The 56,092-nt window shown below is 59.5% G+C and carries 57 protein-coding genes and 1 pseudogene (2 of these 58 only partly in view); 18 read left to right on the top strand and 40 right to left on the bottom strand.

Annotated features, from left to right (window positions below):
- From BLP23_RS25135 to BLP23_RS25105, 7 genes are all read right to left on the bottom strand, one after another.
- Positions 1-474: the 5' portion of a glutamine amidotransferase gene (locus BLP23_RS25135; RefSeq protein WP_022716133.1), read on the bottom strand. Its footprint begins 297 nt before the window's first position; 474 of the gene's 771 nt are visible here — the first part of the coding sequence; it begins with the start codon at positions 472-474; the stop codon falls past the left edge of the window.
- Positions 475-507: 33 nt separating this feature from the next.
- Positions 508-1,575, bottom strand: a complete 1,068-nt coding sequence (locus tag BLP23_RS25130) for a phosphotriesterase family protein (protein ID WP_092587452.1) — start codon at positions 1,573-1,575, stop codon at positions 508-510.
- Between the two features lie 3 nt (positions 1,576-1,578).
- Complete coding sequence (locus BLP23_RS25125; protein WP_092587451.1) at positions 1,579-2,583, bottom strand: ABC transporter permease; 1,005 nt, start codon at positions 2,581-2,583, stop codon at positions 1,579-1,581.
- A complete protein-coding gene (locus tag BLP23_RS25120; RefSeq protein ID WP_092587450.1) occupies positions 2,580-3,392 on the bottom strand; it encodes an ATP-binding cassette domain-containing protein in 813 nt (270 codons plus the stop codon). The genes BLP23_RS25125 and BLP23_RS25120 overlap by 4 nt, the downstream gene beginning before the upstream one ends.
- Positions 3,389-4,345, bottom strand: a complete 957-nt coding sequence (locus tag BLP23_RS25115; protein ID WP_092587449.1) for a substrate-binding domain-containing protein — start codon at positions 4,343-4,345, stop codon at positions 3,389-3,391. The genes BLP23_RS25120 and BLP23_RS25115 overlap by 4 nt, the downstream gene beginning before the upstream one ends.
- A gap of 4 nt (positions 4,346-4,349) precedes the next feature.
- Positions 4,350-5,408, bottom strand: coding sequence for a LacI family DNA-binding transcriptional regulator (locus BLP23_RS25110; RefSeq protein ID WP_092587570.1), 1,059 nt, complete (start codon positions 5,406-5,408; stop codon positions 4,350-4,352).
- Positions 5,409-5,523: 115 nt separating this feature from the next.
- A complete protein-coding gene (locus BLP23_RS25105; RefSeq protein WP_092587448.1) occupies positions 5,524-6,429 on the bottom strand; it encodes a S1C family serine protease in 906 nt (301 codons plus the stop codon).
- A 306-nt stretch (positions 6,430-6,735) separates the two neighbouring features.
- On the opposite strand from BLP23_RS25105, the gene BLP23_RS25100 reads away from it, so the two are divergent.
- On the top strand, positions 6,736-7,500 hold the full coding sequence (locus BLP23_RS25100; protein WP_092587447.1) for a metallophosphoesterase: 765 nt from the start codon (positions 6,736-6,738) through the stop codon (positions 7,498-7,500).
- A gap of 289 nt (positions 7,501-7,789) precedes the next feature.
- On the opposite strand, the gene BLP23_RS25095 is transcribed toward BLP23_RS25100, so the two are convergent.
- The 3 genes from BLP23_RS25095 to BLP23_RS25085 all read right to left on the bottom strand — a co-directional run bounded on the left by BLP23_RS25095 (position 7,790) and on the right by BLP23_RS25085 (position 10,144).
- Positions 7,790-8,125, bottom strand: coding sequence for a hypothetical protein (locus BLP23_RS25095; RefSeq protein WP_167363972.1), 336 nt, complete (start codon positions 8,123-8,125; stop codon positions 7,790-7,792).
- Between the two features lie 238 nt (positions 8,126-8,363).
- Complete coding sequence (locus BLP23_RS25090) at positions 8,364-9,362, bottom strand: ABC transporter permease (RefSeq protein WP_028739783.1); 999 nt, start codon at positions 9,360-9,362, stop codon at positions 8,364-8,366.
- 38 nt (positions 9,363-9,400) lie between these two features.
- Entirely contained in the window at positions 9,401-10,144 is a 744-nt protein-coding gene (locus BLP23_RS25085) for an ATP-binding cassette domain-containing protein (protein WP_092587568.1), read from the bottom strand.
- Between the two features lie 251 nt (positions 10,145-10,395).
- On the opposite strand from BLP23_RS25085, the gene BLP23_RS25080 reads away from it, so the two are divergent.
- The 3 genes from BLP23_RS25080 to BLP23_RS25070 all read left to right on the top strand — a co-directional run bounded on the left by BLP23_RS25080 (position 10,396) and on the right by BLP23_RS25070 (position 13,292).
- Positions 10,396-11,376, top strand: a complete 981-nt coding sequence (locus BLP23_RS25080; protein ID WP_092587446.1) for an NAD-dependent epimerase/dehydratase family protein — start codon at positions 10,396-10,398, stop codon at positions 11,374-11,376.
- Between the two features lie 48 nt (positions 11,377-11,424).
- A complete protein-coding gene (locus tag BLP23_RS25075; RefSeq protein WP_092587445.1) occupies positions 11,425-12,411 on the top strand; it encodes a sugar-binding protein in 987 nt (328 codons plus the stop codon).
- A 152-nt stretch (positions 12,412-12,563) separates the two neighbouring features.
- Positions 12,564-13,292, top strand: coding sequence for a FadR/GntR family transcriptional regulator (locus BLP23_RS25070; RefSeq protein WP_092587444.1), 729 nt, complete (start codon positions 12,564-12,566; stop codon positions 13,290-13,292).
- 165 nt (positions 13,293-13,457) lie between these two features.
- On the opposite strand, the gene mctP is transcribed toward BLP23_RS25070, so the two are convergent.
- The 4 genes from mctP to mctS form a co-directional block, all read right to left on the bottom strand.
- Positions 13,458-14,933 carry a monocarboxylate uptake permease MctP gene (gene mctP, locus BLP23_RS25065; RefSeq protein ID WP_092587443.1) on the bottom strand — a complete coding sequence of 492 codons (1,476 nt, stop codon included), beginning with the start codon at positions 14,931-14,933 and terminating at the stop codon, positions 13,458-13,460.
- On the bottom strand, positions 14,923-15,120 hold the full coding sequence (locus BLP23_RS25060; RefSeq protein ID WP_022716120.1) for a DUF3311 domain-containing protein: 198 nt from the start codon (positions 15,118-15,120) through the stop codon (positions 14,923-14,925). Before BLP23_RS25060 ends, mctP begins: the two co-directional genes overlap by 11 nt.
- Before the next feature lie 687 nt (positions 15,121-15,807).
- On the bottom strand, positions 15,808-16,452 hold the full coding sequence (gene mctR, locus BLP23_RS25055) for a two-component system response regulator MctR (RefSeq protein WP_092587442.1): 645 nt from the start codon (positions 16,450-16,452) through the stop codon (positions 15,808-15,810).
- Positions 16,449-17,840, bottom strand: coding sequence for a two-component system sensor histidine kinase MctS (gene mctS / locus BLP23_RS25050; protein ID WP_092587441.1), 1,392 nt, complete (start codon positions 17,838-17,840; stop codon positions 16,449-16,451). The genes mctR and mctS overlap by 4 nt, the downstream gene beginning before the upstream one ends.
- A 136-nt stretch (positions 17,841-17,976) precedes the next feature.
- On the opposite strand from mctS, the pseudogene BLP23_RS35165 reads away from it, so the two are divergent.
- Together BLP23_RS35165 and BLP23_RS25040 are read left to right on the top strand one after the other, a co-directional pair.
- Positions 17,977-18,084: pseudogene (locus tag BLP23_RS35165) on the top strand (response regulator); the annotation flags it as partial.
- Between the two features lie 326 nt (positions 18,085-18,410).
- Positions 18,411-19,475 (top strand): glycosyltransferase family 2 protein, encoded by a 1,065-nt coding sequence (locus BLP23_RS25040; RefSeq protein ID WP_092587440.1) that lies wholly within the window; start codon positions 18,411-18,413, stop codon positions 19,473-19,475.
- A 140-nt stretch (positions 19,476-19,615) separates the two neighbouring features.
- On the opposite strand, the gene pqqE is transcribed toward BLP23_RS25040, so the two are convergent.
- The 8 genes from pqqE to BLP23_RS25005 all read right to left on the bottom strand — a co-directional run bounded on the left by pqqE (position 19,616) and on the right by BLP23_RS25005 (position 26,460).
- Positions 19,616-20,722, bottom strand: a complete 1,107-nt coding sequence (gene pqqE, locus BLP23_RS25035; RefSeq protein ID WP_092587439.1) for a pyrroloquinoline quinone biosynthesis protein PqqE — start codon at positions 20,720-20,722, stop codon at positions 19,616-19,618.
- Positions 20,719-21,015 (bottom strand): pyrroloquinoline quinone biosynthesis peptide chaperone PqqD, encoded by a 297-nt coding sequence (gene pqqD / locus BLP23_RS25030; RefSeq protein WP_092587438.1) that lies wholly within the window; start codon positions 21,013-21,015, stop codon positions 20,719-20,721. The genes pqqE and pqqD overlap by 4 nt, the downstream gene beginning before the upstream one ends.
- Positions 21,012-21,767: a pyrroloquinoline-quinone synthase PqqC gene (pqqC, locus tag BLP23_RS25025; protein WP_092587437.1), complete on the bottom strand. Its 756-nt coding sequence runs from the start codon at positions 21,765-21,767 to the stop codon at positions 21,012-21,014. Before pqqC ends, pqqD begins: the two co-directional genes overlap by 4 nt.
- Positions 21,764-22,702, bottom strand: coding sequence for a pyrroloquinoline quinone biosynthesis protein PqqB (gene pqqB, locus BLP23_RS25020; RefSeq protein ID WP_092587436.1), 939 nt, complete (start codon positions 22,700-22,702; stop codon positions 21,764-21,766). Before pqqB ends, pqqC begins: the two co-directional genes overlap by 4 nt.
- Positions 22,703-22,768: 66 nt before the next feature.
- Positions 22,769-22,969, bottom strand: a complete 201-nt coding sequence (locus BLP23_RS33335; RefSeq protein ID WP_139187109.1) for a hypothetical protein — start codon at positions 22,967-22,969, stop codon at positions 22,769-22,771.
- A gap of 28 nt (positions 22,970-22,997) precedes the next feature.
- Positions 22,998-23,855 carry a substrate-binding domain-containing protein gene (locus BLP23_RS25015; protein WP_092587435.1) on the bottom strand — a complete coding sequence of 286 codons (858 nt, stop codon included), beginning with the start codon at positions 23,853-23,855 and terminating at the stop codon, positions 22,998-23,000.
- Positions 23,856-23,859: 4 nt separating this feature from the next.
- A complete protein-coding gene (locus BLP23_RS25010) occupies positions 23,860-24,345 on the bottom strand; it encodes a c-type cytochrome, methanol metabolism-related (protein WP_407691807.1) in 486 nt (161 codons plus the stop codon).
- Positions 24,346-24,558: 213 nt separating this feature from the next.
- Positions 24,559-26,460 carry a methanol/ethanol family PQQ-dependent dehydrogenase gene (locus BLP23_RS25005; protein ID WP_092587433.1) on the bottom strand — a complete coding sequence of 634 codons (1,902 nt, stop codon included), beginning with the start codon at positions 26,458-26,460 and terminating at the stop codon, positions 24,559-24,561.
- 418 nt (positions 26,461-26,878) lie between these two features.
- Between BLP23_RS25005 and BLP23_RS25000 the strand changes: the two genes are divergently transcribed.
- From BLP23_RS25000 to BLP23_RS24980, 3 genes are all read left to right on the top strand, one after another.
- Positions 26,879-27,229, top strand: coding sequence for a hypothetical protein (locus BLP23_RS25000; protein ID WP_233426808.1), 351 nt, complete (start codon positions 26,879-26,881; stop codon positions 27,227-27,229).
- A 402-nt stretch (positions 27,230-27,631) separates the two neighbouring features.
- Positions 27,632-27,880, top strand: coding sequence for a hypothetical protein (locus BLP23_RS24995; protein ID WP_092587432.1), 249 nt, complete (start codon positions 27,632-27,634; stop codon positions 27,878-27,880).
- Positions 27,881-29,456: 1,576 nt separating this feature from the next.
- Positions 29,457-29,849: a c-type cytochrome gene (locus BLP23_RS24980; protein WP_092587429.1), complete on the top strand. Its 393-nt coding sequence runs from the start codon at positions 29,457-29,459 to the stop codon at positions 29,847-29,849.
- 55 nt (positions 29,850-29,904) lie between these two features.
- Here the strand turns inward: BLP23_RS24980 and rpe are convergent, their stop codons facing one another.
- From rpe to BLP23_RS24940, 8 genes are read right to left on the bottom strand one after another with little or no spacing between them, the layout of a single operon-like run.
- Positions 29,905-30,594: a ribulose-phosphate 3-epimerase gene (rpe, locus tag BLP23_RS24975; RefSeq protein WP_092587428.1), complete on the bottom strand. Its 690-nt coding sequence runs from the start codon at positions 30,592-30,594 to the stop codon at positions 29,905-29,907.
- Positions 30,591-31,511, bottom strand: a complete 921-nt coding sequence (gene cbbX / locus BLP23_RS24970) for a CbbX protein (protein WP_092587566.1) — start codon at positions 31,509-31,511, stop codon at positions 30,591-30,593. The genes rpe and cbbX overlap by 4 nt, the downstream gene beginning before the upstream one ends.
- Before the next feature lie 10 nt (positions 31,512-31,521).
- Complete coding sequence (locus BLP23_RS24965) at positions 31,522-31,941, bottom strand: ribulose bisphosphate carboxylase small subunit (RefSeq protein ID WP_092587427.1); 420 nt, start codon at positions 31,939-31,941, stop codon at positions 31,522-31,524.
- A gap of 10 nt (positions 31,942-31,951) precedes the next feature.
- Positions 31,952-33,412 (bottom strand): form I ribulose bisphosphate carboxylase large subunit, encoded by a 1,461-nt coding sequence (locus tag BLP23_RS24960; RefSeq protein ID WP_022716099.1) that lies wholly within the window; start codon positions 33,410-33,412, stop codon positions 31,952-31,954.
- Between the two features lie 34 nt (positions 33,413-33,446).
- Positions 33,447-34,526: a class II fructose-bisphosphate aldolase gene (gene fba, locus BLP23_RS24955; protein WP_092587426.1), complete on the bottom strand. Its 1,080-nt coding sequence runs from the start codon at positions 34,524-34,526 to the stop codon at positions 33,447-33,449.
- Between the two features lie 47 nt (positions 34,527-34,573).
- On the bottom strand, positions 34,574-36,586 hold the full coding sequence (gene tkt, locus BLP23_RS24950) for a transketolase (RefSeq protein ID WP_092587565.1): 2,013 nt from the start codon (positions 36,584-36,586) through the stop codon (positions 34,574-34,576).
- Between the two features lie 11 nt (positions 36,587-36,597).
- Complete coding sequence (locus BLP23_RS24945) at positions 36,598-37,470, bottom strand: phosphoribulokinase (protein WP_092587425.1); 873 nt, start codon at positions 37,468-37,470, stop codon at positions 36,598-36,600.
- Positions 37,471-37,484: 14 nt separating this feature from the next.
- Positions 37,485-38,534: a class 1 fructose-bisphosphatase gene (locus BLP23_RS24940; RefSeq protein ID WP_092587424.1), complete on the bottom strand. Its 1,050-nt coding sequence runs from the start codon at positions 38,532-38,534 to the stop codon at positions 37,485-37,487.
- 117 nt (positions 38,535-38,651) lie between these two features.
- On the opposite strand from BLP23_RS24940, the gene BLP23_RS24935 reads away from it, so the two are divergent.
- Positions 38,652-39,596 carry a LysR family transcriptional regulator gene (locus tag BLP23_RS24935; protein WP_092587423.1) on the top strand — a complete coding sequence of 315 codons (945 nt, stop codon included), beginning with the start codon at positions 38,652-38,654 and terminating at the stop codon, positions 39,594-39,596.
- Positions 39,597-39,632: 36 nt separating this feature from the next.
- On the opposite strand, the gene BLP23_RS24930 is transcribed toward BLP23_RS24935, so the two are convergent.
- The 5 genes from BLP23_RS24930 to BLP23_RS24910 all read right to left on the bottom strand — a co-directional run bounded on the left by BLP23_RS24930 (position 39,633) and on the right by BLP23_RS24910 (position 44,524).
- Positions 39,633-40,445 (bottom strand): formylmethanofuran dehydrogenase subunit C, encoded by an 813-nt coding sequence (locus BLP23_RS24930; RefSeq protein ID WP_092587422.1) that lies wholly within the window; start codon positions 40,443-40,445, stop codon positions 39,633-39,635.
- Positions 40,442-41,350, bottom strand: a complete 909-nt coding sequence (gene fhcD, locus BLP23_RS24925) for a formylmethanofuran--tetrahydromethanopterin N-formyltransferase (RefSeq protein ID WP_092587421.1) — start codon at positions 41,348-41,350, stop codon at positions 40,442-40,444. The genes BLP23_RS24930 and fhcD overlap by 4 nt, the downstream gene beginning before the upstream one ends.
- The gene (locus tag BLP23_RS24920; protein WP_092587420.1) at positions 41,338-42,969 is read right to left on the bottom strand and encodes a formylmethanofuran dehydrogenase subunit A; all 1,632 of its coding nucleotides are present in this window, start codon (positions 42,967-42,969) and stop codon (positions 41,338-41,340) included. The genes fhcD and BLP23_RS24920 overlap by 13 nt, the downstream gene beginning before the upstream one ends.
- The gene (locus BLP23_RS24915; protein WP_139187108.1) at positions 42,966-44,018 is read right to left on the bottom strand and encodes a molybdopterin-binding domain-containing protein; all 1,053 of its coding nucleotides are present in this window, start codon (positions 44,016-44,018) and stop codon (positions 42,966-42,968) included. The genes BLP23_RS24920 and BLP23_RS24915 overlap by 4 nt, the downstream gene beginning before the upstream one ends.
- Before the next feature lie 113 nt (positions 44,019-44,131).
- Complete coding sequence (locus BLP23_RS24910; protein WP_092587418.1) at positions 44,132-44,524, bottom strand: 4a-hydroxytetrahydrobiopterin dehydratase; 393 nt, start codon at positions 44,522-44,524, stop codon at positions 44,132-44,134.
- A 114-nt stretch (positions 44,525-44,638) separates the two neighbouring features.
- Between BLP23_RS24910 and BLP23_RS24905 the strand changes: the two genes are divergently transcribed.
- The 7 genes from BLP23_RS24905 (at position 44,639) to fae (ending at position 51,045) form a co-directional block, all read left to right on the top strand.
- The gene (locus BLP23_RS24905; RefSeq protein ID WP_092587417.1) at positions 44,639-45,622 is read left to right on the top strand and encodes a beta-ribofuranosylaminobenzene 5'-phosphate synthase family protein; all 984 of its coding nucleotides are present in this window, start codon (positions 44,639-44,641) and stop codon (positions 45,620-45,622) included.
- Positions 45,623-45,636: 14 nt separating this feature from the next.
- Complete coding sequence (locus BLP23_RS24900; RefSeq protein ID WP_092587416.1) at positions 45,637-46,533, top strand: NAD(P)-dependent methylenetetrahydromethanopterin dehydrogenase; 897 nt, start codon at positions 45,637-45,639, stop codon at positions 46,531-46,533.
- Positions 46,511-47,638, top strand: coding sequence for an ATP-grasp domain-containing protein (locus tag BLP23_RS24895; protein ID WP_233426806.1), 1,128 nt, complete (start codon positions 46,511-46,513; stop codon positions 47,636-47,638). The genes BLP23_RS24900 and BLP23_RS24895 overlap by 23 nt, the downstream gene beginning before the upstream one ends.
- Complete coding sequence (mch, locus tag BLP23_RS24890) at positions 47,635-48,594, top strand: methenyltetrahydromethanopterin cyclohydrolase (protein ID WP_092587415.1); 960 nt, start codon at positions 47,635-47,637, stop codon at positions 48,592-48,594. Before BLP23_RS24895 ends, mch begins: the two co-directional genes overlap by 4 nt.
- On the top strand, positions 48,587-49,519 hold the full coding sequence (locus BLP23_RS24885; protein ID WP_233426805.1) for an ATP-grasp domain-containing protein: 933 nt from the start codon (positions 48,587-48,589) through the stop codon (positions 49,517-49,519). The genes mch and BLP23_RS24885 overlap by 8 nt, the downstream gene beginning before the upstream one ends.
- Entirely contained in the window at positions 49,516-50,379 is an 864-nt protein-coding gene (locus BLP23_RS24880) for a triphosphoribosyl-dephospho-CoA synthase (RefSeq protein ID WP_092587414.1), read from the top strand. The genes BLP23_RS24885 and BLP23_RS24880 overlap by 4 nt, the downstream gene beginning before the upstream one ends.
- A gap of 159 nt (positions 50,380-50,538) precedes the next feature.
- Positions 50,539-51,045, top strand: coding sequence for a formaldehyde-activating enzyme (gene fae, locus BLP23_RS24875; RefSeq protein WP_040116633.1), 507 nt, complete (start codon positions 50,539-50,541; stop codon positions 51,043-51,045).
- A gap of 172 nt (positions 51,046-51,217) precedes the next feature.
- On the opposite strand, the gene BLP23_RS24870 is transcribed toward fae, so the two are convergent.
- Positions 51,218-51,919: a HisA/HisF-related TIM barrel protein gene (locus tag BLP23_RS24870; protein ID WP_092587413.1), complete on the bottom strand. Its 702-nt coding sequence runs from the start codon at positions 51,917-51,919 to the stop codon at positions 51,218-51,220.
- A 43-nt stretch (positions 51,920-51,962) separates the two neighbouring features.
- On the opposite strand from BLP23_RS24870, the gene BLP23_RS24865 reads away from it, so the two are divergent.
- On the top strand, positions 51,963-53,006 hold the full coding sequence (locus BLP23_RS24865) for a hydantoinase/oxoprolinase family protein (RefSeq protein WP_092587412.1): 1,044 nt from the start codon (positions 51,963-51,965) through the stop codon (positions 53,004-53,006).
- A gap of 34 nt (positions 53,007-53,040) precedes the next feature.
- Here BLP23_RS24865 and BLP23_RS24860 read toward each other — a convergent pair whose 3' ends face one another.
- The 4 genes in view from BLP23_RS24860 to BLP23_RS24845 are tightly spaced (each overlapping or abutting the next) and all read right to left on the bottom strand, a layout consistent with a single transcriptional unit that may run on beyond the window.
- A complete protein-coding gene (locus tag BLP23_RS24860; protein ID WP_092587411.1) occupies positions 53,041-53,604 on the bottom strand; it encodes a DUF447 domain-containing protein in 564 nt (187 codons plus the stop codon).
- Entirely contained in the window at positions 53,601-54,998 is a 1,398-nt protein-coding gene (locus BLP23_RS24855) for a DUF6513 domain-containing protein (RefSeq protein ID WP_092587410.1), read from the bottom strand. The genes BLP23_RS24860 and BLP23_RS24855 overlap by 4 nt, the downstream gene beginning before the upstream one ends.
- Positions 54,991-55,542, bottom strand: coding sequence for a flavoprotein (locus tag BLP23_RS24850; RefSeq protein ID WP_092587409.1), 552 nt, complete (start codon positions 55,540-55,542; stop codon positions 54,991-54,993). The genes BLP23_RS24855 and BLP23_RS24850 overlap by 8 nt, the downstream gene beginning before the upstream one ends.
- Positions 55,539-56,092, bottom strand: the 3' portion of a protein-coding gene (locus BLP23_RS24845; protein WP_092587408.1) for an amino acid kinase family protein. Its footprint extends 85 nt past the window's final position; the window shows 554 of its 639 coding nt (coding positions 86-639); its start codon lies beyond the right edge, outside the window; its stop codon occupies positions 55,539-55,541. Before BLP23_RS24845 ends, BLP23_RS24850 begins: the two co-directional genes overlap by 4 nt.

Genomic DNA, 56,092 nt, shown 5'->3' with positions numbered 1-56,092 from the left:
CGTCGATCCTTCCGGCATTTCAACGCGGTCGTCATAGGGAAGGCAGGTGACGGGCAGGACGTCTTCGACCGGCGTGCGGCGCCAGCGCGCCTTGCCGTCGATACCCTGAAACGAGAAGTAGCCGCCGACCATCAACAGCGCGCCGCCCTTCTCGACCCAGGCCTTGATGAGCTTCAGCCGGTTCGGCACCGTCTTCGACTGCAGCCAGACGGCCGGCGGCAGGAGCAGCGAGTTCGCGCCGATGTCTGACAGGATGACCGCGTCATAGGCGTCAAGCCCGGCCATGCCGAAGGGAAATTTTTCCACCGCCTCGTGCGCCGGCATGTAGGTCAGTTCGAATTCGCTACCCTGAAGCGCCTTGACCAGCGGCTCGGCGCCCAAATGGAAGGTGACGCTGCCGAACTGGTCGAAGCCCTTGTAGTGGGTGGCCGAACTGACCCAGCTTTCACCGACGAGGAGTACTTTCTTTGTCATTGTCCTTACCGTTTCTTTGATGGAATCCAGCCGTCAGGCTGCAGCCTGGAAGACCGACCGTGGATTGTCGCGCATCATTTGGCCGATGATCTGTTCATTGAGACCGTGGCGTTTGAGGCGCGGTAGGAAATGCCTGAGGACGTAGGCATAGCCGTTGCCGCCGTATTTCGTCAGCATCATCTTCAGGAAAACGTCGTGCGACAGCAGGATACGGCCAGCGTGTCCCATCTCGACGAGCTTGACGATGGCGCGTGCAGCCTCCTCGTCGCTCGGGCACTGCACCTGCTGGTCGGCATAGAAGAAATCCATGCCGATCATGTCGTATTCGACGAACGCGCCGCGCGAAGCGATCTCGCCCTGATAGCCGAGGTCCTCATGCGAGGGATTCATGTGGCAGAGAACGGTGTGGCGGAGATCGCCACCCTCCTTAGCCACGATGTCGAGCACCTTGTGTCCGAGCCGGAACCAGCCGGGCAAATGGACCATCAGCGGCAGACCTGTGCGGCAGTGTGCTTGGGTTGCGCCGCGTAGCGACTTTTCCTCCTGCACGGTGAAGTCGGAAGAGACGCCAATCTCGCCGATCAGACCGATCTTCACATCCGTGCCTTGAGCACCCTCAAGTGCCTCGCAGACGATCTCATCGGCAATCTCTGCGACACTCATGCCAGCAACCTTGGCCGGATGCGACGAGGCTAGGTAATAGCCCGCACCCATCACGATATTGAGTCCCGCTGCCTTGGCAATGCGCCTGAGCGCCAGCGGGTTGCGGCCGATGCCCTGGCATGTCGGCTCGACGACCGTCCTGCCGCCTTCCTTCGCGAACTCCTTAAGCTCGGCGATCGCCAGCGGCTCGTCGTCCAACGCTATGTTGTGCTTGTTGACGAACGGGTCCTGGCGGAGTTCACCGAGAATCTCCATGCAAACGAAACCTTCGGCAAGATATTGCCGCTCCGGCGTCTTTGGCGGATGCCACCAGCAACGGCAGTCGTTGAGGACGTGCTCGTGCATCAGCGTGACGCCGAGCGCATCAGCTGGAACCGGCCCGGCAACGGTCATCACCTTGCCGGATCGGATATGGCCTTCGGAAAGCTCACCTTTCATCACTCAGCCCTTCTTCTTGCTGCCGAAACGGAAACTGGTGGTGAAGATGCGGGTATTGAGCCAGATCGCCAGGAGGATGATTGCACCGGTCACGATCTGGGTGAAGAACGGCGAGATGTGCATCAGGATGAGCCCATTGCCGATCACCGCGATGGTCAGCGTTCCGAGCACCGTGCCGAGGATCGTGCCGCGGCCACCCATCAGCGACGTGCCGCCGAGCACCACGGCCGCGACGACCTGCAGTTCGAAACCGACGGCTGCGTTTGACGAACCGGAGCCAAGACGCGCCGCAATCAACAGCCCGGCCAGCGCCGAGGCCACGCCGGACACGAGATAGACCGAGGCAATGATCCACTGCGCCGGCATGCCGACGCGGCGTGCTGCTTCCATGTTGGAGCCGACGGCCACCACCTGCCGTCCATATTTGGTCGAGGAGATCACGACATAGCCGATGGCGGCAACGAGAATGGCGATCAACGCAGGGACCGGCAAGCCGATAAACTGGCCGCGTCCCAGCCAGAAGAAACCCGGCACGTCCTTGATCGGGATCGAATAGCCCTGCGTCAGATAAAGCGCCAGGCCGCGCAGGATCGAAAGTCCCGCCAGCGTGACGATGAAGGCCGGGATCCCCTGATAGGCAACGAACCATCCCTGCGCTATGCCCATCAGCGCCCCGAAGGCCAGCATTCCCGCGACAACGAGCGGCCAGGGATAACCCATGGCGAGAATGATCGCCGCCACGGCGTTGACGAGTGCCACCTGCGACCCGACCGACAGATCGATACCGCCGGTGACGATGACTAGGGTCATCGCGACGGCCACAATAAGGATCGGCGCCGCCTGCCGTACGACATTCAGGAGATTTCCAACGGTCATGAACGTGTCGGTGGTGACCGCAAAGAAGGCCACACAGGCGAGGAAGAAAAAGGCGATCGACAGGACCTGGGCGTGCTCGGCAAAGAAGTCGGCAAGCGGCGAGCCCTTGGCGCGTTCGGTATAGACGGTCACTGCCTTTCTCCTCCGACGATGAGCTTCACGAGATCCTCCAGATCGGTCTTGCCGATCTCGCGCTCGGCGACTTTGGTGCCTTCGTACATGACGGCAATCCGGTCGCAGACCCGGAAGAGGTCCTGCAGGCGATGGGTGATGAGAACGACGGAAACGCCCTTTGCCTTGACGCGGTTGATCAGCGAGAGAACGGCTTCCACCTCGGCAACGGCAAGTGCCGATGTCGGCTCGTCCATGATCAGGACCTTGGGACTGAAGGAGGCGGCCCGGGCAATTGCAATGGCCTGGCGCTGGCCACCGGAAAGCTTTTCGACCTTTGCAGTCAGCCGCGGAATGCGAATTTCCAGCGCATCGAGCATTTTGCGCGCCTCGGCAAGCATGGTCGCACGATCGAGGAAAGGTCCCTTGGTGATTTCGCGGCCGAGAAAGAGATTGCCGACCACATCGATATGATCGCAGAGGCTCAGGTCCTGGAAGACCATCTCTATATTGCGCGAGCGGGCCTCGGCCGGACCGGAAAAACGCACCTCTTCTCCATCGATCGAGATCGTTCCACCGTCGGGTATATAGGTGCCGGAGATGATCTTAGTAAGCGTTGACTTACCTGCCGCATTGTCGCCTACAAGCCCGAGGCACTCCCCGGGGTAAAGGTCAAGGTCGACGCCGCGCAGCGCCTGGTGCGAGCCGAAGGTCTTGCGGATATCGCGGAGCGATATGCGCGGCCGTTTTGCCGCCCCCCCGGATTGCCGGGAGAGCATGTCTCCCCCGGTTCCGGAGACAGCGCTTGGGTGCTGTCCGTGGCTGATCATTTAAAGACGGCCCTGTATGGTTCCACGTTCTGCTTGGTGACGATGGTCACGGGAACCGCGATGTTCTTATCGACCGAACCGCCATCGGAGAGCTTCTTCAGCGCGTCGACGGCCGCAGCACCCATGGCGGCCGGATCCTGCTGTATCACGGCAGCAACGTAACCGGCGTCGATGCCGGCGATCGCCTGGGCAGTGAGGTCCCAGCCGAACACCTTGATGGCATCCTGCTTGCCCTGGCTTTCGACAGCGGCGATGGCTCCCATCAGCGCCGGTTCGCCGGTCGCATAGACGGCGGTCATATCCGGATTGCCGGTGATCAGGTTCTCGGCGGCGGCAAGCGCATTGTCCTGAATGTTCTGACCATCGACGACGCCGGCCTTTTCGATGCCGGAGACACCTTCGAGCGTCTTTTCAAAGCCCTCCTGGCGGACGTTCTGGATGAACGAATTCAGCGCACCGACGACCCCGACCTTTGCCTTGCCGTCCATGTTCGCCTTGACGTAATCGAGGAAGAATTTGCCCATATCAGCGCCGGCCTTGGCGTTGTCGACGCCAATCTGCGCCTTCTGGGGGCCATCAGGGAGGATTGCATCGATCGCGACCACGGGAATACCGGCGTCTGCCGCCTGCTTGACGGCCGGCATGATGCCGTTGACATCGATGGCAACGACGGCAAGACCGGCGACTTTCTGCTGGATGTAGGTCTCGATCGCGCTGTTTTGGGCAGCCGGATCGTTGTTGGCATTGAAGATCACGAGTTTTACGCCTGCTGCATCGGCCGCCTTCTGGGCGCCCTCGTTCATCTGGTTGAAAAACAATGCCTGCTGGTTGATCTGCACGAGCGCAAAGGTCTTTTCCTGCGCACTTGCGCCGAAGCCTGCGAACGAGGCGGTTGCCAATGCGGTAAAGCCGAAAGCGGCTGTAAATGTCCTGCGTTTGATGGTCCGGGTCATGTTCTCATCCTCTGGTTCTTTTTTTGTCCATTGCAGTTTTTGGATTCGCCGGCGGCGCAACGGAATTCCGCACGACGATTTCGACCGGCAGGAGCTCTTCCACAGCGGATGGGGCACGCTCCTGCCAGTTTGTCTCAAGAAGCAACGACAGCGCGCGCTGGCCGATCTGCCGAACGGGCTGACGGATGGCCGTCAGCGGCGGCGCAAAAAGATGCAGCGGCCCGACGTCGTCGAAGCCAACGACCGACACGTCCTGCGGGATCGAAATGCCTTGGCTGCGCAAGACTTCAATGACACCGATGGCGATTTCATCCGAACTCGCGAAGATCGCGCTGGCGGGCATGCCCTCGGCTATGAAGCGCTTGGCGGCTTCCCGTCCGAAGGCGACGGTGTATTCGCCCTTGTAGTTGAGCAGCACGGCATCAGCACCGCACAGTTCGTCCATCGCCCTTTCGAGCCCTTGGAAACGGCGCTGTGCGCTGATCATCCGTTCGGGCCCGCCGATGAAAAGCACGCGGCGATGGCCCATCTCCGCAAGGTGCGTTCCCGCCAGATAGCCGCCACTGTCGTTGTCGCAGAAGAGCTTCGGTGCCAGCGCATCCGGGACGTCTTCATCCACAACGACAACCTTGCCGGTGCGGTTGATGAGCGCCCCGAGTTGCCCGTCATCCGGATGATTGGTCACGAAGATCAATCCATCGACGTGGTTGCGCTCAATAAGCTGAAGATAGGCGACCTCGCGGCCAGAGCGGTTCAGCGTCGCGTAGAGCGAGACGGCGAGCCCGCGGTGATCGGCCTCCTCCTCCACCGCCGCTACAAGCGTTGCGAAGAACGGATTGGCGATGTCGGGCACCACGAGACCGATCGTATCCGAGCGCCCGCGGCTTAGGCGCCGGGCATGCGGATTGGGCTGATAGTTAAGATCACGGATCGCATCCTCGATCCTCTTCTTCGTCTCGTGTGGAAGCTCGAGCGAACCATTCAGCAGCCGCGAGACCGTCGACACGGAAACGCCGGCAGCACCGGCGACATCCTTCAGACTGGTGACACGCTCATTCGCCATCGCCTTGTAAACCGCTTTAGTAAACCGATTTACCATTTACGTCATCGATCCCTTTATGAGTCAAGCGGACTTTGTGCGCGTTATTGCGATTGCTAAAACACTTACCGCAGCTTCATTACTGCAGCTGCGGCTTTCGAAGAAAACTGTTGCGGTCGGCCGACTTGATACGCAGCCATGCCTCGCGGCCGTCGCGCAAGATCCTCATGGGGATCTCCACGCCGGCGGGGCCGCTCCTCCATAGCTTGCGGTAAAAGTCGGCAAGACCGGCGACCTCCCCATCCCGTATCTCCGAGATGATATCTCCCTCACGCAGGCCCGCTTGAGCCGCCGGGCCTCCCTCAGCCACGCTCATGACCACCACCTCGCCATTACTTTCGGCAGAGAAAGCCCCGAGCCAGGGACGCGGCGGCTTGTTCACTTGGCCGCGCGTGAGCAGATCATCAAGAATGGGTGGCAGCAGGTTGATCGGCACGACCATGTTGATGTCCGCGCTCTGTCCTCTTTGGCTCATTTGCAGGCGCAGCGAGCCAATGCCAAGAAGTTTGCCGTCGGAGCCGATGAGTCCCGCACCTCCCCAGGAAGGGTGTGCAGGCGCGATGAATATCGCCTCTTCGAGCAGGTATTCCCAATAGCCGGCGAATTCCTGCTTGGCGACAATCGTAGCCTGCACGAACTGACCGATACCGTCAGCAAGCATGACCGGATCGCCGACCTTCGCTTTGGCGGCATCCCCAAGATCCAATGCGGGAACGTCAAGCGACCCAAGCGCCTGCACCAGACCGAAGCCGGTTTCCTGATCATAGGCAAGCGCATGCGCAGGAACGACATACCCGTCATTGCGCGTCAGCCAAACCTCCTCGGCCTCGGTGATCAGGTAGCCGATCGTGACGACAAGGCCATTTTCCCGGATCACCACGCCGCTTCCCTCCCTTTGGGTACCGAGCGTCATCGCCGTGAAGGCATCTTCCGGAATGGAAGAACGTACGGCCACAACGGACCGCAAAATTCTGTCGATGTTCATGCTTTCGTTCCTGATGAGCAAGATCTACGCACGCGAAAGCGTCACCGCTTTCATGCGGCGCCTGGCATTCCTCTAAAATATGGCTCGTCACGGGGCAGCACAAGCCGGAAGAGCCGAATCTGCTTTCAGGCCGATGCAGCAGATGAAGAGTAACCGATCAATTGAGCGCGCCGTATGAAACTGTCCTTCGATGCGACGTATAGCAGACAGCAGGCAAAGGATTGACGTTTCATACACCACAACAAGCACTTGCCGAGCTCCCTCCCTTGTCAGCAGAGCTGCATCATCTCAGATGAAGGAAGAGTAATGCTTGTACCGCGTCTGAGTATGCCAATGAAAATCGTCGAGTTAGCCAGTTCTGTATCTCGCCCCGTTTATGCCATTGGCGATGTTCATGGGATGGCCAGCTTGCTTGAGGTTCTGTTAGCGACAATTGACGAAGATGCGCAGAGATGCGGCGCGGATCCGAGGGTCGTATTCCTTGGCGATATCGTCGACAGAGGGCCGGACAGCCGGCGAGCGATGGAAATTGTGCATGCGACGCTTCAGCAACGTGAGGGATCGCAATTCATTCTCGGAAATCACGACTACCTGTTTCGCGAAGCTTTGACTAACCATCTCGGCGATCCGGCGCTTGATCATTGGCTGTCGGGCCTCGGCGGAAAGTCGACCCTTCGGTCCTACAGTCACCGCATGCCGGGCTGGGCAGGAGAGCTGCCGGACCTGCTGCTTCCCCGATATGCGCATCATCTGGCACTGCTCAATCGAGCCGCAGACATGGTCATCGTCAATGGCTACTGCCTCGTCCATGCCGGGATCGACCCGAAGAAGCCCCTTGCCGACCAGGACGAGCAGGATCTGCGCGAAATACGCGAACGCTTTCTCGATGTCTCAGACCCACTCGAAAAGGTCGTGGTGCATGGTCACACGATCACGAGTTCGGAACTTCCGGAGATCCATTCGAACCGCATAGCGATCGATACGGGGGCCTATCGCACAGGACGCCTGTCAGCTGTCGTGATTGCCGGCAATAGCGAGCCGCGCTTTCTTTATGTCTCCCACTCCGACTAACCGATCAATCCGCGCTTTAATTCCTCCCAGAAGGCGCGATTGATCTGATGCACAAGAGGCTGGGATGCCCACCCCGCACTTTGATCTTCGATCAGGTCGGCTGCATACCGATCACGCTCCCATCCAGTTCGGGGTCGTTGGTTGGTTAACCGCCGGCATGCGCGTGTCGGCACTTAGCCCAAGCCGGATCTGATTCCCTGCCAGATTGGGAGACGTAGGACTTATCAGCCCATCAAAGCGCAGAGACTGCCCCAGTTTATGTCGATAGATAATTTCCCCGAAGCTCCAACTAGAACGCCTTCACAGCCTGGTACGCACCCGCTTCCCAGGCTCGCAGTTCGCCGGCTTCGCAAGTGTAGTTTTCGTCGGTTTCGGCTATTCCGACGCCAATACCGTCAATGTTCGGATCGTCGAATGTGACATAGATGTCTGATTTGCGGATTTTTCGCTCCTGAAAGTCCTTCAGTATGTAAGCGAAACATTGGACATTCCGCCCGGTGTTGCCGCTGTGAATGTGGGCCTCAGTCTTGCGATCAATCTTTGAGAGGCGAAGCGTATCTGCCCGGGCGCCTTCTAATACAGGCAGGGCCAGAATGACGATCGTTGTCAAAGGCAATTTCATCATCGCAGAATCCGTCGTATGTAGGCGATAAGATGTATTCACGTTACGAGATGATCGGACCGGTCGGTTGAACTCGACTGGTCAAGCCCAAAGCACCCATCGTCGGTGCGCCTATCTGACCGCAGGCAAGCCTATCGGTGCCGCTTTCGGATTTCTCCATGGAGAGCCTGGCATCGATCCCTCTCCATAAGTTGCGTGTCGACCGTCGTCGAACTCTCGCGTAAGGATCCAAGCAAGACCTCTATTCGCTCTGCCGGAAGTTGCGGATCCGGTCGAAAAGCACAGCAAGCACGATGGCGCCGCCAATGAAGGTCCCCTGCCAAAAAGCGTTGATGCCGAGCAGGCCGAGACTGTTGCGGATCACTTCGATCAGGGCGGCCCCGACCAACGCGCCGAGAGCGGTGCCGACGCCGCCTGCCAGATTGGCGCCGCCAATGACGGCGGCCGCGATGACCTGAAGTTCCATTCCGGCACCGATATTGGTGGTGACGGCGCCGAGCCAGCCGGTTTGAACAATACCGGCAACCCCCGCCGACAGGGCGGAAATCATATAAACTGCCACCTTGATCCTGCGGACCGGAACCCCGGTCAACGTTGCGGCATGCTCATTGCCGCCGATGGCAAAAACATAACGTCCGAACCTCGTCCAGCGCAGCACGAAACCGGTCAGCAGCGCCAGGATGATCATGTAGAGCACCGGATTGGCGATGCCGAGAAACCACGCGCCGCCACCGAGTGCCAGAAGCGTGTCGTGATCCGGCCCGAATTGGAAGACCACGGTATTGTTTGATGCGACCATCGCAAGACTGCGCGCAATCGACAGCATGCCGAGCGTCACGACGAAAGGCGGGAAGTCGAGATAGGCGATCAACACCCCGTTGAAGGCCCCGATGACCAGGGCGGTGCCGATCGACGCGGCAATACCGACTTCGATGCTGTAGCCGGCATGCATGACCACCGCAAGCACCATGCTGCACAGGCAGAGCACCGATCCCACGGACAAATCGATGCCGCCGGTGATGATCACCAGCGTCATGCCGAGCGCAATGATTGCAACGAAAGTGACGTTGCGGGTGATATTGTAGAGGTTCTTCGCCGTGGCGAAGGAGTCGGTTGCAGCAGACAGGAAAAGACAGGCGAGGATGACTGCGATCAGGACCCAGAAGGTTTGCCCGCCCACGATCGATGCAAGCCAGTTCCGCTGCTTTTGTGCAATTGTCTGGTCAAGAGTAACAGCCATCATCGACCTTCATTTCTTCCACTATCCAAGCAGCGCGATCACACCTGTTCGATCGCGCCGGTGATAAGACCTGTGACTTCCTCTGGCGAACTTGCAGCAATCGGCTTGTCTGCAACCTTTCTGCCTCGTCGCAACACGATGACGCGGTCGGCAACCGTAAAGACGTCCGGCATGCGATGGCTGATCAGGACAACGGCAATGCCGCGGTCACGCAGTTCGCGGATCAGATTGAGCACCTCCGCCACCTGGCGAACGGAAATTGCCGCAGTCGGCTCGTCCATCAGCACGATCTTTGCCTCCGACAGCATGGTGCGCGCAATCGCCACCGCCTGCCGCTGGCCGCCCGACATCTGCCTTACGAGGTCCCTGGGACGCGTCTCCGACTTCAGCTCCCTGAAAATCTCGCCGGCACGCCTGTACATGGTCTTGTAGTCCAGAACTTTCAGCGGACCGATGCCGCGCCGCAACTCGCGTCCAAGGAACACGTTCGCCGCTGCCGTCAGATTATTGCACAGTGCCAGATCCTGGTGAACGATCTCGATGCCGTGCTGGCGCGCCTCTACCGGCCGGTGCATGACGATTTCCGCGCCGTCGAGGCGCATGGTGCCCTCGCTCGGCCGGAAGTTGCCGGCAATCATCTTGACCAGTGTCGACTTTCCGGCGCCGTTATCGCCCATGAGACCGACGACCTGGCCCGCCTCCAGCGAAAGCGAAACGTCGTTGACTGCCTGGATGGCGCCGAAATGTTTGGAGATGTTGGTGAGTTCGAGAACCGCCACCAGCCTGCTACCCTCCCAAAACCTCGCAGGCTTCCTCTTTGCCCTTGGATATCGTCCAAGGGATGGATGCCCGCTATCTCGCCTTGCCGATGTCCTCCCAGAAAGGCGATTCCATCGCATTTACGCAAAACCTTGCGAAAGCGTCAATCAATTGTCCGGCGAATCAAGCAGACATCACAAAAATCTGTTTTGTATGACAAATACCCGTTGACGTGCGAAGCAGGCGGATATTAGCTGTTCGTGGGAGAGAGAGCATGCTGATCCTTGTTACCGGTGCGACGGGCAAGGTCGGGCGGCGCTTCATTGCTGGGCTGCTTGACGATCCGAGATTTTCGAAAGCACGCATCCGCGCGCTTTGCCATAATCGTTTGCTTCCTGAGACCAGCCGTGTCGAAGTCACAAAGGGCTCGATCGCCGACCCGTATGTCGCGGCAGCCGCAATGAAAGACGTGACCCACGTTCTGCATCTTGCCACTTGCAAGGAAACGCCTGCCGCCGTCATGGACGTAACCGTAAAGGGTCTTTTCTGGCTACTCGAAGCCTTCCGTACGAGCGCTACCGCACAACAGTTCATCCTCATCGGCGGTGATGCCGGTATCGGCCATTTCTACTATCGCCACGACGGACCGATCACCGAGGACACGCCGCATTGCGCTTATCCTGGAAGTTACGCGCTTTCCAAGGTTCTCGAGGAGGTGATGCTCGACCAGTTCGCCATCCAGTACGGCATCAACAGCTGCTGCCTTCGCGCACCGTGGATCATGGAAAAGGATGATTTCAAATATACGCTGTCCTTCGGCGATGATGTTTTCGGCGGCCCCGACTGGAAGGCGCTCGTCCCCCAAGACGATGCGAGACGTTATGTGGAAGCCGGTACAGTGCCGCTGTTGCGCGACGCCGACGGACGTCCGCTAAAGCGGAACTTCGTGCATGTTGACGATCTGGTATCGGCCATTCTGGCAGCGATCGACAATCCCCGCGCAAAGCGTCAGCTCTTCAATATCTGTATGGACCGGCCGGTCGACTACGGCGAGGTCGCAGCCTATCTGGCGCACACGCGAAACCTTGAGGCTGTCGACATTCCAAGCCAATACCACTCGAATTGGATGGACAACAGCAAAGCCAAATACCTGCTGGACTGGCAGCCCAGCTACGATCTGGAAAGGCTTATCGACTCGGCCTGGCAATACGAGCGTTCGCACGATGACCCTCGCATTGTCTGGTACCCGGGTTGATTTCGTATGGCGGTCGCGTCGCGCCCGTCTGTTTCAAGGGAGGAAACCATGAGGAAGGCATTACTACTTGCATTCACGGCCTTGGCACTCACCGCCGGCCCGGCGCTTGCCAAGAAGCAGCTCGTCATCGTCGTGAAAGGACTCGACAACCCGTTCTTCGAGGCGATCAACCAGGGTTGCCAGAAATGGAACAAGGAAAATCCAGACTCGGAATATGAGTGCTTCTACACAGGCCCGGCATCGACATCCGATGAAGCCGGCGAGGCCCAGATCGTCCAGGACATGCTGGGCAAGGCCGATACGGCTGCGATCGCCATCTCGCCGTCGAACGCCAAGCTTATCGCCCAGACACTCAAGACAGCCAATCCGAGCGTTCCGGTGATGACGCTCGACGCCGACCTTGCCAAGGAAGACGCCGCTCTGCGAAAGACCTATCTCGGCACCGACAACTATCTGATGGGCAAGCGCATCGGCGACTACATGAAAGAGGCCAAGCCCGATGGTGGCAAGGTCTGCTCGATCCAGGGCAATCCCGGCGCCGACAACATTCTGCGTCGCGCACAGGGCTGGCGCGATTCGCTGTCGGGCAAGGAAGGGCTGACCGAGCTCAAGGGCGAAGGCGGCTGGACCGAGGTCGCCGGCTGCCCAGTGTTCACCAATGACGACGGCGCCAAGGGCGTGCAGGCGATGACTGACATCCTCGCCGCCAATCCCGACCTTGCCGGCTTCGGCATCATGGGCGGCTGGCCGCTCTTCGGCGCGCCCCAGCCCTACCGCGACCTGTTCAAGCCGATCGCCGAAAAGATCGCCAAGAACGAGTTCGTCATCGGCGCCGCCGACACGATTGGCGATGAAGTGGCGATAGCCAAGGAGGGCCTTGTCACCGCGCTGGTCGGCCAGCGTCCGTTCGAAATGGGCTACAAGGCACCCTCCGTGATGATGGACCTGATCGCCGGAAAGCCGGTTGAGGATCCGGTGTTCACCGGCCTCGACGAATGCACCAAGGACACAGTCGACACCTGCATCCAGAAATAACGCGTGGTTCGGAGCGCCCAAAAACCACTGGGCGCTCCGGCTTTTCCGATCATCTTAAGGTGATGAAGGCTCGCTGACGTCTCTTGTCATTTGCGGCAACTTTTGACCTAGGCCGTGCTGGGGATCACAAGGTGCTGAGGCGATTGAATCAGATGCCGGACAGGAAAACAACAAAGCGCTCTGACCCGACCGTCCCCCGCATGGCCGGCGGAAGCGTGCATGTTTCGGTGGCCGGCGAGATCGGGCTTCGCATCGTGCGTGGCGATTATCCGCCCGGAACCATTCTGCCGAATGAGGCGAAATGGTCCGAAATGTTCAATGTCAGCCGATCGGCCGTGCGCGAGGCGATCAAGATGCTGATGGCAAAGGGCCTGCTCGCCTCGCGCCCGAAAATCGGCAGCTGGGTGGAGCCCAAAGAGCGCTGGAACCTCTTGGACCGCGACGTCTTGGGCTGGTATGCGGCATCACCCGACCGCGAGCCCTTCTTAAGAGCGGTGCAGGAGCTTCGCCACATGATCGAGCCGGAGGCGACGGCGCTGGCCGCCGAGCGGCGAACCGAAGAGCAGATGATTGAGATCAGCCGGGCCCTTCACGAAATGGGTCGGGCGACATCGCCCCAGCAACGAACCGAGTCCGACGCTCGGTTTCATATCGCAATCTTGCGCGCCTCCGGCAACGACCTGCTCGTACCCTTGGGCGTTCTGATCGAATCCGCCCTCAATCATCTTCTTGCCCATGTCGTGCGGGAGGGCAGCAGCCTGCGGCATACGCAGAAAAGCATCGAGAGAAGCATTCGATTGCAACGGCCGCATACGGCCCGCAGCGCGGTTCGAAAGGCCTTGGCAAACACTGATGAAATCATCGCCGGGCGCGCGCGATAGGCGCCGCTTCACACCGATCCGGCACGATACTCGGTCTTCGTGGCCGGGCCTGCCCGAGGCAATCGCACGCTTTCTGCTCTTCATGCGTTTTCTAACACACTAAGAACCACACCACGACGTCTCGTCCGGAGGACCGCATTGCCGCAGTCCTCCGCTGTTCTTGTTTCAAGCCCGCGCCGGGGTCCTTGCCGGCACGACTGCATTGACAACCACCGCGACGGCGATGTTTGCCGCAAGGGCAAGAAGACCGGTATAGATGGTGAAGGGTTCCCCACCGAGGCTAATCAGGTGCAACGGCTTCCAGCCGGCATCCCAGACGAGGAAGGTGCCGCCGATGAAGCCGACGAACCAGCCGGCGAGTAGGCCCGGCGCACGGAACCAGTTGGTATAGAGGCCGAAGACCAGGGCCGGCAGCGTCTGCAGGATCCAGATGCCGCCGAGCAATTGCAGGTCGAGTGCAAACTGCGTCGGCAGGAAGATGATGACCAGCAGTGCGCCGACCTTGACGACGAGCGAGGTCAGTTTGGCGACCTTGGCTTCACCCGCGTCGCTGACATTCGGGTTGACATAAGCCTTCCAGAAATTGCGCGTGAAGAGGTTGGCGGCACCGATGCTCATCACCGCCGCCGGCACGAGGGCACCGATGGCGATCGCCGCGAAGGCGAAGCCGGAGAACCATCCCGAGAACAGCGTCTTGAACAAGACCGGCACGACGTCATTGGCGTTTTCGAGCTTCAGCCCGGCGGCATGGCCCATATATCCGAGCAGCGCGAGAAGACCGAGCAGCAGCGTATAGGCCGGCAGCAAGACGGCATTCTTGCGGATCGTCTTGCCGCTGTTCGAAGCGAAGATACCCGTCAGCGTATGCGGATACATGAACGCGGCGAGCGCCGAGCCAAAAGCTAGCGTCGCATAGGCGACGTACTGGTTGCCAGCGAGCAGGAGATCCCCCTTCCCCTTGACCTGGAAAGCCGCATCGGCTGAGGCAAATACGTTGGCATAGCCGCCGAGCTTCGAGGGAATGAGCGCCACGGCTGCGATGACCACGATATAGATCATGATGTCCTTGACGAAGGCGATCAGCGCCGGGGCACGCAAGCCCGCGGAATAGGTGTAAAGCGCAAGCACGATGAAGGCGATCGCCAGCGGCAGTTCGCCATGCAGGCCGAGCGCCTTGAGCACCGCTGTCATGCCGACGAGCTGGAGCGCAATATAGGGCATGGTGGCGATGACGCCGGTTGCTGCGACGGCGAGTTCGAGGCCGCGCGAACCGTATTGACCGTGCACGACGTCGCCGGCCGTCACATAGCCGAAGTCCCTGGCCCGTTTCCAGAGAATGGGCATGACCATGAAGACGAAGGGATAGACGACGATGGTATAGGGCAGCGCGAAGAAGCCGTAGGCACCGACCGTGTAGACGAGTGCGGGAACGGCGATCACCGTATAGGCCGTGTAGAAGTCGCCGCCGACCAAAAACCAGGTGATCCATGTGCCGAAGCTGCGACCACCCAGACCCCACTCGTCGATATGGGCAAGCGTTTCAGGCTTACGCCAGCGGGAGGCGACGAAACCCAGGATCGTGACGAGTGCGAAGAAGAAGAGGAAGACGCCGAGCGCCGTGCTGTCGATATCAGTCGTCATTGCGCGTGCTCCGATAGGCGATCCAAGTCAGCGTGGCGGTGATCGGCACCCAGAGAAGCTGGTACCAATAGAAGAATGGAAATCCGAAGAGTGCAGGCTCGCGGATATTGTAAAGGGGCGGCCAGAGCAGGCCGATATAGGGAATGACGAGCAGCCAGAGCGCTGCTTTGTTCCGTGATTTTTCCATGTCGGATACCTCTCGGGCGCCAGATGTGGCGCCAAGTTGCAGTTGTCGGCGTGGAAGGCGGGCTTGTCAGTCGATCGCTGGGGCGAACCTGGCTCAGGCTGTCGCGACGGCTTTTCCGACTGAACGGAAGCAGGCGTAATGCAATTGAAATCCTCCCAACGGCTCGCTTTGGGCCAGCCGTGGTGAAGTCCTATGGCGGCGGTTTTCGTCTGGCAAGGTGGCAGGAAGCGTAAAATAATCGCATATACCCACAAGTGGGTAGACGCGATTCATCCTGCTTTGATGCTTAGTCCGTAGTCGAGCACACAGCGATCAGTCATGCGTCGAATTTCGCTGGACGTGAGCATTCCCCGCCAGCCTGCCTTGGCTGACTGCCAAGCGCGCCACGCGCTTGCTGTTTCGCCAGGGCGTCGTAGCCGCTATGTTGAAGTCCAGGCGCGTTCCTCAAAGGCAGCTATTTCTTCAAACCGGTCTATGCTTCACTTTTCATGGGCATGCCTCTTCGAAGGGCTTGCAATGCGGGAGCAAAAGCGAGCCCTTCAACCGACGGATTACCAGGGTGGCCTCCCCGCCGTCACCCCGCTTTGGACAGCGCGACCACCGGATGACTGGTCTTTTGCGGACCATTTTGGCAACAAGAGCGAAAACCGGCAAAATACGTGGGGCCACCCAGTAGGCGCAAGTCGCTTAACTGTCGCCCCAGGTCAATCCGTTCTCGATAGCATAGCGGGTCAATCCAGCTGTCGTCGTAATGTTGAGCTTCCTCTTGATGTTCTTGCGATGGGTCTCGACCGTTGCAGCCGAGATACCGAGGGTCTGGGCAATATCACGGTTGCTCTTTCCTGCCGCCAGCAACAATAAAACATCATGCTCGCGCGTCGTCAGAGGAAGCGCATCCGGCGTCTCCTTTCGCTCGAGCAGAACATCCGAGACACCGGAAGAGAAGTAGGTTTTGCCGTTTGCCACGGCTTCGATTGCAGCGATGATCTCGTCGGTGGAGACATCCTTGAGAATGTAACCGGAGGCTCCGTGCAGCACCGAGGTGGAAATATATTCGCGACTGTCGTGCATCGACAGCATCAGGATCCGTGTTTCCGGCAGCTGTTCCTTGAACAGCTCGATGGCGTCGATTCCGCTGAGCTGCGGCATATTGATATCCATCAATACGACAGCTGGCCTTTCCCTCAGCGCAATCTCGAGCCCTGCGCGGGCCAATCCGGCTGTACCGACAATCTCGAGGTGTTCATAGGTTTCCAGCACCGCCCCTAACCCGTCCAGAACCAGCGGATGATTGTCGATCAAAAGAACCTTGATACTTTTCCTGCCGCTCATGCTGCTTCCTTGCCTTGCGCGCGGTTCACCGTTGCCGACCTTGGAAGCATCGCCGTCAGCATCGTGCCTGCCGGTGTCGTCTTGATCAGCAGCAGGCCACCGAAATGGGCCAGGCGTTCCTGCATATTGCGCAGTCCGAGCCCGCCGCCGAGCGCCTTCTTCCCTTCGGCGACATCTTCATCGAAACCGTTTCCGTTGTCGGAGATCGTCATGCGGACGCGGCCCCCAACGCTCCAAATCCTGATGTCGACACGCGTTGCTCCGGAATGCCGCTCCACATTGTTCAACGCCTCCTGCGCAACACGATAGAGCGCCGTGCTCGCTTCAGGCTTCAGCATATTCTTGAAGGTCAGCGCCTCAAGATGCGTATCGATGGCCGTACGCTCCGAGAAATTATCGCAAAGCGCCTTGAGCGCCGGTCTGAGGCCAAGATCGTCGAGCGCTCGCGGACGCAGGTCATGGGACAGGCGCCGTACCTCCTTGATCGCCCCGTTCAGCGCCTCCGCCCCGCGATCGATTGCACGTGCGGCATCTTCGGCCTGGCTTGCGACCTTGCGGCTCGCCAGATCGATCGCATAGCGGACGCCGATGAGGTTCTGCGATATCCCGTCATGCAGTTCACGGGCAAGGCGGGCCCTTTCCTCTTCCTGCGTATCGATGATGCGCTGCGCGAGCTGTTTAAGCTTGCTATCGGCAAGGCGGCGCTCTCTCAATGTCAGCAGCATGCCGGTTGCAAATACGATGAGAACCGCCGGCACGGCAATCAGGGCAATGATCAGAAATGTCTTGCGGACATTGGCGCGAAAATCGGCATTTGCGGCGGCGGTCTGTGCAAAGACGTCATCAAGATAGACGCCCGTTCCAAGCATCCACTTCCATTTGTCGAGGCCGACGGCGAAGGACAGTTTGTCGGCCACCTCTCCGGAGGAGGGTTTTTGCCACTTGTATTGGTGAAGGCCGCCGCCCTCCTTGGCCTTCTCGATGAGATTGGCGACAACCTTGTCGCCATCTGAATCCGTCAGGTTGAGCCAATTGTGCCCCGGCCGGAACGCCTGGCGCGGATGCACGACATTGTTGCCGTCGTAGTCATAGACAAAGAAATAGCCGTCCTTGCCGTAGTCGAGAGCGGTCAGGATGGCGCGAACCTTCTCCTTTGCTACTTCGTCCTCCGGACCGGCGGCTTCGTAGATGTCATGAATGGCAGAGAGCGCAAGATTAGTCAGATTGAGGAGTTCCGTTTCCTTGGCCTTGAGCATGTTTCGCTCGAACGTGTCGATGCTGCTTCGCACAAGCGTGGCCGATTGCCACGTGATGAACGCTGTGACGATCAGGATGGCCAGGATCAATGGGATGATGGCCAACGCCACAATCTGATGTCTAAGGTTCATAGGCCGCCTCCCTGCCGCCTTTGTCACGCGGGCAAGCTTATATATGAAACGACATCGACGGATAGCTCAAGCTTCGCCCGACTTGCAAACGTCTCGGCAAGCGGCGTCACGCGCGGCGGCTTTGGGGCCCTCGAGAGGTGCGGCGAACTGTCTGACGAAACCCATCGACTTCGACCTATTGCTTGCGAAAGTTACAGGCTGCCTCACGCGGATTGAAAACGACCAAGCGGCCGGCCGCGCATTCGAATTGGCGGTCGACGAATTCCGCAAAGCGTTGACGCAGCACCAGGCGCCGGTGCAGTGACCTATCCTGCAAACGCCAGCCAGGGCAGTCGCTCTTCTCCTGCGTGACGGAGCTTTCATCGTTATGGTCTTTCAAAAGCCATAAAGCTGCGCAGGCTGGGGTGCGCACAGACTGATCAAACAAGATCTTCGCCGGCTGCGTAGCCGGCGTGTCAGTGTAGCGGCTTTTTTCAGCTTTAAAGCCGTTCTTGCCCAGACGGACATTACCATCAGGACCTGAATGAGAAGGTTCGCCGCGACCAAAGCAGAAGTGCGAGGTTCAATGCGATGCATTCCATCCAAGATGACGTTTCAGTTTCGATCATCATTGCGAACTACAACTACGCGCGCTTCTTAAAGCGCTGCATCGATAGCGCGCTGGAACAAAGCCATGACAACGTAGAGGTCATCGTCGTAGACGATGCATCGGCTGACGACAGCGCTTGTGTGATTGGGGCATATGGGTCCAGGATCACAGCCCTCTTAAGAGAGCGCAATGGCGGTCATGCGGCTGCGTTCAACACAGGATTTGCGGTCAGCCGAGGCCAGACCGTTCTGTTTCTCGACGCCGACGACTATCTTTATCCGAACGCCGTATCGGAGATAATCGAGGCTTGCGACGGTGATACCGCCCAGGCGCAATTCAGATTGCACATTGTCGACGAGCGCCAACGCGTCAAGGACGTGTTTCCACCTCAGGAGTTCCCCTTCGATTCAGGTGATGTCACCCCCCAGCTGTTGCAGAAGGGACGCTATCAAACCACCGTGACAAGCGGGCTGGCCTTCAGGCGTTCGGCTTTGGAGGCGATCATGCCTATCCCCGAGATGGACTTTCGCCAGGGGGCGGACGGATATCTGGTCACTGTCGCGCCTCTCCACGGAAAGGTGACGTCGATCGATTCCTGCCTTGGCGCCTACCGCATGCATGGCGCCAATCATTCCGTCTTTGCAGAAAAACTCGGCCAGCGGGCACGCTGGCGGGTGGAGCACGACTTCCGCCGGATGGAGGCCTTGTCCGATCAGGCCGCCGATGTCGGCTTGACGGTGCCGCCGAATGTCAGTCTTCATGATACGGTGCATCTCGAAGAGCGCTTGGCATCGCTTTGCATAGACCGCCAACGGCATCCCGTTCCCGATGATTCAAGGCTCACTCTCGGTGCTGCAGGTGCCGTGGCGAGCCTGGAAATGAATGTCTCGCTCAGACGCCGTGCCGTCCTGGCGGCCTGGTTTCTCTCCGTCGGCCTACTTCCCCGGCGCATGGCAAAGGCGCTCTTGTCGTGGAAGCTTGTCGCCTCTTCGAGACCTGCCTTCCTGCTACGATTGTCGAAAACCATTCGCCATGCGATGGGCTAGTGCAGGAGGACCAGCAGCCAAATCCTCACGGGACTGCCGTAGCCGGCACAGCAACGAAATCCTCAAGGCTAGATCCTGCGACCCGTAGGATCGGCGGTCGTGGCGGCTCCGGCACGCGAATGATGATTAACCCGGCACGGCTACCAAGTCCGTCCGATGCGGCGATACTGGAAATTATCGGCGCTGGATGAAGGAACGGAATTGGCTTGGCTGATCAGCATTGCCATACGGCTATGAAGGGGTGACTTGACGCAAGCGGGATCCGTCGCTGCGGCATCGCCCGCAATTGCCATTGCCTGGCATCTGCATCCGCCCCAATCGATGTCGCGCCGCTCGCAGCTCCTGCAAGGTTCCAGCATCCACTCGTCGCCGCGAAATGCATTGAAAGCCGGAGAATCGATCCAGATATCCGTCAGGCTCCAGTCTCCGAACCGTTCGAAATGCAGGGACGAGATGGTGGCAGCCGCATGGCAGGGAAGTGCCGTGCCATCCGGGGCGATCATGAACGCATCACGCGCCCAACCGCCCATACAGGGCTTCGGATAGACCGCGAAATAATCGGGAGCGACGAAGTCGATCGCGAGGATCCCCTGCAGCCGCGACTGGGCTTCTTCGACGATCTCCACCTGGCGCTCAACCGCGGCGCGATCGGGCATGAGGGCATTGCGGTTAAGAAGAGCCCAGCCTCCGTACTGCACATTGGCGATCTCCAATCTCTCTGCCCCAAGCGAAAGTGCAAGTTCGATGAAAGCCGGCACTTCCTCTATGTTGTGGCGATGGATCGGAGCATTGATCGTCAGCGGCAGGCCGAGCTCCACGACCCGCCTTGCAGTCTCAAGCTTCTTCTCGTGGGCGCCACGGTGATTGCCGATTTTCTCGGTCGTCGGCGCGTTTGCACCCTGAATGCTCAACTGCACATGATCGAGACCCGCCTCCTGCAGCGCCTCGAGCCGCCCTTCCGGTATCCCGACCCCTGCCGTAATGAGATTGGTGTAAACGCCACGTCTGGTCAGACAGCCTACAAGCTGTTCGAGATCCGAGCGAACGGTCGGCTCTCCACCGGACAGATGAACCTGCAGGACACCAAGATCGGCTGCCTCTTCGAAGAGAGCCAGCCATGCGTCTGTCGAAAGCTCCCTGTCCGCTTTCAACAATTCGAGCGGGTTGGAACAGTAGACGCATTGCAGGGGACAGCGATGCGTAAGCTCGGCCAGCATGCTGATTGGCGGCACAAGTCTTTCATTCATAGCGTCACCAGAAATCTGTCGGACCATTCCTGCAGGAATTCTTCGACATCGGGTGCAATGTCTTTGCGAGGCGCATCGTATTGTCCGGCAAGCTCGTCGACGATTTGCGCCACCGTGCGCTGGCCATCGCACAGTCTCAGGATATCAAGACTGACCTCATCCGGCCAGAAAACCTTTTCCGGCGACAAGACCGCGAAGGCGCTGCGCACCGGATCAAACTGCAGCCGGACGTGACGCTTCAGATGCGGCTTTGACTGTGCGGACAAAACGGTCCGCTGGCGGGTCTGCATCATCTTGCCTCCGGCACGAAAGCGCCCGGCGGAATGTTGCCGCCGTCTCGATAGGCATAGTCGAGTGCATCGAGCATTGCCCACAAGATATCGCATTTGAAAATAAGGGCATTTATGACGTCCTGCTGCTTTTCCGGCTCCGTCGCATGCGCAAGGACATAGGCGAGGGCAAAGTCAGAATCACGTGGCGCCTGCTTCAGCCTCGGGGTGAAATAGGCCAGGATATCTTCGGTCACGTAGCTGTATTTTGCCAGCATGGCCGGAACGCGCTCGCCGATGATCACAGGGGCGAACAATTCCGTCAGGGACGAGGCGACGGCTTCCAAAAGGCTGCGATTGGTGCAGAAGGACAGATAAGCTCCCACGGCAAAGCGGGTCGCGGGCAGAGCGCGGCGCTCGCTCTTCACCAGTTCCTCGTTAAGGCCCAGCCCGCTTGCCAGCTTGAGCCAGCGAGCGATGCCGCCATCCCAACCGGTTACCCCATCATGATCTTCGATCCTTCGGCGCCATTCCGCGCGCAACTCAGGGTCCTCCGCGCGGCTGACAATCATCGCGTCCTTGCGCGGGATCATGGCCTGATAGCAGTAGCGGTTGAGCGCCCATGCCTGAAGCTCGGCCTTGGTCAATGCGCCTGCCATCATTCGGTGATGGAAGGGGTGCTTGTCGTGGTATCGCTCCTCTCCCACCTGACGCAGGGTTGCTTCGAGTGCGGCGGGCGTCAATCCGTTTCGCGCCGCGTCTGCAAACTCGCTCATATGTCGATCTCCATCCCGTCGTAGCCGATCTCCCATCCCCCTGCCCTCACAGCTGCTGCTTCAAGAGAGCGCTCATCGAGGATCGGATTGGTATTATTGATATGAACATAGACGCGGCGCGTTGGCGCGACATCGGCAAGCAGGGCCATGGAGCCGTTAGAGCCGGCGATGTGCATATGTCCCATGCGCCGACCGGTCTTGGTCCCGACGCCGGCACTTAGCATCTCATCATCCGTGTAGACCGTACCGTCGAACAGCAGACACGACGCTGCGGCAATCTTCTTTTTCAGGTCGGCGTCGACGCTCGCACAACCAGGAATATACAACGTGGAGGAATGACAGCCCTCCTGAACAATGCGCACCCCTACTGTATCGCCCTCTTCCGTGCCGAACCCCTCCTGCGCCCGGCCCGCATCTTCAAGAAACAGCGCAATCTTGCCCGGGACCGGAAAGGCTTCGACCGCGATGGACGTCGGCTTGCCCTGCCAGTCCGCAAGGGGAGTCGGCACGTTGAGGAAAAGTTCCCGGCGCTCGACCAGTTGCCTGTCGAGAACATTGAAAATGCTGTTTTCCTCGATCACTCGAAGTACCCTGGCGGTTGCATAAATGACAAAACGATGCCGCTCGCGCAGGCTCAACAATCCGGCTATATGGTCGACATCGGCATTGGTCAGGACAACAGCCTGGATGGGCGAGGCCCGCAAGGGACCCTCCTCCATCGGCTGCAACTCAGGAGCGGCGGCAATCTGTTCGCGAATGTCGGGGGATGCGTTGAAGACAATCCAGTCCTTGCCATCAGCGGATACGCCAAGACTCGATTGGGTCCGTCGCCGAAACCCGCCTTCACCGTTGCGCACGGCACGACTCAGCCGATAGTTGCAGTTCCATTGTGGGAATCCGCCTCCTGCCGCGGAGCCGAGGATCTTCAGCCGCATGTGATGGTGCTTCCTTCCGACGGCAGCCGCTCCACGCAGACAAGCCGCATGGAGCGGTAGATGCGCTTATTTCTTAGCCTTGAGTTCGGCGGAACGGTAACGTGACATTTCCATTCCGACGCACACGACGCATGTCGTCGGCTTCTTCCAGCTTTTCTTCATAAGCTTCTCCTCTTTACTCTGCCCGAGATCAACCATTGATCTCCTCCCGGCATCGTGCGCCTTCGGCGCAAGCTCTGAAATCTCAACGACATTCGTATCCGCCATTGTGGAGAAAATCCGAATGCCGTCGCTGCTAGCCCTTGATCTGGTTACCGGCTTCGTCGATGAGCGGGACCTGATATTGCAGCAGAATCCGGTTTATTTCCGATTGATTCTCCCGGATCACCTTGTTCAGCGTCCGTTTCCACTCCTGATCGGACGGACGCACGCCCATGGTGATGCGATAGGACATACGACCGGCCTTTTCTTTGAGAAGCGGCACCACGACAAGGTCCGGATTAATCTCCCTGACGTAATAGCCGGCCATCGGTCCCCAGAGGATAGCGACGTCGATGACGTCCTTTTCGAGATCCTTCAACATGACCTCGGCCATGGACGGCGTCGAGCGCGTATCCACCATCAACGGGTAGGGCTTCGCGTTGCGCATCAGCTTGGCCCTTGCCAGGTTGGCGCTCGGCGGCGTTCCCGCGACGATCCCGATCCGCTTGTCGGCCATTTTGGGATCCTCGAGGCTTTCCAGGCCTTCCAGACCGCTACTCTTCTTGAAGATCATGACATAGGTGGATCGGTAATAGGCGTTGGTGTTCTGCACCAGTTCGTCGCCTTGGGCATAACCCATGATGACATCGCACCGGTTGGCTCTCAGCGTATTGCGGACAAAGCCGGTCGCCATCGGATACCAGGTATAGGAGACCGATTTGCGTTGGGTTTTGGCCGCCACGAGTTCAGCCAGTTTGTTTTCGAAGCCTTCGCCGCTTTCATCCGTAAACGGCATGTTTGAGGGATCGGCACAAACGCGCAGCACGTCCGGATCGACCAGTTCGCCCGCCGCGCCGATCCCGGCACCTTGCGCAAATACCGCGGTCGGGATCGCGGCAATCACCGCGACCACAGGCAGAATATGACGACCGCACAATTTGCCTGGCGACATTGGATCAGCTCCCCATACAGGATTTTTCGTGGTCTTTCGCCGCTTGCGGCTTGTCGGCCTTCTTGGGCGGACGACCGCGCGGCGCGTCGCCGACGGCCCGCGCGCGCAGATAGACGTAGATGTCGTCGAGGTAGCAGTAGACGTTCTTGTTTTCGCCGAACGCCGGCATGACGTTTTCCTTGCCGCCGCCGACATTCTTGCGGCCTTCCGCAACGATCGACAGGAAGGTTCCGTAGTCCATGTTTTTCATGGTGTTGGCGAGCGCAGGCGCATAACTGGAGCCGACGCCGTCGGGTCCATGGCAGACATGACAGTCGGAATGATAGCGCCGGTAGCCGCTGAAGGTATACCAGTCGACCGTCCCGTCATCCTGGATCTTGAATGTTGGATTGCCTTCCGCATCGACATATTTGCCATCCTGATCGCTGACGGCTGCGGCTTTCTGCTTGTCGTCGGCAGCAAGGATGACGCTGGAACCTATAAAAGACATCGCAAGCACTAAGACTGTTTTGCGCACTGACATTCGGACCTCTTTCTCATTCGCCACCAATACAGCCTTGCTGTCGCGATGCGGCGTTGACAGGAGAGTTGTGGTTTGCGTGGCGAATTCGAGGGCCCGTCGGGGAAATCCCGGACTTCCGGGCCCTCGCTTCTCTACCAGCCGCCTCGACCAGGAGGTCGGCGTGCTATGGGTTCCCGCAGATCAATCCGGGAGACCGAAGACGGTGAGCTGACCGCCCAACGTCGTGTAGTCGGCAAGAGCGGCATAGCCGCCGACAGCGCCGAGACCTGCCGTCGAGATCGACTTGTCTTCCTCGGTCGGAGCCTTCTGACCGGCAACGGCCTGCTGCCAAGCTGCAGCACCTTCCGCACCCAAAAGACCACCGGCAAGTCCGATGCCGGCCCAACCGCCAACACCCGATAGCACGGCAATATACTGCTTGCCCTTATGCTCGAAGGTGTTGATGTTGCCGATAATGCCGGACGGGGTCTTGAACTTGTAGAGTTCCTTACCGTCCTTATCGACAGCCTTGATGTAGCCTTCCAGCGTACCGTAGAAGATGACGTCGCCATCAGTCGACAGTGCACCCGACCACACAGAGAACTGCTCGGGCTTCGACCAGACGATCTCACCCTTGGCGGCGTCCCAGGCGATGAAGTTGCCCATGCCGCCATGGCTGTTGGGAGCCGGGTACATCGATACCGTTGCCCCCACATAGGGCTGACCGGCGGTATAGCTGACCTGGTAAGGCTCGTAGTCCATGCAGACATGGTTGGTCGGCACGTAGAACAACCCGGTCTTCGGCGAGTAAGTGGCCGGCTGCTGGTCTTTCGTTCCAAGTGCGGCCGGGCAGACGCCCGTCGTATTGGTGTCCTCACCGTTCTGCTGCGTCGAGTACTGGGCAACCACCTGCGGGCGGCCATACTCCTTGCTCTTCGGATCCATGACGACTTCCGTCGCCCAGTTGACGGCCGGATCGTATTTCTTGGCAACGAGCAACTCGCCGTTTGCGCGATCCATCGTATAGGCGAAGCCGTTGCGGTCGAAGTGCACCAGCACGTCGCGTTTCTGGCCGCTGATGTCCATGCCGTCGACGAGGATCATCTCGTTGACGCCATCGAAGTCCCATTCGTCATGCGGGGTCATCTGGTAGACCCACTTGGCCATGCCTGTATCCGCATCACGTGCGAATATGGTCATCGACCATTTATTGTCGCCCGGTCGCTGAACCGGGTTCCAGGTCGACGGGTTGCCGGTGCCGTAGTAAACCAGGTTGAGCTTCGGATCGAAGGCATACCAGCCCCAGGTCGTTCCGCCACCCTGCTTCCACTGCTCGCCTTCCCAGCTGCTGACGCCAGAATCCTTGCCGACCGGCTTGCCGAGATGAGTGGTCTTTTCCCCATCCATCAAGGTTTCCGCGTCAGGACCGGTCGAATATGCCTTCCAGGCAACCGAACCGTCCTTCAGATTATAGGCGGTCACATGGCCACGCACACCGAACTCGCCGCCCGATATGCCGATCAGCACCTTGTCCTTGAAGACCATGGGTGCGCTCGTTCCGCTCTCTCCCTTGCCGCCGGCCGTATCCTCGCCGTTCTTCGCCGACCACACGACCTTGCCGGTCTTGGCGTCGAGCGCAACGACTGTCGTGTCGGCCTGGTAGAGGATGACTTTGCCATCGCCATAGGCAACGCCACGATTGACCGTGTCGCAGCACATGATCGGGATGACGTTCGGATCCTGCTTGGGCTCATACTTCCAGAGGATCTTGCCGTCATTGTTGAGATCGAGAGCATAAACGGTATTTGGGAACGGCGCATGGACATACATCACGTCGCCGATCACCAGAGGTCCACCTTCATGACCGCGTAGCACGCCGGTCGAGAATGTCCATTTGACCTGGAGGTTCTTCACATTGTCCTTGTTGATCTGGTTCAATTTCGAAAACCGGGTATTGGCATAGTCACCGGTCGGAATCGCCCAGTTTTTGGAATCGGAGATCAATTTTTGGACCTCGTCGTTGGCAGTAACTCCTCCCGCCAATGACAAAGATACCGCAGTCGTCACCAATGCCGATTTTATGAAGTTTGCACGTACACGCATTTAGTCCTCCCTAAGTTCGCAAGGATGACGAGTTAAAACGGCGCCTGTTCAGCGACCCGCGTCATCGGTTCAGCGTGTGGGAAGTATTTCCGGCAGCGTGTCACGACCTAAGCCAGGCGCGCGGAGGGCACCGTTACCGCCCACCCGCTTGGCCTACGAAGACAGTCACCACTCCCTTGACGGTAACGTCCTTGAAGCCGGAAACAAATAGACCATAAGAGATAGATTTGCTTTCTGCAAGCGTGTTTGTTCAGCAATGTTCGCTGCGTTGCAGCATTGGTCTTGTGCGACGCAATGCTAATATCGTCAGGTTACTGTAAAACTACTGCAAATGTATCGACGTCATTGAAATTATGCTATAATAACACTGTACATCATCTTCGTCAGGCAAAAACTGCGCTGCATGAAAGGAACCGCCATGACTGCGCTTAAGACACTTGGGATCGCGATCTTCGCATTTGCAGCAATGAGCTTCACGCATCCGGTGGCAGCGGGAACACGTTATCCGACCAACGTCATTGCAGAATATGTCTATGCCTGCATGAAGGCGAATGGAGAAAATCGGGCGATCCTCGACCGTTGCTCGTGTTCGATCGACGTCATTGAATCCATTCTGCCCTATGAACGCTACGAGACGGCCTCCACCTTTAAGCAAATGGGGCTCCTCACCGGAGAAAACGGCGCTTTGTTCCGCGAAAGTGCTCCCGCAAAGGCAGCGACGGCGGAGCTGAGAAGAGCCCAGGCCGAAGCAGACATACGATGCTTTTGAATCGATTTTCGGGTCCTGGACCAGGGCCTTAAATCTTTCGCGCTAAGAGCGCAAGATTTCACCGTACACGCGTATGTTCTTGAACTGCTGGGTAGCGCTTCTGGCAAAGCCTGGACCACACGCCTGGCCGGATACCTAAAGAGGCTGCCGCCAAAAACCGCCGGAGCTCGCCGAATGAAAGCTTCAAGGGCGGGCTACGTTAAGCCGCCTGAGAACCCTCGCGCTTGGAAAGAGGTTCCTCACTTCTCCTGCACGAACAATGCCGGCGGGTCGGTAGCTGATCTCGGGCAAGCATGCCCCTCGAAGGAGAGCAGATTGATGCGGCTCCTGCATCCTGTGGACTTCATCAGCAATTATTAAAATGCCGTAGTCTCGCCAAAGGGAATCGGACACTATCGGTCCATGCGCGATATCTCACGACCGTTCGCTACCGACGACAATCTCGAAAGGCACATACGCTGCCAAGAGGCGTTGCAGTTCGCCTTCCTCGACCTGATAGCAGCCGCCGTTGCCGTCGGCTGGAACGAGCGTGAGGCGATTGTCGCGGTCTTGGATCTTGCCGACAATCATATGCTGGCACTGGCGGCAAACGATGGCATGTCCGCCCTGCTCGATGGCTTGAAGAAAGCGCCTCGACGCTCATCGCAATAAGATGGTCAACTATGGAGTGGAAAACATCACGTCCATCTTTGTCGGCGCCAGAGTTTTAATGCCCAATTGGCTTTGCCGTATCGCGCAACAACTATCATGACCGCGGATCTGACGAGAAACAGAGGGTAGTCAAACCGACAGATCGCGTGACGGGATCGTTGTTTCTCCTCCTGACTTTCTGGAAAATCGCCTTTCGTGACCGCCCGGTGGAAGACTGGCGAGCGGCACGGCTCATTCTCCCATCGCGTTCAGCTCTTATGTCTGCCGCCCTGTGGGTTGCTTTTCGTTGCGGCCTTGATCTGATTGGCGAACGTACTCTCCACCTTTATCGGCGCCTTCTCCTGTTTCGGTTTCCGCGCTTCGCGGTTGCCTCTTACTTGTCCTTTAGCCATTGGTGCGATCCTTTTTGAAGTTAGAACTCATGTGTGAGGACAGATTCGCGACATTCCGATACGACGATTTCGATGTCCTCGTTGAACGATCCCGCGACAAGTATTTGGAGGTCCCGCGTAGGAACGACATGGCCGGCCAGCTATTGGAGTGGCGGCCCTCGATCAGCAGCCCCCTAATAAAGACCGCTGAAGTGCGGACCATGCGCTCTTCCCATTCTCAATACAACTGAATTCGATGAAGGGGCGCGCGCGGGTACATGAAACTGGCGGCGAGAGAACGACGATCCGGCCGGTCAGCATCACTGCCTCGCGAAAACCGTGCCTCGCCATCAATACAGGCCTCGGGAGCGAAGGCTGAAAAAGCTGCTTTTCGCTCGCCTCAAGCGAGACGAGGGCGCAAAACAGCTGATCGAGCATGCGAGCTTTGTGTGAGGCCAGGCTCACATATTCTCAGCCGTCCTCCAGCAGGAGGAACCGAAAAGCCACCGACGCGCAACCCTTCCCTGCCGGCAGCTGCAGGTTCCTGTGCATGGTCCAGGCTCGAAAGGAGCCCTCCTCTGCGCGACGTTTGTTGCGCCTTTCCAGCCGATGCCCACATCGTGGCCGATTGTCGCATTTTCCTCTTAGATCTCTGTACCCTTCGGTGGATATTCGCACCGCCATCTCACGACGCGCAAGTTAGGATGCTCCTCGGACCACCTGGCAATCTCAGGAGGCGCCTGGATCATGCAGGCCATCAGGCTTCCCCTGTTTTCGAAATGAAGATGTTCATCCCGGCAGCTCGAGGGCTTGTCGGCAACACAAATTGTCAAGACGAGTTCGATAAATAACATGTCGCACCTTTCGACCAACGGGGCGTCGCCGCAACCATTTTGCCCCTCAGGCGCCGCAGCCGCGACTGCCAACCAGCCGCGCCCCCGCGGTGCTGGAAGTGGTAAGGGTGCGAAGAGGCTAAGAGCTTGACCCCGGCCCGTCAATCGCGACGTCCGTCCTGCGCGATCGATGAGGGTTCAATGGCCTATCAAAGGGTTGACTTACATTCGCTGGCAGGTAACTTTTTGCCGGATCGCAAGTCTGCCGCCACCCGTGCGGAAGGCCATGCGATTCAAAATGGCTGGCGCCGGTGGAGGAACAGCAGCGCCTGCCTTCGTCAAAGGGCACCCTTGGCGAAATGAGGAAATATCATGAACTATCATATCCTTCTGATCGGTGTATCAGTTGCGATCTTTTCTGCCTGCGGGGTCAATGCTCAGGAGGGAGATGCCAATGCAGGCGCTACGGTGTTCAACAAGTGCAAGATCTGTCACAGTGCCGACACTGACCAGAACAAGGTAGGCCCGTCTTTGAACGGAGTGATCGGCAGGACTGCGGGCTCGCATCCCGGGTTTTCTTATTCCAAGGCGATGACCGAAGCGGGCAAGGCCGGCCTGAAGTGGGACGAGGCATCGTTGCGCGACTACCTCCACAATCCGAAGGCAAAGGTGAAGGGCACCAAGATGGCTTTTGCTGGCCTGAAGGACGATGCCGACATCGCCAATCTCCTCGCCTACCTCGAGCAATTCCAGAAGAAGCAATAAAAGAGAAGACCGCCGGCTGTCGCCGGCGGTCTCATCATCCCCTTGGCTTCTCGCCTTACGCTGCCTGCTGCGCCAGCGCCTTGTCTGCCTGTCGGCGGATCGCTTGGATATTGCCCGCATAGGCCGACGCGTCATTGCCAGCGAATATGGCCGAGCCGGCAACCAGGACGTCGGCACCGGCAGCAGCGATCAGCGGCGCGGTTTCGGCCGTAATGCCGCCATCGACTTCGACATGGATCGGACGATAACCGATCAACGCGGCCACGCGGCGCACCTTTTCGGCGACCGCCGGAATGAAGGCCTGACCGCCGAATCCGGGATTGACGGTCATCAGCAGGACGAGGTCCAGCCGGTCGAGCACGTATTCGATCACGCCTTCGGGCGTCGACGGATTGAGCGCAACGCCGGCCTTCTTGCCGAGATTGCGAATCGCCTGAAGCGTTCGGTCGAGGTGGGCCCCGGCCTCCGCATGGACCGTAATGTAATCACAGCCGGCATCGGCGAAGGCGGCGAGATAGGGATCGACCGGCGCAATCATGAGATGACAGTCGAACACGGCGTCCGTCCGGTTGCGGATCGATTTGACGACCGGCGGCCCGAAGGTGATGTTGGGCACGAAATGACCATCCATTATGTCGAGATGGATCCAGTCTGCGCCCGCCTTGACGACCTCCTCCACCTCATCGCCCAACCGGGAAAAATCTGCCGAAAGGATGGACGGTGCAATGATCGTTTTGCGGCTCATGACGTGGCCTCCTCTTGTCTTGCCGCGCTGTTGAAGACGCGACTGGCCTGGATGTCTTCGGCAACGATGGTGGACAGCACCTTGGCATCGATCGGGCCGGCAGAAGTCTCGAACAGCCGGTTTGCCTGACGCAGGCGAGCGCGGTCGAGGGCGTTGCGGATGGAGCGCGCATTGGCAAAATGCGGTTGGCGGCGCCGAAGGGCTATATATTCTTCCATGGCGGCCCGCGCCTTGGCGTCGAAACGGTAGTTCTGCTTGGTAAGCGTCGCCTCGGCGATCCGCAAAAGTTCGTCGTCGGTGTAATCTGGAAAGTCTATATGATGAGCGATACGCGAGCGAAAGCCTGGATTGCTTTCGAAGAAGCGCTCCATCCGGTCGGCATAACCGGCCAGTATGACGACGAAATCCTCACGCTGGTGCTCCATGACCTGCAGGAGGATCTCGATCGCTTCCTGGCCGTAGTCGCGCTCGTTTTCCTGCCTGTAGAGATAATAGGCCTCATCGATGAAGAGGACACCACCCATCGCCTTTTTCAGGATCTCCTTCGTCTTCGGCGCCGTGTGACCGATATATTGCCCCACCAAGTCGTCGCGCGTCACCGATACCAGATGCCCCTTTCGGATGTAGCCGAGGCGATGGAGCAGATCGGCCATGCGCAATGCGACCGTCGTCTTCCCAGTCCCGGGATTGCCGCTGAAGCTCATGTGCAAAGTCGGCGTTTCATGAGCGAGACCGAGGCGCTTGCGCGCGCGTTCGACCAAAAGTAGGGCCGCGGTCTCCTTGATCCGCTGCTTGACCGGTGCAAGGCCGATGAGTGAATTGTCCAGCTCGTCGAGGAGCTCCTTGACGCCGGACTCGACATATTCCACCCGCAGATCGATGGCTGATGGTTCCTCGCCATCGATCTTAGGCCTCATGGGGACCGCATCAGCCATAACGTTCTCCCGCCGGCCGGTCTGCCGCATAAGAACGCGTGGTGTAATGGAGCCGTCTGCCGGCCGCCTCCTGCCGCTCGAGCCGGAATCCCGGCTCTTCGGCAGGACGATTGACGATGAAGGAGAGGCGAACGGACTCCCATCCGTGGCTGCTGTCGAAGGCGACGAGCCGGATATAGCGGTCGCCATAGACCTTCCGACACTCGTTCAGCTCCATTATCAGCGCGGCTGCGTCCGCATTGTCGAACATCGGATGACCCCACATGTCCCAATAGGTGTTGCGGGGATGGGGATCATCGGTGAATTCGAGGCTCGTCGCCCAGCCCTTGTCGATGCAGTATTGCGCCTGACGGGCGATCTGCTCGTCCGTCAGCGGCGGCAGGAACGAGAATGCTCCCTGGGTGATATGCATGTGAGGTCTCCTATTCTGCTGCTGTGGCCGTCGGCACGAAATCCGGCGTGTCGGTCGAAGTGTAGTTGAAGGTCACGTCCTTCCAGACGTCGAGGGCCTGCTGCAATGGCTGGCAGTGGCGCGCCGCCTCGCGCAGGATCTCTGGTCCCTCGTGCACGATGTCCCGTCCCTCGTTGCGGGCGAGCACCATGCATTCGAGCGCAACGCGGTTGGCCGTGGCGCCGGCGGCAATGCCCATCGGATGGCCAATGGTGCCGCCGCCGAACTGCAACACGACATCTTCACCAAGAAGGTCCAGGAGCTGATGCATCTGCCCTGCATGGATGCCGCCCGAAGCAACGGGCATCATGCGGTTGAGAGAAGCCCAATCCTGGTCGAAGAAGATGCCGTTTTCCAAACGCATCGGATTGAAGCCTTCGCGGCAGACGTCGTAGTAGCCGCGTGTCGTTGCGGGATCGCCTTCCAATTTGCCGACAACTGTTCCGGCGTGAATGTGGTCGACGCCTGCAAGGCGCATCCACTTGGCGATCACCCGGAACGACACGCCATGTGTCTTCTGGCGCGTGTAGGTCGAGTGCCCGGCGCGATGAAGGTGCAAGATCATGTCGTTGCGACGCGCCCATTTTGCCATGGATTGGATCGCCGTGTAGCCGATGACAAGGTCGATCATGACGATGACCGATCCAAGCTCCCTGGCAAATTCAGCCCGCTCGTACATGTCCTCCATGGTGGCTGCCGTGACGTTCAAATATGTTCCCTTGATTTCGCCGGTCTCGGCCTGGGCCTTGTTGACCGCCTCCATGCAGTAGAGGAAACGTTCGCGCCAATGCATGAAAGGCTGCGAGTTGATGTTCTCGTCATCTTTTGTGAAATCCAACCCGCCCTTCAGCGCTTCATAGACCACGCGACCGTAATTGCGCCCCGAAAGGCCAAGCTTCGGTTTCACGGTCGCGCCAAGCAGCGGGCGACCGAACTTGTCCAACCGCTCGCGTTCGACGACGATGCCGGTCGCAGGCCCTTGGAAAGTCTTCACATAGGCGACCGGAAACCGCATGTCCTCCAATCGCAATGCCTTCAGCGGCTTGAAGCCGAAGACGTTGCCGATGATCGATGCGCTCATGTTGGCAATCGAGCCTGGCTCGAACAGGTCGAGGTCATAGGCGATATAGGCGAAATACTGGCCTTGCGCATTCGGCACAGGATCGAGCCTGTAGGCCTTTGCGCGATATTTCTCGGTTGCCGTCAGCCGGTCGGTCCACACGACCGTCCAGGTGGCGGTGGAGGATTCGCCCGCGACGGCTGCGGCCGCCTCGACTGGATCGACGCCGTCCTGCGGCGTGATGCGGAAGAGCGCGATGATATCGGTATCCTTCGGCTCGTAATCAGGCTCCCAGTAGCCCATTTTCTTGTATTCCATCACGCCAGCTCTGTAGCGTTCCGCACCTGTGACGGTTTGCGATTTATTGGCCATGGCTTGGTCCTCTCGTTGTCTTCCGGATCGCCGCTCAGGCGGCTTTGGCTGCTGTGGTTTTCGGATCGAGTTCGCCGCCGGCATAGCGTCTCGCCATCTCCTCTAAGGCAATAACCTTGATCCTTGAGGCGTTGCCCGCCGTGCCAAAACGTTCGAAGCGGTCACGGCAGAGATTGCGCAAGGCATCCATTGCCGGTTTCAGGAATTTTCGCGGATCGAATTCTTCCGGATGCTCTGCGGCGATCTTGCGAAACTGCCCCGCCATCGCCATGCGACAGTCGGTATCGATGTTGACCTTGCGGACCCCATGGCGAATGCCGCGCTCGATCTCCTCGACGGGCACGCCGTAGGTCTGCGGCATCCGTCCTCCGAAGCGGTTGATGACGTCCTGCATCTCCTGCGGGACCGAGGATGAGCCGTGCATGACAAGATGCGTGTTCGGCAGCTTGAGGTGAATTGCCTGGATGACGCTCATCGCCAGAATGTCGCCGTCCGGCGCCCGGGTGAACTTGTAGGCGCCATGAGACGTGCCGCAGGCGATCGCCAGCGCATCGACACCGGTGCGCGCGACGAAATCGACGGCCTGGTCAGGGTCCGTCAGAAGCTGCTCATGTGATAGAGCACCTTCAGCGCCATGACCGTCCTCGGCAGCCCCGGTGCCGCTCTCCAGCGAACCGAGAACACCCAGCTCCCCTTCGACAGACACGCCCAGCCAATGGGCAATGCGCGTGACCCGTTCTGTGATTGCGACATTATACTCGTAAGACGAAGGTGTTTTGGCATCCGCTTCGAGAGAGCCATCCATCATCACCGAGGTGAAGCCGTGGCGTATCGCCGTCATGCAGGTCGCTTCGTCGCTGCCATGGTCCTGATGGACGCAGATGGGAATGGCCGGATAAATCTCCGAAAGAGCCTCGATCATGCGCACCAGCATGATGTCCTTTGCATAGGCACGGGCACCCTTGGAGGCCTGGAGAATAACGGGAGCGTCACAGGCGGCAGCAGCCTCCATAACCGCGAGCCCCTGCTCCATATTGTTGATGTTGAAGGCGGGAACGCCATAACCGTATTCCGCTGCATGATCGAGCAGCTGGCGTAATGCGATGCGGGCCATCAGCCTGCTCCTTTCACGTTGAACTGTCCGGCTGGCCTGATGAGACCTCAGGCCGCAATTCTCAGCGCCGCCTCCACGACGGCCCCGGAGGTGATGCCGAAATGGTCATAGAGTGCGGCGGCAGGAGCGCTGGCACCGAAGCCCTCCATGCCGATGAAAACGCCACCGTCTCCAAGGTATCGGTCCCAACCGAGACGCGCCGCCGCTTCGATGCCGATCCGCGGAGCAGTTCCGAGCACTGCCTCGCGGTATTCGGACGGTTGTTGTTCGAATAGCTCCCAGCACGGCATGGACACCACCCTCGCCCCGATGCCGTGTTCAGCCGAAAGCATATCGGCAGCAACGCAGGCAATTTCGACCTCGGAACCGGTCGCGAGGAGCGTGACGGAAGATGGTTCCGAGGTCGCGCGCAGGATGTAGGCTCCGCGCGCAGAACGGTTTTCTTCGCTGTTGGCCGGGCGACACATCGGCAGGTTCTGCCGCGACAGCACAAGGAGGCTCGGACGATTGCGGTCCTTGAGAGCCTGTTCCCAGCATTCGGCCGTCTCGACGATGTCGCACGGACGATAGACGTTCAGGTTGGGCGTCGCGCGCAGCATTGCCAGATGCTCGATCGGCTGATGGGTCGGCCCGTCTTCTCCAAGGCCGATCGAGTCATGCGTCATGACGTAGATGACCTGCTGCCCCATGAGTGCCGAGAGGCGGATGGCGCCGCGCGCATAGTCGGCGAAGGCAAGAAAGGTGCCGCCATAGGGAATGAACCCGCCATGCAGGGCAAGGCCGTTCATCGCAGCCGCCATTGCGTGTTCGCGGATGCCATAATGGATATAGCGGCCAGCGTAACTTCCCGGCTTGATCGGCTCCATTCCCGCGGTCAGCGTCAGGTTGGAATGGGTTAGGTCCGCCGAGCCGCCGATCGTCAAATCCGTCGCGGCGTTGATGATGCCAAGAACCATTTCGGAGGCCTTGCGCGTGGCGACCTTGGTCGCCTTGGCCTGATGCGTTTGCCGAAACGCGGCAAGTTCATCGAAGAGTGATGTGTCGATCTCACGGTCTACGGTGCTCAGGAAGGCGGCGCCTTCGGGAGCTGAAGCAACGCGGTTGAGCCATTTGACCCGCTCGGCTGCCCCGCGTGCGGCAGCATCGCTCCAGCGTTCCAAAATAGACTCAGGAACCTCAAACGGCGCCGCTGTCCATTTCAAGGCGTGTCTTGCCGCGGCGACTTCGGCTTCGCCGAGCGGCGCGCCATGCGTCTTCTCCGACCCCTGAAGATTTGGAGCGCCCTTGCCGATGATGGTACGGCAGGAGATGAGCGAAGGCTTGTTCGAAACCTTTGCCCGGGAAATCGCCCGGCCGATCGCATCGAAATCGTGCCCGTCGATCTCCTGCATGTCGAAGCCCGCCGCCTGGAAGCGTGCCAGCTGGTTCATCGAGGTCGAGAGGCTGGTGGGACCGTCGATCGAGATGGAATTGTTGTCCCAGAACACGATCAGCCGCGACAGCTTCAAATGGCCGGCAAGGTCGATCGCTTCATGGCTGATGCCCTCCTGCAGGCATCCGTCACCGGCGATGACATAGGTATAGTGATCAACGAGCCCGTCGCCATAGCGCGCATTGGACATGCGCTCGGCAAGCGCCATGCCGACCGCCGTTGCGATACCCTGGCCCAGTGGACCCGTGGTCGTCTCGATGCCGAGGGCGTGACCATACTCGGGATGCCCTGCAGTCCTGGCGCCTAGCTGGCGGAACCGCTGCAGCTCCTCAACCGTCATATCCTCATAGCCGATCAGGTAGTGAAGCGCATATTGCAGCATCGAACCGTGGCCGGCCGAAAGAACGAAGCGATCGCGATCGGGCCAATCGGGGTGCGAGGGATCGATCTTGATGAAGCGGTTGAACAGCACCGTTGCGACGTCGGCCATGCCCATCGGCATGCCAGGATGGCCAGAATTGGCTTTTTGAACGCCATCCATGGCAAGCGCCCTGATGGCATCGGCCATGTCTTGTTCCGTTACGATAGCGGACTCGATAATGCCCTGCGGCTGGAGTTGCGTGTTCATCGCTTTCATCCTCATGAGGCGCGGTTTTTGCGTTCGATCAGTTGCATGATCAGGGGTGTCAGGATCAGCTGCATGGCGAGATCGAGCTTGTTTCCCGGCACCACGATGGAATTGGCGCGCGACATGAACGAGTCGTGGATCATCGACAGCAGATAGGGGAAATCGATGCCGCGCGGTCTCGCGAAGCGGATGACGAGCATCGATTCGTCAGGCGTCGGGATCCAGCGCGCGATGAACGGGTTGGATGTGTCGACGATCGGCACCCGCTGGAAGTTGATATCGGTCAGCGTGAACTGCGGCGTGATGAAGCGTACATAGTCGGGCATGCGCCGCAAGATGACGTCCATGACCGCTTCGGTGGAATAGCCGCGCGCTTCGCGGTCACGGTGGATCTTCTGGATCCATTCGAGATTGATGACAGGCACGACGCCGATCTTCAGGTCGGCGTGACGGGCGAGATTGACCTTGTCCGTCACCGCGCATCCGTGCAGCCCTTCATAAAAGAGCAGGTCGCTTTTGGGAAAATCGCGCCATGGCGTGAAGCTGCCCGGCGGGACGTCAAAGCGCGCGGCCTCCTGTTCATCGTGGATATAGGTCCTTGTGTGGCCCGTACCGCTGCGACCATATTCCTCGAAAACGGCTTCGAGCGTCTCCAGTTCATTGGCCTCTGCGTTGAAATGGGTGAAATTTGGATTGCCGTTCCGTTCCTCCTCGGCCACCTTTTCCTTCATGGCCTGCCGGTCGTAGCGGTGAAATGCGTCTCCCTCGATGAAGGCCGCTTCGATTTTCTCGCGCCTGAAGATCTGCTCGAATATCCGCTTGACCGACGTGGTTCCGGCGCCCGACGATCCGGTAATCGAAATGATGGGATGCCTTGCCGACATGTCTTGTTCTCCAATCAGGCCCTGAAGAGACCGCGATTGCTGAAGAGCGGCGCTCGCTCGGCAATATTGCTCGGCTCGGTGTGGTAGCGCCCAATGCGCATGACCTCCCGCGCCGAGCCGAAGACCAGCGGAACGCGCTGATGCAGTGACGTCGGCGTGAGGTCCAGAATACGGCTGATCGTGTCGGTGGCGGCACCGCCGGCCTGCTCAATAAGCATAGCGATGGGATTGGCCTCGTAGACCAGCCGCAGCCGGCCCTCGCCATAGCCCCTGCGCGTGTCGCCGGGATAGAGGTAAACGCCGCCGCGCATGAGGATGCGATAGGCATCGGCGGCAACGGCCGCGATCCACCGCATGTTGAATTCCTTTTCACGCGGCCCTTCCGTCCCCTTCAGGCAATCATCGACATAAAGCCTGACGGCTTCGTCCCAATGACGATAGTTGGAGGCATTGATCGCGAATTCCTGGGTCCTGGGTGGAACGATCAGGCTTTCGTGGGCTTGAATGAAAACGCCGCCAGCGGAGGAAAAGACAAAGACGTGAGTGCCGCTGCCGAGGCTGAGAACCAGCGCAAGCTGCGGACCGTAGATGAAAAAGCCGGCGGCGAGTTGGGCGTCTCCCCGTTGGAAGAAGGAGGCGTTAGGCTCGCCGACCGGATCACCAGCCGCTGGGAGGATGGAGAAGATCGTCCCGATGGAGGCGTTTATGTCGATGTTCGAGGAGCCGTCCAACGGATCGATGGCGACTGCAAGCGGAGCTTTCGGATCGAGGAGGGCTGCGTCTTCGAGCTCCTCGGATGCGTAGAGGCAGACAGGCGCCTCTCGCATCGCGTCGATGAAAAGGGCATCGGCCAGGACGTCGAGATCCTTTGTTATGTCGCCGCCTGGACCAACATGGCCGCGTTCTCTCGAAAAGGCCTTGCCGGGCGCACCCTGATTGATCGTGCTGTAGAGCGTGACCGCAGCGGCGGCCAGCTGCCTGATCGTGACGGCGGCAGCTTCGCAATGCGGCCCACCACTGCCGATATGGGAATTCAAAAAGGCGTCTAGCGTCGACGAAGTCATAGCCTACCTCCCCGCCCGCTCCTCACTGCCCGGGCATGGCAACATCGAAACAGGAATCTTGAGTTAAGTAAAATTTATTGTATTTACGAGTTAGCTAACTAAATTTAAGCTCCTCTGATGAAGAACCTCACGCTTCGCCATTTGCGCGCAACGCAGGAGATCGCGCGGCACGGAACGATCGTGCGGGCCGCCAATGCGCTCGGCCTCACCCCTTCGGCCGTCACCATCCAGCTCAAGCAGATTGAGGAGGATGCCGGCATCATCCTTTTCGACCGGACGAATGACGGAATTCGTCCAACGGCGGCAGGCCTTGCTTTCATCGATGCCGCCCAGATGATCGAAGAAAGGCTGCGCCAGCTGGACGACGAAGTCGATGCAATCAAGGGCGTGCGCACCGGCACCCTCGCCCTCGGCGTCGTCTCGACCGCAAAATACTTTGCGCCGAACATGATGGCGACCTTCCGCAAGAGCCATCCCGGGATCGCCGTTTCGCTCGCAATCGGCAACCGGGCAGAAATCATTACAAAGCTTAAGAACCATGACGTCGACATCGCCCTGATGGGCCGTCCGCCCAAGGACATGCCGTTGCACTCGGTGGGATTCGGCGACCATCCGCTGGTGATGGTCGCACCGCCCGACCATCCCTTGGCCGGACAACGGGACATCACCAAAGAGGAGATCGCAAAGGAACATTTTCTTGTCCGAGAACCCGGTTCGGGCACGCGCATATCGCTGGAAATCTTTCTCGGCGAGATTCCTGGCAGGCTCGATGATCTGGGAACCGAGATGTCGTCGAACGAGACGATCAAACAGGCCGTCATGGCCGGCCTCGGCATCGCCTTCATTTCGGCCCATACCATCGCCATGGAGCTGGAGTTCGGCAAACTCGTCACCCTCGACGTCATCGGCATGCCGATCCGCAGGCAATGGTTTTCGGTCACGCGGACGGACAGAACCATCTCCCCGGCGATGAGTGCCTTTCAGGTGTTCCTGCGTGAGCGGGGAGCCCAATGCCTGCCCTTCTTCGACAAGCTTTACCCGATGTTGCAGCAATCCGATTGAAGATCTTCGGCCGATCTTAAAGCGGACGGCCACGGCTCAACCCCGCGGAAACATGATTTCGCCCTTGCCCAAGACCGCATTGTCACCACCGAAACGGAAAGGTTTTTTGCCGAGCAGCGGCCGGTCGAGGATTTTGTCTTTCATCAGATAGCGGTCGAACAGTGCCGGAAAGACGATTTCGACGCGGCCGCAATCGATGAACGTCGGCGAAAGAGCCGCCGGTCGCCGGTCGAACAGAAGCGATCCGCGCTTCATCAAGTGGCCGGGATAAAGACCGACGCGTCCGATGGCAACGATCGTCCCGGCGGTCATGCCAAGACCGGCGTAATCGCCGCATCCCTTCAATAGAGCGATGATGCCTCGCCGCATTTTCTCGCCGGGGCGATGGCCGGCCTTGCCGCCAACAATCACGAGGCCGCCCGTCATGCCATGGATCTCTCCCGCCATCGGCCCGCCAAGGCCGTCGCCTGCATCACCGGCGATCTCGATGCGCCCGTTCCGCATCCCCGACCCCGCCTGCAAACCGGCCCTTCCTTCGATCTTCAGGAGGCCGCCAGCCATGCGGCGACCGGCGCGGGCGCCGACATCGCCCTCGACGCGGATCTGTCCCGTCGTCATCTCCGCTCCGACGAGGTCGAAGCGCCCGCTGCCGCCTGAAAACACAATGCTCGAGATATCCCTGCCCGCCACCTTGAAGACATCGCCCACCGTGGCGGGACGCCGGCTCGTTCCCACCGGCAATCTGGCGATGTCGGCAGGCTGCATGCCGTTGAGCTTTTGGGGCGTCAAGCCGGACAGGTCGAGCCTTTCATCCGGTTCTGAGCGAAGGGTGAAGGTCAGCGGCTTCATGGCAGGAGATCCCTCAGATGATAATGGAACTTGCCGAGTTTGCCGCCATAGTTCCCCGCGCTGATGCGCAAGGCGCCGCGCCGCGGCCCGAAATTGATGACCGCCTTCAGCCCGGCACGCATCGCCGCAGCCACCGCCTCGCTCGTCTCCCCGTCGATGACGATTTCAAGGATTGCATTGATGTCGGGACCAAGCGCACTCCTGGTCACCCCCCGTAGTGTGGGAGCATAGGCATCGTTGGTCGAAGCCATCATGCCCTTGTACTTGCCGCCGATTTTCGAGCCGGAGCGTACGATGCCGCCGGGGAAAGGCATGATTGCGCCGGGAACCTTCTCAATCGCCGCCACGGCGCGCTCGGCCGCCGCCAGCGCCTTTTCGCCGTCCGTGGCGAGCAGGAAGAGGTTTCCACCGCCAACCGCCGCTTTCGTCAAACCGGTCTTCGCCTCGCACAGAAATTCGCCATCCATGACCGGCACCCGCCAATAATGCTTGCCGCCGAACTTCTTGGAGATCTGCCACCCGTCGCCGAAATAGCGCAGGGATGATCCGAGATCGAGCGAGGCGCTGCCTTCGAGCCCGGAAAAACAGGCGCTGCCGGGTGAGGTCAGAACGCATTGACCGAGCCTGGTTTTCAACTGCTTCTGCAGCTCGTCCGTCCCCATCGCAAAGATCATTACGCGGCAGCCCGGACGCCCATCCGGTGTCTCGGACGCCGGAATGTCGATGTCGATCGCCGCTTCGCAACCACAGCCGATGACGGAGGTCGCAAAGCCCGTCATGGTGGTCGCCGCCTGGCGCGCCCACTTCAGGCTCGGCGCGGTGATGATGATTGCAGTCGCACGCATGCCGAACGCCTCAGCGAACGTGTCGTCGATCTCGATGCCGTTGCGGATCAGCTCCTGCATGCGACCTCCGCAAAAGGGTTTTCGCGACAAATCGCTGAATCCGGAAAGGTGAACCAGTCGAGCGACAGCCCGTAGCGATCTTCGTGATAGGCTTGCATGCGCTTGGTGATGCCCTTGTCGGGCGGCAAATTGAGGTGCACCGTCTTTCCCCAACGATAGTGCGTGACGACGCCGTCCTCGACGACTAGGTCGCCGTTCTTGAACACCAGAGCCGCATCGCGGAACATCCTTTGGACATCCTGTCCTTTCCGGTAGACGGCGATGTCCGCGATTGCGCCTGGGCCGAGGTGCCCACGGTCATCGAGGCCAAGCAGCCTCGCCGGCGCTGCTCGCGTCATGACCGCAACCTCCTCAAGCGTATATTCGCGGGAAATCGAGGCGAGCGTGGTAAGCTCCAGCGCGGAGCGGTCGAGCTCGTCCATCTTGGCATTGCGGACATCGCGGCACATCAGCAACTCGAACAGTTCGGGATAGGCCGTGAAGGGGGCGCCGTTCGGATGGTCGGTGGTGAAGAAAACCCGCCATGGGTCGTTGATCAGCAAGAACAGCTCGAGCCCCACCGCCCATTGCAGCGAACCATAGTAGTCCTTGCGATAGCGATAGGGGACAATGCCGCCGCCGTTTCCGTCGCCGTCAAAGAGAATGGACTTTTTCGGACTTGCCGTTCGCATTCCGGAATACTGCCTTATGACGTCGGATGAGATTGTCACTGTCTGGCCGAACATCACCTGGCCGACGTCGATCGTCACGTTTTCCGTGCTGTTGACCAGATCGGCAAGACGGGCAGCCTCGGAGGAAAAGCCGCGTTTGCCTTCGGTGCCGTAACCATAAAACTGCAGGTGTGCGAGATGGATCGGTTGGCCTTGCGAGGCGCGAATTGTCTCAGCAGCCGTTACCGCGTTTCCGGCGATACCGAGGTTATTGGCGTGGACATGGAGAGGGTGAGGAATGCCCAGACGACCGACGGCGGACTGCAGCGTCTCGACGATCTTGCGGGAAGTGACCCCGTAGGATGGCACGACGTCGTCGAAGGCGAAGCTGCGGATGTTTTCCTTGAAGGCGGCTGCTGCGCCGGCATTGATCACCTTCACGCCGAGCGATCTTGCCGTCGATACGGTCCAACCCACGTAATCGTCGATCATCGCCGACGAGGCGTTGTCCCTGATCATCGACAGAAGGAAATCGTCATTGCCGAGGATTGCAAGCGTTGCCTTGTCGATGATCGGGATGTCGGCAAGCTCCATGTGGGTATGAAGCGCGTTCGAAGGCGACATGGCGGGCTCTACCACGGTGGTAAAACCCATCTGAGCGTAAAGGCATCCCGTGTTGAAGGTAGACCACCCGGCGTTTGAAAGCGGCGTGTGCAACGGCCGTTTGAGGTGCGCGGCATGCTGTTCGGGCAACAGAAGTCGCGCCGTATTGACGTTGCCGCCGCCGATATGCGAGTGGATGTCTATTGCACCGGCCATGACGAGGCAGCCCGAAACGTCATAGGTTTTGTCGGCCCTCTTTGAGACCGGCTTTTCGATGATGACGCCATCCTTGATCCAGACGTCGCGATCGCCGGTCGGACCATTGACCGGATCCACCACTTCCCCACCTGCAAGACGGATCATCATGATGGCAAACCCTCTCCCTGCAGGGCATGCTCGAGTTGCCCGACAATTGCATAAATGCTCGGAAGAGCGGAAGGCGCCGTTGCGGCAACGGATCTTAAGGTTCCGATGCGGCTCGAATAGACCACGCCGTCATGGTCAAGACCAGCCTTGCCGATACGAACGGTGACCAACGCGCCGGCTGCGGGCCGTTCGCTCCTCACCAGCGCGACGGTGGGCACTCGGCTGCGTTTCGGCGGACGCGCCTCGTCACGCTCCGATACCCACACATGCAGATCCGCCTCCTTATCTGCAATCATCCGCTCGATGTCGCAAAGCCACGGGTCATGAACGGGTGAGCCGGTCGAAAAGCCTGTTCGCGGCGGAAAGCCCGTCATCCAGGTCGATGCCAAGACCATGCCCCAGGCGTCGTCGTCGGCCGGCAGGAAAAGAGCCGTCGCCCGCCGGGCTTTGTTGATGTCTGCCAGCATGCCTTGCAGCATCGCCAGACTGGCCGGGTCGTTGAGATGGGAGAAGACGAAGACGGGAAATCGCGCCCTCGCCATTTCGCTTAGGAAAGCATCGATATTGGCGAGCGGGGCGGATGTTTTTCTTCCAGCCAGCATCGCCCTGAGGCTTCCGAGCACGGCATCGATGGGAAAATCGGACGAGCCCACTTCGATCGCCTTCAAACGCCGCAGAGGTTCGCCGGCGGCGGCCGGCGCCTTGCCTTTGATCTGAAGCCAACGGCGTCGGCTTGACGACGAAAGATCCGCCGCCGTTGACGCAAGCGATAAAATGAGATCGTGATGAGGCGCGGCGATGTCGCCCACGATGATGATGAGGTCGGCGCGGCGGCGCACTTCCGTCGCCGTTGCAAAAAACCCGCCGATATCCGTGTGAAGTGCCACTTCATGAAGAAGGTTTCGGCCATTCACGTGGTCATAGGTCGCCCCGACCCGCTCCGCCAGCGCAATCAGGCTGCGGGAGCCATGGACATCCGATTCAATGGAAAATACCGGGCAGCGGCTCTTTGCCAGAAGCTTTGCCACCTGCTCAATTGCAGTTGTCAAAGGAACTGTTTGGCTGCCGATCCATGCAACCATCACACTCCGAAACTTTCTGGTGCCGTCGTGAATTTATCTGTTCTTCGCCAAATGTGAAGTCCATCCGACGAAATTTTGGCTCAGCTATCATATTTCAGGTAAGCAAATCGCTGATCGGCATTGGGCGTGCCTTCGAGGGCACCGTCCGCCTTACCCGGCTGCCATTGGACGACGTCCTCAATCTTTTTGGCGAGTTCGAAATCCTTGTCGGTCACGCCTTTGGCGGCATGGTTCATCAACAACACCTCCACCCACGCATAGGATGCCTTGAGATCGGGATGGTGCCAGGCCGCCTCTGCCAGGTGTCCAACCGTGTTGATGACCATGAGGGTGGATTTCCAGCTGTGCGTTTTGTATCTGCGGCGAATCCAGCCGTTTTCGTAGCGCCAAAGCGGAAGCTCCGCCTGCAGCTTCGAAACGATTTCGTCCTCGGAATAAACGCGCTCCCGTTTCCGTTCCGTCTCCTCGCTCATCGCGGCTGCTCCTTTGGTTCTTTTCTCCCGGTTCGTCACCCAGGCTTGCGCTGGTAGTAAAATACGATAACATAACTCAGGGCCCGATTATCAAAAAGTTCAGAAATAGAACCGATGTCGGACTCCGTCTCCATTCAAGTTCCTGGACGCTTGCACCTCGGATTCCTGGACATCCCTGGCAAGGACAGCTCGCGTTTCGGCAGTATCGGTTTGCCGCTGGACGGCATATCGACGCGGCTGGAGATCTCGCGGGCAGCCGAGACCAGCGTCCATGGACCCGAGAGCGCCCGGCTTTTTGCGCACCTTACTGCCCTGCGGTCTCGTCTCAAGCTTTCAGGCCATCACCGGGTGATGGTTCGAGAGACAATCCCGGCCCATGCCGGGTTGGGATCTGGAACCCAGCTGGCGCTCGCCGTTTCCGCAGCGCTTCGAAGCTTGCATGATTTGCCGTTCCACATCCGCGAAGATGCGGCCTTCCTGGGGCGCGGCGCACGATCGGGAATCGGCATCGCCGCCTTCGAGGAAGGCGGTCTTATCTTCGATGCGGGCAAGGCTCGGGACGATCTGACCCCGACCGTCATTTCCCGCATTCCGTTTCCGAGCGAGTGGCGCATCATTCTCGTTCTGGACAGCCTTGCCCACGGAATTCACGGAGACGCCGAAATCAAGGCATTCCGTGCGCTGGCGCCGTTTCCTGCAGCCGCCTCGGCTTCGATCTGCCGCCATGCGCTGATGGAGATCATGCCCGCCGCGATCGAAAAGGACATTGCGACTTTCGGCAATGCGGTGACGGCAATCCAGCAAACGCTGGGCGATTATTTCGCGCCGGCGCAAGGCGGCCGTTTTACCAGTCCGGCGGTCGAAAGAACGCTCGCAAGGCTTGCCGAATGCGGAGCCGTCGGCATCGGGCAAAGTTCCTGGGGACCGACCGGATTTGCCTTTGCCTCATCTCAGGCGGCTGCCGAGCGGATCGTCGCTTCCGCCGCGCCAATGGACACGCAAACGACAATCCGCATTGTCGCCGGCAGGAATGAGGGAGCGCAGATCGCGCGAACGAAGGCCCCGCAGCAGTTCGAACTGGGTCGGGAAACATACTAGAGAAGGCGAGCCAAATGAGCCGGAAAACCATTCTCCATATGCTTACGCCATTGAGGCAGATGAGCCCGTTCGACGTCAATATGGCCCTCGATGCGGGCTATGACCATGTCGTCCCTTACACGGACGTGGCGCTCGCCGACATAGCCGGCCTTGTCCAGGATGCGGTCTTCTCACGTCCGCCGGATGCAGGCGTTGCCACCGGCATTTTTATTGCCGGGCGTGATACGATCCTGGCACTCGACATGATCGATGCCGCAAAGCAGGCAATGGTGCCCCCTTTCGAGGTTTCTGTCTTCGCCGATCCTGCCGGCTCGTTTACCACCGCCGCAGCGATGGTCGCCAGAGTCGAGAAAACACTTGCAAAACTGCACAATCGTCAGCTGGCCGGAACGAAAGTGAGCATTTTCGGCGCGACCGGCGTCGTCGGCTACTGCACCGCCGTGATCTCGGCCAAGGAGGGCGCAGACGTCACTCTGGTCGGTCACGACGGAATTGCCCGTGTCGAAGCCATCGCTGAGGCCATCAAGGCCCGTTTCGGCGTCGCTGTGACAGCGGCGGACGGTTCGACGGAAGGGAAAAAGACGGAATTGTTGCGCCAGGCCGAAGTGGTGCTGGCGGCGGCCAAGGCTGGCGTCCAGGTGATCTCTGCCGAACAACTGCGCCAGGCGGTAAATCTGCTTGTTGCGGCAGATGTCAACGCCGTGCCGCCGGCAGGCATCGAGGGCCTGGCCGTCCATGCCAAAGCCGACACGCTCGGGCAATCCGCCGCAGTCGGCATCGGTCCGCTTTCGATCGGCAATGTCAAGTACAAGACCCAATCGGGGCTGTTCAAACAGATGATCGGCGCTGAAAAACCGGTATTTTATGATTTTCAGGATGCTTTTACCCTTGCCCGCAGCATCGAAAAATAGTCCTGCGATTCTGATCGCGGCCATTTCCGGCCGGTCACTTGCCGCAGCAGCGCGCCGTGCCGGCTACCGGCCGTTGGTGGCCGATCTGTTCTGCGATTGCGATACGGTCGCCCTTTCGGAGAGGACCGCGCGCCTGTCGGGCAGTATAAGCGAGGGAATAGACCGCGAAAAAATCATCGGCATATTGTCGCGCCTTATGGACGACGAGGATCCGGCCGCATTGGTCTACGGCTCCGGCTTCGAACGTCAGCCCGACGTCATCGACGCACTCGCTCGAGTGTTTCCGCTTGCCGGCAACAGCGCCGATACCGTGCGGGCGATCAAGGACCCCGCCAACCTGTCCCAACTTTGCCGAAGCCTGGGCATCCCGCATCCGGCGATCCAGTTCTCATCACCTGAAAAACCGGAGGGCTGGCTCACAAAGCTTGGCGGTGGCGCCGGCGGGTCGCATGTCAGACCGGTCGCAACGATGCCTGCCGAACCAGGCTACTATTATCAGCAGCGCATGTCCGGCCGCAGCATCTCGGCTCTTTTCCTGGCCCAAAACGGTGCCGCCCGCATCATCGGCGTCAGCCGGCAATGGTCTTCGCCTTCGCCAACGTCACCATTTCGTTATGGCGGCGCCGTCCGTCTCATGCGATTTGACCGGCAAAAGAAAATGCAAATCGGTTGCTGGCTCGACAAGCTGACGCGCCATTGCAGCCTGGTGGGTCTTTGCAGCGCCGATTTCATAGATGGGCCGGAGGGGCTTCATCTCATCGAAATCAACCCACGGCCTGGCGCAACGCTGGATATCTTCGACGCCGACGACGCGCCCCTGCTCATTGAGCATTTGCGCGCCGTGCGCGGGGAAAGGTTCGACGTGCCAGTCTATCGCGGGGCTGCGGCTGCGGCGATTGCCTACACGTCTCGTTCCATCTCCTGTTTTCCCGATGTCAAATGGCCACATCTGACGGCCGACCATCAAAGGCCGGGTTCGGCGCTCAACCCCGGCGATCCGGTTTGCACTGTCTTGGCGCATGCCCGATCCGCCTGCGCAGCAGAGCGCGCTGTCAAACGCCGTGTCAACCAAGTAGCGCAGCATTGGAAGGAGGAATTCCAATGAAGAACGGAATGGCTCATCTCAACAGGAATGCGCAACGGATCATCGATCAGATCATTGCCGAGGACGAAAGATTTGGCGTCGCATATGGCCGCGGCTCTCTTGGGGAACATCTCATCGACGCCGGCGCGGCAAGCCCCGGCGGCCTCGAAGTGGGACTGCGGATGGCGGAAATCTGCATGGGTGGCCTGGGAACGGTCTCGATGGTGCTCGATCGTCATAACGAAAAGTGGCCGTTGAGCGTTACCGTCCATTCCTCCCAACCGGTTCTTGCCTGCCTCGGCAGCCAGTATGCGGGTTGGCGGCTTTCGCACGAGAAATATTTCGCCATGGGCTCAGGCCCTGCGCGCCTCTTGGCGCGCGTGGAGCCGCTTTTTGAGGAAATTGCCTATAGCGAAACCGATGCTTCGACGTCAGTTCTTCTTCTTGAAACGGACAAGGCCCCGCCGCCAGCCGTTGTCGAGAAGGTATCAAAGGCGACAGGATTGGGCCCTGACGCTTTGACCTTCATCTACGCGCCGACGCAAAGTCTTGCAGGCTCGGTTCAGATTATCGGGCGCTCACTGGAGGTCGCTCTTCACAAGGCCCACAGCCTCAATTTTCCGTTGGACGCGATTGTCGACGGAACGGGATGCGCGCCGGTTCCAGCGCCTCATCCGGACTTCCTGCAGGCCATGGGGCGGACGAACGATGCCATCATCTATGGCGGATTGGTGCAGCTGTTCGTTCTGGGCAGCGCGTCAGACGCGCGCGCGCTCGCCGAAGAGCTGCCGAGCTGCAGGTCGCGCGACTACGGGCAGCCTTTTGCGGAAATCTTCAAGAAATTCAACGGCGACTTCTACGCGATTGATCCGCATCTCTTCAGCCCGGCCGAAGTGATCGTTACGGCTGTCGAGACAGGCGACACCTTCCGCGCCGGTGAATGGAACAAAGAGATGCTGGAGCAATCCCTTGGTTGATCAGACGGTGATTTCAGACAAAATTCTCATTCTTTCCGACAAACCAGACCGCCAGGTGAGACAGTTGCGTCGCGCCTTCGCAAAACTCGGCGCGGAGACGATCTTCTGCCCGCTTGCCGATATCGCGTTCGATACCCGGCATCCGTCAGGCATTGCCATCCCGATGCTTGATGGAGCCCTTCCGGCCGGTGTGATCGTCCGCTCCATCTCCGGCGGCAGCTTCGAAGCGATCACACGCCGTCTCGGCATCTTGCACGCGCTGACCCAGCTTGGCGTGCCGGTCTGGAACTCCGCCAAAGCAATCGAGCGTTGCGTCGACAAATCGACGACGACGTTTCTTCTTGCGGCTGCCGGAGTGCCAACACCGGAAACCTTCGCAGTGGAAGGTCCCGCCAATGCCAGGACAGTCGTTAAGCGCGAGGTGCCGCATGGCCTCCTGGTGCTGAAACCGCTCTTTGGATCGCAGGGACGCGGAATAAGGCTCATTCGTTCGATCGATGATCTGCCTGACCCGGACGAGGTGGACAATGTCTATTACCTGCAGCGCCTTGTACTGCGTGCCGGACCGCCCTATCGGGATTACCGGGTATTCGTCAGCAATGGTGAAATTCTCGGCATGATGGGTCGTTGCGCCGACGGCTGGATCACCAATATCGCCCGCGGCGCGAAAGCCGAGCCGGTCGTCGGGCCGCTGCGCCCGAAGCTTGCCGAACTTGCGCTTGCCGCTGCCGCCGCTGTTGGAACCGACTTTGCGGGCATCGATATCGTACAGGGATGCGAAGGCAATCTTCTCGTACTGGAAGTCAACAGCATGCCGGCCTGGACCGGCCTGCAATCCGTTGTCCCCGTCCGCGTCGCCGATTGCATCGCTCAGGCAATGGTCGCGCTTCTCACTCCGGACGTCAAGGAAAGGCCCGCAGCATGACGTTGACGCGCCAAGAGATCATGGCAGCCTACCTCGACGCCTGCCGCGCCGAGATCGATGCCTTGAAGCCGGGCAACGTGCACCGCTTCGCAGACGGCCATCGGATGACGGCGGATCAATTCCTCCAAAGTGCGGCCGTCAGCTCGCTATCGGTCACCGAACCGCTTGCATCGGTCGGTCAGCGTGTTCTTCGTGCCGTAACCACCACCCGCGAAAGCGTGGGAACGAACACCAATCTCGGCATCCTCCTGCTTTGCGCGCCGCTTGCCAAGGCGGCCGAGAGCACGTCTTGGGATTTCCGCAAGGACCTCGCGCAGACATTGGATGAGATGGATGCGGGCGATGCCCGCGACGTCTTCGCCGCAATCCGCCTCACCAACCCGGGAGGGCTCGGCAGTGCCGAAGAACATGACGTCAGAGACGAGCCGACCGTGTCTCTCGTCAAAGCCATGGCCATGGCCGCCGACCGCGACATGATCGCCCGACAGTATACGAACGGCTTTGAAGACATCTTCAACGGTGGCCTGTCGGCATGGAGAGAAGCGGCCGACCGCGGCGAAGAGGACATGTGGCCGACAATCTTCGTCTATCTTTACTTCCTCTCCTCGTTTCCCGACAGTCATATCGGACGCAAACACGGGACCGATCTCTCTGCCGAAATTGCAAAAGAGGCAGACGCAATACGCCGTCTGGTGATGGATGAGAAGCGCTTGCCTAGCCGCGAAGAGATACTGCTGGACTTCGACAGACGGCTGAAGGACAGGGATATCAACCCCGGGACCTCCGCCGATCTCACGGTTGCGACGCTTTTTGTCTGCAACATGAAGTTCGACTTGCATAATCGCAGCTTAGATGTTTGAATTTGGCCGGCGAATAAATCTTACTCGCTGCTATCTGGCCAACCGACCCAGTCAAGGGTGCTGCGAACAAGGATAGCTGTCCATCGAGCGTCGTGTCTCGTGGTACGGCTTCTTTGGACGAAACTTTTTGACCATACGGTACCAAGGGAGGAATTGGCCGTGGCAAAGATTAGCAAGGTAATGGTTGGTGAGTCACTCGTTGGCGAGGGAAATGAGGTCGCGCATATCGATCTTCTGATCGGACCGCGTGGAAGCGCCGTGGAAACGGCATTTTGCAATGCGCTCACGAACAACAAGGACGGGTTTACGTCACTTCTGGCGGTCATCGCCCCGAACCTGGCCTGCAAGCCGAATACGATATTGTTCAACAAGGTTACGATCAAGGGTGCCAAGCAAGCCGTGCAGATGTTCGGCCCGGCACAGCATGCGGTGGCAAAGGCAGTTCAAGACAGCGTAGCCGAAGGCATCATTCCCGCCGACGAAGCCGATGACATCTTCATCTGCGTTGGCGTCTTCATCCACTGGGAAGCAGAAGACGACGCCAAGATCCAAGATTATAACTACCGGGCAACGAAGGAAGCGATTGAGCGCGCCGTCACCGGCAAGCCGACCGCGGCAGAGGCAACTGCTCAGCGCGACACCGTCAAGCATCCTTTCAGCGCCTAGACACGAAACAACCCCGCACAGGGCGAGCCCGCCGGAAAAACAGGCGGCCTGTTGCGCCGGTTGTCGAAGCTCTTAGGCTTCAGCGGTACGCCATCTTCAAGCAGTGGTTGAATGGCAATGCTTCGACTTCAGGTTGAGAGAAGAGGCAAAGCGCCTCTTCTCTTAAACTCCCCTAGCTCCCATAAAAGGCGGCGACGTCGGCTCCGGTAAGTTCGCCGCTATGCAGCGATGTTGCGACCAGTGCACCAGCAATGCCCATGTCGCTCAGCCGTTCCAGGTCATTGACGTTGCGGATCCCGCCTGCAGCGATGATGTCGCGGTTTCCGGCGATGTCCTTGATTGATCGCAAGCGATCGAAGTCGGGTCCGCAGCGCGCACCCACCTTGTCGAGTGTCATCACGATCACCCGTCTCGGCCACAGGTCGGGCGTTGACATGATGGCGGGCGGCCCGAGGAAGGCATCACCGTGAAAGTCGAGGGAAAGGATCAGTCTCGGATGCGCACCGAACGCGCTGAGAACGTCGGTACCGGCCTGGCTTTCGGAACCCAGGACGGCAAAGATCTGCGCGTCGGCAAGCGCCTGCCCGACGTCCGTTGCGCTTCGAAACCCTGCATCGAGCCAGACCTGCGGCCTCGGCTGCAAGAGAGATAGAGGCGCAGCGGCAGAAAAATGGCCCGATCCGCTCTCGATGGCATCGAGGTCGGCCACATAAAAGATCGAAAACGGATGGATTCGGCGCAAGCCGTCGGCGACACTCATGATCGCCGGTGTCTCGCTGAGCGGCGTCTCGATGGGTCTATAGGTATCGCGCATGCCCATCTGCGCGCGTACCACCTGGCCGTCTTTGACGTCGAGAACGGGAATGATAAGCAATGGTCAAACCTCGGCAGAAACGATTACTCACATGAAAGCCGCAATGGTAGCAGAAGAAAAGCAAACAGTTATCGGCTGGGACATCGGTGGCGCGCATTTGAAGATGGCGCGGACCGACAATGGTCAAATTACCCATGCCAGGACCGTCAAGGCGCCGATGTGGCTCGGGCTCGATCAGGTGCGCGATGCGCTGGATCAGTTCCGTCCGCTTTTTCAAGGCAATCCCATCCATGTCTTCACGATGACGGGAGAGCTGTCGGATGGCTTCCCGTCACGAGACGCCGGTGTTCGCCATATCCTGGATTTCGTCAAAGCGGAATTCGGCGACGACCTGCAGGTGTATGGTGGCCGTGCCGGCTTCGTCAATCTTTCAGACGCCTACGATCTCGGCCCCGATATCGCCTCGGCCAATTGGCACGCCACGGCTGCGTTGAGCGCCAGGATCAAAGGAGAAGGTCTCTTCGTCGACATGGGTTCGACGACCACCGACATCCTCGCGTTTGAGAACGGACGGCTCTGCAACGCTGGCTATTCCGATGCGGAGCGTCTGTTGACCGGCGAACTCGTCTACACGGGTTTTACGCGCTCGGCGCTGATCGGAATTGCCGAAAGAGTTCCGGTGCGCGGCACGATGACGCCGCTGATGAATGAGTATTTTGCCAATACCGCCGATCTCGGGCGCATTCTCGCAACATTGGACGAGGCCGACGACCAATACCCCGCCGCCGACCGAAGAGCCAAATCGCGCGATGGATCGATCGGCCGTATCGCCCGCATGGTCGGACGTGACGGCACCGATCTTAGCGAAGGCGAATGGATCGATGTCGCCCGCTGGTTCAGCGAGCATCAATTGCGCATGATCCACGACGGTGCGTTCAGGGTTTGCGGCAATGCCACACTCAGTCCGGTCGCACCGGTGGTGGGCGCGGGGATCGGTCGCCCGCAGATCATGCAGCTCGCCAAACGCCTGGAGCGACCCTACATCGACTTCGGCACGCTCATTCCAGCAGCATCGAACGAAATTCGCGATCAGGCAAGCAAGGCCGCGCCGGCCGCTGCCGTCGCGCTACTGTGGTCGAAATCGTAAAACGCCCTGCGGACGAAATGCCGGAGGGATCCCGTCATCCTCCGGCCGAATGGGCCTTCACGCGCTCCATCAGCCAATCCCAGGCCTGCCGCTCGTCAGCACCGGCCGTCTTCTCGATGGCAATCGACAGATATGCAATCTCGCAATCGACCTTTTGCTTGGGCAGCATATGCAGTCTGCTCACCAGGATCGCAAGCTCGAGGACGGCCGCCTTGGCCCGGTTCATGCCTGTGAACGGGGCATGCGTGGCCTCAGCTACGATCCGGCAGAAATAGCGGGGGCGGATCTCGTCCTGCGTGACCGAAACGACCTGCAAAACGGAATGACTGAGCGCTGCCTCCAGACGCGGGACAGGGCAATCTTGCACCGCAACCAACGGCCATTCCCGCCGTCCGGTGAGACAGCCCGCGAAAATCCGCATGTCGTCCGTATAATTGGCAACGGCAAACGGCACGGCGGTCAGATTTTCGAGGGTTGTGGAGGGGCGGAACGGCGCAATGACCCATCCGTCATCCTGAGCGATGATGCCGAGGGGCGCGATATGCACCCGGCCCTCGGCATTCACCGTCGTTACGATCGTTTCGCGAATGAAGCTCATGGGCCGTCCTTTTTTGCGCGCAGCGTATGCCCGGCCCCGGCAAGCTTCGTGCGGTCCTCGCCTGCGCCGGCGCTCGCCACGCCGAAGGTCAGCGGCTCGTCCTGCGAATAGCGTTTGCCGAGCTTCCAGGCGATCTCCGCCTTCATCAATTCCGCGCCCAGATAAAAGGCATGCGGGCCATCCTGTTCGACATTGAGCACAGGAAAGAGGTCGAAGGCGTTGTCGCTCTTCCAGTGGCCGGCCTTGCTGAAGATATGGATGCCGTCAGGAGCAGTCATGATGCGAAAATTGGCGTCGCGCACGTCTTGCGCAAGCGCCTCGATATCGGCAATGGAGCTCGCAAAGGGCGCGCGGTCGTGTACTTGCAGGAGGGCTGCGTCGTAGCCGCGCGGCAGCGCATGATCGTGCTTGGCGGCATACATGATTCGTCGCGCCCGGTCATGTTCTTCCACCGTGCGCACGGTATGCGGACTGACGTTGACGACCAGCACGTTTTTGATGGAAAGCTCCGAGCAAAGGCCCGCGAGGATGGCTGTTATTCCCGACGTGTCGGCGTCGGTCAGTTCGGTCAGGTTGCCGGTGCCCATCATCATCTCGACGTCCGGCCAGCGGCGGCGAGCCTCGATGAAGCGCCCAAGCGAGGCGGCGAAGCCGAAATGGATTGGGTCGAGGACCGGATCAGCGATGAAGGATATCCCGGCGTTCTGCGCCGCCTCGATGGCACGGCCGAGAGAGAAGAGGTCGCCCGGCACGGCTGGAATGAGAACCGGTTTGACCTTGTGGCGCGCAGCAATTTCGATGGTCTTTTCGTTGAGGCTCAGAAGATAATCGGCGCCGGAGCGGGCCGCGCGTTCCAGTTCATCGGCGTTTGCTGAGTCCACGCTGACGCAAAGCCCCTCGGCCTTGATCCGCCCGATGGCTTTTTCCAGATGGACAAAGGGCGTATCTGGAAGACAGCCCAGGTCGATCACATCAGCGCCGCCGTTTGCGAGCGCTCGGGCTCTTTTTAGCAGCGCCTCCAGCGACAGGGTCGATGCGTCGACGATTTCGGCGAAGATGCGCATCTCGTGGCGCGACAGATCCGGCGGCTTTCCCGCCCGGCCAAGATAGACGGGCAGATCCGCCACCTCGTCAGGTCCGCGCACGAAAGGCATGCCGAATTCGTCGCTTAACCGTTCCAGATGGCCTCTGAACCGACCGGGCAAGACAACTCGGTCCGCCTTCAACGGCCGAGGCAAGCGACGGCTGACGATTTCTTCCGTCATCAGGGCGGCAACCTTCACACCGATGTCGATGATCTCGTAGGTGAAGGGGGTTGTTCCCAGTCCGGTGAGAATGTTTTCAAGCCTGGCCTTTGCCAGGTGCCCGGTCAGGAAGACGAGATGCTCAGTCACGACCGTCGATCTCTCCTTTCCGCCGCGCCACCGCCAGCTCCAGATCAGCAAAGGATTCCACGACCTGCGTGCGTTCAAAGGTCTTAAGACGGGCGGTGTTCTCAAGATCGATTGGCCGCGGATAGACCTTCACCATTCCGTGGGGGGCCATTGTCTCCAGCTCGGGCGCGGTGTCGCAAGCAAAGACGATTGATGGAAGGCGGCATTTGCCGGCTTGTGCGTAGACATTCGTGGCGATGGTGTCGGAGATTCCCGCCACGCATTTGGCAACGGTATTCGACGTGGCAGGCGCAATCACGACGCTATGATAGACGCCGTGATAGAATTCGCCGACAGGGACTGCGCTTGCCGTCTTGTCGTGAAGCACGCGTGTCGTGTCCGAAAAATCGAGCTTCAGCCCATACATCCTGAGAACTTCGTCTGCGGCCTTCGTCACGAAGACGTCGCAATGGTCGAGTGAGCGGATCAATTCGAAACATTCGACGAAGAAATGGCCTGACCCGGTCAGCACCCAGGCCCATCGCGGCGTTCGAAGCCGCGTCATGGGCACGTCTCTTTGCGGGCGTTGTCGGGCAGCCCCACGCGGCGCCCGGGTATGCAGGTCATGGGCAGCGCCAGCAGCTGCGAACGCAGCGACGATGGTCCGGCAACGTACAAGACTGTCTCCTTCGCGAGCAGTTGTGGCAGCATGGCATCGACGACGCCATTGTCAACGAGCGCTTCCAGATCGTTCGGAAGGGATTCCGGATCGACCTGCTTGCACAACAGCAAGTGGCGGCTTCCGATCTGCCTGCACAGCCAGGCCGCAAGGGCATCCGACGTCACATCCCACGACTGTGCGATGTCGGCGTTGCGGGTCATCTGGGACGGCAGCCATACCGGTATCCCGTCTTCGCCAAGAATTGCGTCGAGCTCGCGCAGCGACCGGGCCGGTTGAAAACGCAGATGCCGCTCGGCGATCACGATGCCGAACTGATCCATCGCGAGAATGGCCATCTCATGTGCCGCGGCATTTGAGAAGTGCATGTTATTTTGCGAAACGCGCACCTGGTCGGCAAACGGTCCGCCGCCGGGAACGATCACCAATGGCAGGC

Origin of the sequence: Rhizobium mongolense subsp. loessense (assembly GCF_900099775.1) — a bacterium.
GTDB classification, from domain to species: Bacteria; Pseudomonadota; Alphaproteobacteria; order Rhizobiales; family Rhizobiaceae; genus Rhizobium; species Rhizobium loessense.
This window is presented reverse-complemented; position numbering and strand designations above follow the sequence as displayed.

Coding starts and splice junctions, on each gene's coding strand:
- BLP23_RS24900 (WP_092587416.1), top strand. CDS start 45,637: ATGAGCCGGAAAACCATTCTCCATATGCTTACGCCATTGAGGCAGATG.
- mctS (WP_092587441.1), bottom strand. CDS start 17,840: ATGAACCTTAGACATCAGATTGTGGCGTTGGCCATCATCCCATTGATC.
- BLP23_RS25095 (WP_167363972.1), bottom strand. CDS start 8,125: ATGATGAAATTGCCTTTGACAACGATCGTCATTCTGGCCCTGCCTGTA.
- fba (WP_092587426.1), bottom strand. CDS start 34,526: ATGGCCCGCATCGCATTACGCCAGCTGCTCGATCATGCAGCGGAATAC.
- BLP23_RS25090 (WP_028739783.1), bottom strand. CDS start 9,362: ATGGCTGTTACTCTTGACCAGACAATTGCACAAAAGCAGCGGAACTGG.
- BLP23_RS24930 (WP_092587422.1), bottom strand. CDS start 40,445: ATGAAGCCGCTGACCTTCACCCTTCGCTCAGAACCGGATGAAAGGCTC.
- mctP (WP_092587443.1), bottom strand. CDS start 14,933: ATGACGACTGATATCGACAGCACGGCGCTCGGCGTCTTCCTCTTCTTC.
- BLP23_RS25010 (WP_407691807.1), bottom strand. CDS start 24,345: ATGTCTTTTATAGGTTCCAGCGTCATCCTTGCTGCCGACGACAAGCAG.
- BLP23_RS25105 (WP_092587448.1), bottom strand. CDS start 6,429: ATGAACATCGACAGAATTTTGCGGTCCGTTGTGGCCGTACGTTCTTCC.
- BLP23_RS24940 (WP_092587424.1), bottom strand. CDS start 38,534: ATGACTTCGTCGACGCTAGACGCCTTTTTGAATTCCCATATCGGCAGT.
- BLP23_RS33335 (WP_139187109.1), bottom strand. CDS start 22,969: ATGGCGGATACGAATGTCGTTGAGATTTCAGAGCTTGCGCCGAAGGCG.
- BLP23_RS24905 (WP_092587417.1), top strand. CDS start 44,639: ATGTCGGACTCCGTCTCCATTCAAGTTCCTGGACGCTTGCACCTCGGA.
- BLP23_RS24865 (WP_092587412.1), top strand. CDS start 51,963: ATGGTAGCAGAAGAAAAGCAAACAGTTATCGGCTGGGACATCGGTGGC.
- BLP23_RS25015 (WP_092587435.1), bottom strand. CDS start 23,855: ATGTCGCCAGGCAAATTGTGCGGTCGTCATATTCTGCCTGTGGTCGCG.
- BLP23_RS25000 (WP_233426808.1), top strand. CDS start 26,879: ATGACTGCGCTTAAGACACTTGGGATCGCGATCTTCGCATTTGCAGCA.
- BLP23_RS24960 (WP_022716099.1), bottom strand. CDS start 33,412: ATGGCCAATAAATCGCAAACCGTCACAGGTGCGGAACGCTACAGAGCT.
- BLP23_RS24965 (WP_092587427.1), bottom strand. CDS start 31,941: ATGCATATCACCCAGGGAGCATTCTCGTTCCTGCCGCCGCTGACGGAC.
- BLP23_RS24910 (WP_092587418.1), bottom strand. CDS start 44,524: ATGAGCGAGGAGACGGAACGGAAACGGGAGCGCGTTTATTCCGAGGAC.
- cbbX (WP_092587566.1), bottom strand. CDS start 31,511: ATGAGGCCTAAGATCGATGGCGAGGAACCATCAGCCATCGATCTGCGG.
- BLP23_RS25040 (WP_092587440.1), top strand. CDS start 18,411: ATGCATTCCATCCAAGATGACGTTTCAGTTTCGATCATCATTGCGAAC.
- BLP23_RS25120 (WP_092587450.1), bottom strand. CDS start 3,392: ATGATCAGCCACGGACAGCACCCAAGCGCTGTCTCCGGAACCGGGGGA.
- BLP23_RS24980 (WP_092587429.1), top strand. CDS start 29,457: ATGAACTATCATATCCTTCTGATCGGTGTATCAGTTGCGATCTTTTCT.
- BLP23_RS25060 (WP_022716120.1), bottom strand. CDS start 15,120: ATGGAAAAATCACGGAACAAAGCAGCGCTCTGGCTGCTCGTCATTCCC.
- BLP23_RS24920 (WP_092587420.1), bottom strand. CDS start 42,969: ATGATGATCCGTCTTGCAGGTGGGGAAGTGGTGGATCCGGTCAATGGT.
- BLP23_RS24995 (WP_092587432.1), top strand. CDS start 27,632: ATGCGCGATATCTCACGACCGTTCGCTACCGACGACAATCTCGAAAGG.
- mctR (WP_092587442.1), bottom strand. CDS start 16,452: ATGAGCGGCAGGAAAAGTATCAAGGTTCTTTTGATCGACAATCATCCG.
- BLP23_RS25110 (WP_092587570.1), bottom strand. CDS start 5,408: ATGGCGAATGAGCGTGTCACCAGTCTGAAGGATGTCGCCGGTGCTGCC.
- tkt (WP_092587565.1), bottom strand. CDS start 36,586: ATGAACACGCAACTCCAGCCGCAGGGCATTATCGAGTCCGCTATCGTA.
- BLP23_RS25130 (WP_092587452.1), bottom strand. CDS start 1,575: ATGAAAGGTGAGCTTTCCGAAGGCCATATCCGATCCGGCAAGGTGATG.
- pqqC (WP_092587437.1), bottom strand. CDS start 21,767: ATGAGCGAGTTTGCAGACGCGGCGCGAAACGGATTGACGCCCGCCGCA.
- rpe (WP_092587428.1), bottom strand. CDS start 30,594: ATGAGCCGCAAAACGATCATTGCACCGTCCATCCTTTCGGCAGATTTT.
- BLP23_RS25115 (WP_092587449.1), bottom strand. CDS start 4,345: ATGACCCGGACCATCAAACGCAGGACATTTACAGCCGCTTTCGGCTTT.
- BLP23_RS25080 (WP_092587446.1), top strand. CDS start 10,396: ATGCTGATCCTTGTTACCGGTGCGACGGGCAAGGTCGGGCGGCGCTTC.
- BLP23_RS24935 (WP_092587423.1), top strand. CDS start 38,652: ATGAAGAACCTCACGCTTCGCCATTTGCGCGCAACGCAGGAGATCGCG.
- mch (WP_092587415.1), top strand. CDS start 47,635: ATGAAGAACGGAATGGCTCATCTCAACAGGAATGCGCAACGGATCATC.
- pqqD (WP_092587438.1), bottom strand. CDS start 21,015: ATGATGCAGACCCGCCAGCGGACCGTTTTGTCCGCACAGTCAAAGCCG.
- BLP23_RS25005 (WP_092587433.1), bottom strand. CDS start 26,460: ATGCGTGTACGTGCAAACTTCATAAAATCGGCATTGGTGACGACTGCG.
- BLP23_RS25070 (WP_092587444.1), top strand. CDS start 12,564: ATGCCGGACAGGAAAACAACAAAGCGCTCTGACCCGACCGTCCCCCGC.
- fhcD (WP_092587421.1), bottom strand. CDS start 41,350: ATGCAGGAGCTGATCCGCAACGGCATCGAGATCGACGACACGTTCGCT.
- BLP23_RS24850 (WP_092587409.1), bottom strand. CDS start 55,542: ATGACGCGGCTTCGAACGCCGCGATGGGCCTGGGTGCTGACCGGGTCA.
- BLP23_RS24880 (WP_092587414.1), top strand. CDS start 49,516: ATGACGTTGACGCGCCAAGAGATCATGGCAGCCTACCTCGACGCCTGC.
- pqqB (WP_092587436.1), bottom strand. CDS start 22,702: ATGCGGCTGAAGATCCTCGGCTCCGCGGCAGGAGGCGGATTCCCACAA.
- BLP23_RS25075 (WP_092587445.1), top strand. CDS start 11,425: ATGAGGAAGGCATTACTACTTGCATTCACGGCCTTGGCACTCACCGCC.
- BLP23_RS24945 (WP_092587425.1), bottom strand. CDS start 37,470: ATGTCGGCAAGGCATCCCATCATTTCGATTACCGGATCGTCGGGCGCC.
- BLP23_RS24860 (WP_092587411.1), bottom strand. CDS start 53,604: ATGAGCTTCATTCGCGAAACGATCGTAACGACGGTGAATGCCGAGGGC.
- BLP23_RS25100 (WP_092587447.1), top strand. CDS start 6,736: ATGCTTGTACCGCGTCTGAGTATGCCAATGAAAATCGTCGAGTTAGCC.
- pqqE (WP_092587439.1), bottom strand. CDS start 20,722: ATGAATGAAAGACTTGTGCCGCCAATCAGCATGCTGGCCGAGCTTACG.